Here is a 56324-nt window from a genome sequence, read left to right on the forward strand (position 1 = left end):
GGCCGCTGTTGCCGTAGCCGCGCCCGCTGGCGTGCCGGCAGTGGCGCCGGCTTGCGCCGCGCCCGCAGCGCTTCCTGCCGCGCCGGTCGCTGTGCCTCCTGTCGCGGGAGCGCCCGGCTTGAGCTGGCCAGGCACGCCGTCGGCGTCCGCCTGCGCTGCTTCGGCATCGACCGAGCCGGGTGTCGCCGGCTGGCCGGGCGGGGCGTTGCCGGCGGGCGCGCGCGGCGAGCCCGGCAGCGTGGCCGGGGCATCTTGCGAGGGCAGGGTGGGGGAGTACAGGCCGTCGCCGGTGTCGGCGGCTTCGCTGTAGACCAGCGTGGCCGAGCTGCCGGGAGGGCCGTTACCGAGCTGGAAGGTGGGGCGGGGTTGGGCGCTGAGCACGGTCAGCGGCACTTCGGCGCCGACCTGCACGCCCGGCGGCAGCATCATGCGCACCGCGTTGTCTGCCACCTTGACCAGGAAGCTGCCGTCGTTGAACTTGGACATGACCTCGGCCGTGACCGATTGTCCGACCAGGTTTTGCAGCGCGCGCTGGAACGCCGCCTGGCGGCCGTCGCCGACCGGCGCGGTGGCGCCGGTGCCGACAGCCGGGCCGACCGGCAGGATGGTGACTGCTGGCGGCAGCATGGCGCGCCCCTGCTTTAGACGCTGCCGTAGGCGTTCAGCACGCGCCGTTCAGTGCCGGTGGAGTTGATCAGTTTGGACAGTTGCGTCATCCACGGCATGGTCAGGTCGCGGATCTGGCGGTCGGCGTTGAGCATCTGGCGGATCAGGTCGATCTTGCGCTCGCGCTCGGCGCCCTGCATCGGCTGCGCCGGTTCCTGTTCGCGCAGCGCCTGCACATGGGCGGCGCAGCGCTGTTCCAGCAGCACCAACTGGTCCCAGTCGCTGTGCGTGGCGGCCTGCACCATCTGTTCGGTCAGGTTGGCCATGGCGGCGTACACGGATAAGATATCTTGGCTGGTCATCATGAATCAGGCGCTCGCGAGATTGGTAGGGTGGGCGCCGGTGACGGCGGGGGTGTCGGCGATCGCATTCCAGGCGTCGCGCAACTCGGTCAACAGGCGCTGTACTTCTTCCAGTATCGCTGGATCGTTGGTCATATTGGCCGTCAGCAGGCGTGAGCTCATGTATTCGTACAAGGCGTCCAGGCCTTCGGCGATTTCGCCGCCGGCTTTCTTGTCGAGCGCGGCGCGCAGGCCGCTGTCGATGATCATGATGGCTTTGGAGATCGATTTGCCCTTCTCGCCGATGTCGCCGCTGCGCATGCCGTGTAGCGCGGTGCTCAAGGCCACCATGGCGCCGTCGAACAGCATGACGATCAGCTTGTGGGGACTGGCGGCGACCACGCCGGTTTCCATGCCAACCTTGGCATAGGCGTGCACGCCAGTTTGTCGAGATCCAAACATACTCTGTCTCCTGTTAAAGCGTCAGCGGTTATTGCTTGGCAAGCGCCGCGAACTGTTGCGCCAAGAAGGACGCGGTGGTATTCATGCTGGCGATCGACGAGTCGAGCGCCGTGTACTGTGCGCGGTAGCGCGCTTCGATATCGACCAGTCGGGAGGCGAAGGCGTCCTTCTGCTTGGCGATATCCTTGACTGAGTTGTTCAAGCCGGTGGTGCGGCTGGTGATTGCACCCGTGGCGCCCAGATAGCCGGACGCCAGCGTATTGAGCTGGTAGGCATACCCCTGCGAGAAGCCGAAACTGCCGCGGCTGCCGAGCGTTGTGCCGGCGACGGTCAGTTTCAGGCCGTCAATTGGAGCACCCGGCGAGCCGGTCAGCGTCTGGCCGTCACCGGTGGCGGTGTAGCCGCCGATGGTGCCGGCCACGTCCACGCCGTCGACCGAGCTGCCGGTACCGAACACAGTCGACACGGCAGTGCCGCCGGCAGTGGCGATATGAATGTTGGACTTGGAGCCGTAGCGGGTCGAGACCAGCTTCAGCTTACCATCGTCGCCGACGGTGGCGCTGACGGTGGCGCCGGCGCTGGAAAAAGCGCTGACGCCGTTGATGCTCGACTGCAGCAGGGTCGCCAACTGGCTCGGGTTGTAGCTGCCGGCAGGCAGGGAAATGGTTGCAGTGTTGGCCAGCGTGGCGGGCTTGGTGTCGTTCAGTGTGACGGTCCAAGTGGTGTCGCTGTCGATCACCGTCTCCGCTGGCAGCACGGTGGTGCCTTGCAGCGTGCCCTGGCTGGCCAATTGGGTGATGTCGATCGGATAGTCGCCGGCTTGTGTCTTGGCGCTGGAACTGACGAACTTGACGTCGGCATCGGTGCCGCGGCCGACTGCGGCGAATAAGCCGGCGATGTCGTTGAAGTTGCTGGAAATGGCCTTCTGCAGCTTGCTGCTGTCGAGCGTGAGCGAGCCATCCTTCTGGAACGAGATGCCGATCTGCGACAGATTGGTCAGGCTGGTGCCTTGCAGGCCGGTGATCGAACTCGACAACTGGCGACGGATCGATGCTTGCAGGTTGCGCAGCGTGCTGTCGCCGAGCAGCGGGCCGCCGGTCTTGGTGTCGGGGTTGTAGGCACCCAGCGCGGTGATCTGGCCGCTGAGGTCGTTGTAGGCCTTGACGAAGCTGTTGACCGAAGAGGTCAGCGAACTGGTGTCCTTGGAGACCGACAAGGTCGAGCTGCCAACCTTGAGCGCACTGATCGTCACGCCGGTGACGGCGCCGGAGATCCCGGTGCTGGTGCTGGTCACGGCGATGCCGTTGACGGTGGCCAGCGTATTGGCCGCCGCTGCCTTCTGGCTCAGGTTTTGCACGCCGCCAGGGTCGTAGCCGAGCAGACTGACCAGGTCGGCGTCGGGCGGGTTGCCGCCGGAGCCGGACAGGGAGATCTTCATGGTCGACGTCAGGCCGGTATCGGTGGCGGTCAGGATCAGGTGGTTGGGCTTGGCGTTGGTGCCGGCGCTGCCGTCCGAGACGATGCTGGCGGTGACGCCGAAATTGCCCTTGTTGATCGCCGCCATGATGCCCTGCAGCGTGTTGTTGTTGCTGTCGATGACGATGTTGCCGCTGGTGCGGCTGGAGTCGGCCGCGAAGCTGGCGCCGAGGTAGGCGCCGCCGACGCCGGCGGTGAAGCCGGCTCCGCCGGGATTGGTGCCGCCCACGCTGATCGGGCTGCCGTCGGCCGACACGAGTGAGACCGAGCCGACCGCCGTGGTGCTCGACCCGATATTGGCGGTGCCGCTGTTGCCGATGCCGCCGGTAACGCTGCCGGACACCGCCTCGGAAATGGCGATATTGCTGCCATCGATGTTGCTGAATGTGAGGTCGCCGCCGGCGGCGGTGCCGCTGACGGTGATGTTGGCGTCGGCCAGGGCGCGGCTGACGGCGGTATTGGGGGCCAGCGCGGCGTCAAGCGAGGCGGCGCTGACGCCGCCGGCGGCACCTGCGGCCACGCCGGCCGCCTGGGTGGCGATCTCCACGCCGCCCACCGACAGCGAATAGGTGCCGCCGCCGCTGGTATCCACGTTGCCGAAGGTCGATGCGCCAGCGGCGCCGAACAGGGTGGCGTTGGTCACAGTGGGCGTGGCCTTGGCGGACACGCCGGAGGTGGTGCTTTTGGCATTGATGGCGTCGGCCAGCAGGCGCGCGCTGCGGGTGTTGCCGTCGGTGGCGATCACGGTGTTGTTCAGGCTGAGCGAGCCCGGCGTCAGGCCACCACTGCTCAGGCTGGCGCCCAGCGCGGTGCCGGTAATGCCGAAGCTGCCGCCGCTGACCGTTCCCAGCGAGAAGTTAATCGTGGTCTTGGCACCCAGGCCGATGGCCGCCGTCGTACTCTTGGTGCCGCCCGAGGCCAGCGTTTGCGCCTGGGCGATCTGGTTGATGTTGATGCGGTAGTTGCCCGGCTGCGCCGTGCTGGTGGCGGTGGCGGTCAGTACGGTGGGGTCGCTGGGCGTGCTCAGCAACGACTGGAAGCCGGACAGCGAGGTCAGCCCGCTGAGTGAACTTTGGAACGAACCGAGCGCGCTCGACAGATTGCCGAACGCGGAGACCTTCCCCAGGTAGCTGGCGGACTTCTTGTCGAAATCGGCCAGAGGCTGCGACTCAACCGTCATCAGCTTGCTGACGATGTCGTCGACTTTGAGGCCAGAGCCGATGCCAGGTGTAGAGATGCCCACGATGTGCTCCTAAGTAAAGCAATAATATAAGACAATATCGGCAGAATCAAACCGGACTTGAGAGGGGAAAATACCTGTCAGTTCAGGCAAAGCTGAAAAAAACGGGCGGCGGTCGGCGCTGCGGGACGTGGCGGGGCGGCGGAATGGCTCCGCAACGGGCGTGGCCCGCGAGATCCGCAGTGGCGGCATGCCTGCTTGCAGGATGCCATGAAGACAGAAAAAGCGGCGCGCGCGAGCGCGGCCGCTTCAGGCGGTTTGCTGGATCAGCAAACCGGAGGCGCCGGATTTCGATTCCAGCGATTTGGCGATTTCCAGCGCTTCGGGCGAGGGAATCTGGCGCAGCACTTCCTTGGTGGTCTGGTCGATCACCTTGACGACGGTGCGCTTGGTGTCGCTATCGACCGAAAACTCCAGTCCCTGCGACTTGGCCTGCGACGACTTGTTCAGCTGCGATACGGCGTGGTTGACCTGCTCCAGCGTCGGTACGTTGGCCGGGCCTTTGACGGCGGCCGCGGTTTCGACTGCCGTGGCTGGCGCACGCGCGGCGCCTTGGGCGGCGACATCGCCGCCGGCGGCGGTGGCCGGACGGTCTACTGGGCGGGCCTGGGTGGCCGTGCCGATGGTATCGATAGTCATGATGCTTCCTTTGTGAAAAATCCCCGGCTGAATAAATCAGCCGGGGAACCTAGTCAGAGTGACCTTGCTGCATCAACTCTTCCCCGGATTTTAGCCACGCAGCAGCGACAGCACGCCGTTCGGCAGCGAGTTGGCCTGGGCCAAGATGGCGGTACCAGCTTGTTGCAGGATCTGGCCGCGGGTCAGGCTGGCGGTTTCCGCCGCGAAGTCGGTATCTTGAATCCGGCTACGCGAAGCGGACAAGTTCTCCGTCGTCGTGTTCAGATTCGAGATGGTCGAAGCGAAACGGTTCTGGATCGCACCCAGTGCTGCGCGGTTGCTGTTGATCTGGTTCAGTGCCGAATCGATGGTCAGCAGCGCGGCGTTGGAGCCGGCCACGGTGCTGACGTCGAGCTTGGCGACCGATTGCAGGTCGCTACCGACCGAGTTGGCGGCCAGCAGGGAGGTGTCGCCAGCCACGCTGGTGGCGAGCGAGAAGCCGCTGTCGGACGAGTAGGTCAGCTTGCCGCCTACGATGCCTTGGTCATTGCCGCCGCCACTGGCGGCCAGCGTGACCGAGGCGCCGGCGGTTGGCAGGGTATTGCCCACAGCATCCTTGACGTCGGCACCGGTCAGGGTGGCGCCGTCCAGACCTTCGCCGGCGGTGGCGTTGAGGTTGTGGATGTTGATGTCATTGCCGCTGTTGTCGGTCAGCTTCAGGGTCTTAGCGTTGCTGGTCGGATCGAGTTTGACCGCCGCAGTGATGTTGGTCGTGCCGGACTGGGCATTGATTGCCTGGGCCAGCGCCGACAGATCGCCGCCGGTCACTTTGGCCGAGATCGTCACTGCTTGCGAATTCGGGTCGTTGGCGATCGAATTGGCGCCGCGCAGTTCGAACTGTACCGAGCCGTCCTTGATGCCGGCCAGCGTGGCGACCGAAGTCGCTTGGGCGGAGACGCCGCTGCTGTTGGACAGTGCGTTGAGGTTGGCTGCGATTTTGGCGGCGCTGTCGCCGTCGGCTACCTTGACCGTGGTGCTCTTGCCGTTGCCGGAAGTAATGGTCAGGTCTTGTGCTTTGGTCAGATTGGTCAGCGGGGTGGCTGCGGAGAACGTCCCGGCGAACGATTGCGAGATCGAGGTGGCGGTTGCCGAAGTTTGCAGCGTGTTGTTGCCGATGTCGCTGGCCTTGGCGCTCTGGATGCCGACGTTGATGGTTTGATTGGAATTGGCGCCGACTTGGAATTGCGCGCTGGTCAGGCTACCGTCGAGCACGTTCTGGCCGTTGAACTGGGTGGTGTTGGCCACACGGTTCAGTTCGTTCGACAGGGCCGAAACCTCGCCCTGGATCGATTTACGGTCGGAATCGGAGTTGGTGCCGTTGGCGGACTGGACTGCCAGTTCGCGGATACGTTGCAGCAGGTCGCCTGCGGTGCTCAAGCCACCCTCGGCCGTTTGAGCCAGCGAGATACCGTCGTTGGCGTTACGTGCAGCCGTGGTATTGCCGCGAATTTGCGAGGTGAAGCGCTCGGAAATCGCCAGGCCGGCGGCGTCGTCTTTTGCGCTGTTGATGCGCAGACCGGAAGACAGGCGTTGCAGGGAAGTCGACAGCGAGGCTTGCGACGTGGTCAGGTTACGTTGCGAATTCAGCGATGCAATATTAGTGTTAATGACTTGTGCCATGATGTTTCTCCAAAATACTTCGATTCGGCGATATGCTCAGTTCCCATTGGTCTGCCTCCACATTCCGAGACAATCAAACCGCTGTTGTAATCGGTAACGGTTGCCCAGTGGGAAAATTAAGGGGCAAAAAGCCGGGAAATTTTCTGAATCAGGCCTAAAGTTCAACACGCTTGCCCGTTTAAACGACCGCATTCGGGGAATCTTTAGGGCAAAAATAATTATATTTCGCTCTTTATTTTGGGCAAAAAAAAGCCCGGCGGGCGCCGGGCTGGAAGTCTTTTGATAACAAAGCGGCTCAGTCGGCCACGACCACGCGGTTCTTGCCGGTCTGCTTGGCGGTGTACATGGCCTTGTCGGCCCGCTTGACCAGCTCGGTCTGCTCCTCGTTCGGACGGCGCAGCGCCACCCCGGCCGAGAAGGTGATCAAGACTTTCTCGTTATCGTGCAGGAAGAAGTGCTTGGTCAGCTCGCGCTGCAGCCGGGTCATGGTGCTGGCGGCCGCCTCGACCGAGGTTTCCGGCATCAGGATCAGGAATTCCTCGCCGCCGAAGCGGGCGATCACGTCCATCGAACGCAGCGTGTCCTTGACGATCTTGACCAGGTGCTTCAGTGCGGCGTCGCCGGCGATGTGGCCGTAGGTGTCGTTGAGCTTCTTGAAATCGTCGAGGTCGAGGATGGCGATGCACAGCGGCGTGCCGCGGCGGTCGGCGCGCGCGGTCTCGCGCTCGAACACATCGTCCAGGCCGCGGCGGTTGAGGCTGCCGGTCAGCTGGTCTTCTCGCACCAGCTCGCTCAAATGCTGCAGCTTGGCCTCCAGCGCGTGGATGCGGTTTTCGGCGTCCTGCACTTCCTGGCGCGCCAGCACCATCTTGTCGCGCGCCTTCAGCGCTTCGCTCTGCACCAGGCGGGTTTCCTTGAGCACTTCGTCGAGGATGGTGTTGAGCTCGGCGATATTGTCGGCCTTGCTGATCTTTTCCGAATAGCCGCCGATCTTTTCGTGGAAGTCGCCGGTCGAGGCCGCAACCTGGCCGAGGCGGTCGATAAAGGTCATCATCATGTTCTTGACGGTGAGCTTGACGTCCGACAGGCTGTGCTTGAGCTGGCCCTGCTTGTAGATCACTTCCTTCAGGCTGCGCGTGGCTTCCTCCAGCGCGCGCACGTCGATCGGGCCGGTGATCAGGTTTTGCACCGATTCGATCTGGCCGCGCAGCCAGCTGTCGTCGTCGAGCAGCTCGCTGACGTTTTCCAGCAGCAGCTTGAACAGGCGCAGCAGCAGCTCCTGCTGTTCGCCGCTGTCGCCGCCGCGCAGCTCGATCTGGTAGCACAGCTGCTTCAGGCGCACGGCGATCTCGGCCAGCGCCTCTTCGCTGTGGGCCAGCTTGGTGGCCGCGCCCAGCGATTCGGCCTCGGCCACCAGCACCGGCGCGCCGGACAGCAGCGAGGCCACCGCGAAGGTCAGTGTGCGGCTCAGCAGGTCGCGCAGCGTGCGGCTTTGCTCGTCCTCGGCCGGCATGCCGGCCACTTCGATGCCGCCCTTTTTGCTGACGAAGTGTTTTTCCACCAGCTGCGACAGGGCCTTGGCATAGCCTTCCCAGTCGCGCGACTTGACGGCGCGGTTGAAGCGGCGGCCGAAGTCGGCCAGGTCGCCGGTGTTTTCGGTCAGGCGGGTGGCGAACTGGCTCAGCACCGATTCCGGGCCCGGATCGACCGCGCCGATCGGCGTGGCGGCGGCCGGCTCGGCGGCGATGCCGGCGATTTCGTTATAGATGTCGCGGTAGGCTTCCGGCGTCGGCGCTATGCGGCGCACCGCCAGGCGCTTGAACGCCTCGCGTGCGATATCGGCCGGATTCTGCTCGGGAGTAGTGGGTTTGCTGGACATGTTACGCGCGGCCTCTTAAAGGTTTACTCATTCATACCATGATAAGTGCGCGTTGCGTCCGGCATAGCCCGGATAAAAGGCCGGAAGGTAGCTTTCATCTCGGCATTAAGCCTGAGCATTGCTGCAACCGCGTGCGCGCGCCGTCCAGTGCCTATTCTATCAATTGGTTCTTGATTGCGTAATGGGTCAGCTCCGCGCTATTTTTCAGCTTCATCTTGACCAGCAGCCGGGCCCGGTATTCGCTGACTGTCTTGACCGACAGCGACAGTTCCTTGGCGATCATGCCCACCGTCTTGCCGGAGGCGATCATGGTCAGCGTCTGGTACTCGCGGTCGGACAGGCTGTCGTGCGGCGGCGCCTCGTGGTCTTCGCCGACGTGGTTGGCCAGTTCCTGCGCCAGCGCCGGGCTGATGTACTTGAGCCCGCCCGCGACCTGGCGGATCGCCGTCACCAGCTCGCGCGGCGCGCTCTGCTTGGTCAGGTAGCCGGCCGCGCCGGCCTTGAGCGAACGGATCGCGTACTGGTCTTCGCGGTGCATGGACAGCATCAGCACCGCCAGCTCCGGTTTTTCCTTCTTGATCTGCTTGAGCACTTCGATGCCGCTGCGGTCGGGCATGGAGATGTCGAGCAGCATGACCTGGCAGTCCGACTTGCGGAACAGCTTGATGGCGTCCAGGCCGTTCTCCGCCTCGCCGGCGACGACGATGTCGCGCGTCTCGGCCAGGATTTGTTTCAAGCCTTCCCGCACGATGGCGTGGTCGTCGGCGATGAAGACCTTGATGATGGCTTTTTCTGACATGTGATTCTTGATCCTATCTTTTACTATTTCACAGCAGAAATATTTTCACCCGCTATTGTAGCGCCGGCGGCGGCCGCGATGAGGGCCGCGCGCTCGGTTTCGCGCTTAATTTTGATCGTCACCACGGTGCCGCCGCCGGCCGCGTGGCTCAGGTTGAGCGTGCCGCCCAGCGCGCGCGCCCGTTCGGCCATGCCGCGCAGGCCGAAGGAAGCGGGCTTGGCGCGGTCGGCCTGGCGGATGCCGCTGCCGTTGTCGCTGATTTTCAGGCTGACGTGGTGCCGCAGCCGCGCCAGCTTGACGCTGACCCGCGTGGCGCCGGCGTGCTTGGCGATATTGGTCAGCGCCTCCTGGGCGATGCGGAACAGCGCGGTGGCCTGTTCGTTGTCGAGCTCGACGTCGCGCTGGTTGGCGTTGAAGGTGCAGGCGATGCCCACCTGTTTCTCGAATTCCTTGACCTGCCACTCCAGCGCCTCGACCAGGCCCAGGTCCAGCACGGCGGGCCGCAGGTCCAGCGAAATGCGGTGCACGGCGTCGATGGTGCGGTCGACCAGGGCGTCGACGTAGTCGGTCTTGTCGCGCAGCGCCGGGTCGGCACCGCTGCTGTCGAGGCGCGCGGCCAGCATGGCGACCGCCATCTTGATCGCCGTCAGGTTGCCGCCCAGCTCGTCGTGGATCTCGCGCGCGATGCGGGTGCGCTCCTGTTCCTTGACGCGCTCGGCGTGCGCGCTCAACTCGGCCAGGCGGGCGCGCGAATGGCGCACTTCGAGCTGCTCCTGCTTGCTGTCGCTGATATTGGTCATGATGCCGTCCCAGCGCACCGCGCCGCCGGCCAGCGCGTGCGGCGTGCAGCGCAGATTGATCCACTTGACGTCTTTCCAGGCGTCGACCCAGATCCGGCCTTCCCAGTTCCAGCTCCACAGCGCGGCGGCCGACGCTTGCATGGCGTCCAGGTAGGACTTGCGGTCGTCCGACAGGATCAGGTCGAGGAAGCGGGAAGGGCGGGCGTGCAGCTCGGCCGCGGTCAGGCCCAGCAGCGCCTGGCAGCCGTCGCTCAGATAGGGGAAGGAGACGCTGCCGTCGGCATGCAGCACGAACTGGAACACCAGGCCGGGCGTGTTGGAGACGATGGCGTCGAAGCGCGCGCGCACCTGTTCCAGTTCGTCGGCCAGGGCCGCGCTGTCGGGGCGGGGAGGGGAAGCTGCGCTCATGGTAAATGGTATAAATGATATGAATAGTTAGCGGGCGCGCCAGCGCGCGCGGAAGCGCCGCAGCAGGCGGCGGAAGCGCGCCATCCAGCTGCCCGGCGCCGGCGCGGCGTGCTGGCGCCAGTGGCGCCACGCCTTGGCCAGCGCGTCGACGCGGCGCCAGGCGGCGGTGGCGCGCAGCCGTGCTATCCAGCGTTCCTTCAGCGCCAGGAACCAGTGCAGCAACCGGGCGAACCAGACGACGGTCATCAGCACCGGCCGCGTCAGCAGGAAGATGCGCGCCACCGCCGCCGCGCCGCCGATCTTGGCCAGCACGATCACCAGCAGGCCCAGCAGCGCGTGGCCGTGCGCCATCGCCCACAGCGCCAGCAGCTTGACCGGGAACAGCAGCGTGGCCGGCAGCACGAACAGCGTCAGCGCCGCGCGCGGACCCAGCGTGCAGATCCAGGCTTCCAGCCGGTGCAGCGGCGGCCACGACGACAGGCGGCGCAGCACGCGCATGCCGATGTCCCACAGCCAGTCCTCCAGCAACAGCAACAGCGCCGCCAGGTAGACCAGCGGGGCAAACAGCGAGCGGCAGAAGCGGTGGAATAGTTTCATCGTTGAAGCGTTGTTCTATCGTTATCATGATACGTGAAAGCATCGCCGGCGCGGGGAAAAACACCGAACGTGCACAACAGCCCCGCCAGCGCACGAAGCCGTTACAATAGCCCGCATGAATAAAGCATTTGTCAAAGAGTCGGACCAGGACGACGACGAGGAAGCCGCCGCGCTGGCGCTGGCGATTCCGGCCGGGTCGAAGAACTATATCCGGCCGGAAGGCTACCAGCGCATCAAGGATGAGTTGTTGCAGCTGATCGATGTCGACCGGCCGGAAGTGGTGCGCATCGTGCACTGGGCCGCGTCCAACGGCGACCGTTCGGAAAACGGCGATTATATCTACGGCAAGCGCAGGCTGCGCGAGATCGACCGCCGCATCCGCTTCCTGACCAAGCGCATGGATTCGGCCGCCATCGTCGATCCCAGCGTGCACCATGGCAGCGACCAGGTGTTCTTCGGCGCCACCGTCACCTATTGCAACCAGGATGACGAGACGCGCACCATCACCATCGTCGGCATCGACGAGCTCGATCCGCTGAACGGCAAGATCAGCTGGGTGGCGCCGGTGGCGCGCGCGCTGACCAAGGCGCGCGAAGGGGACGTCATCACCTTCCAGGCGCCGCACGGCGTGGAGGAGCTGGAAATCCTTGAGGTGAGCTATCCGGCCCCGGCTGCCGACTAGCGTCCGCCGGTCGCTGCGCGGGCTGTGCATGCTGGCGCTGCTGGGCTGGCAGGCTTCGGCGCTGGCGCTGGACAGCTACATCATCGACCTGAACTCCAGCAAATCGGATTTCTATAACAGCCATCTGCGCCGCCTGCTGGTGGCCGCGCTGGATGCGTCGAGCCCGAAGTACGGCGCCTACGAAGTCAGGATCTCGACCCTGCGCGTGCAGCGCGACCGGCTGATGCTAGAGATGATGAAAGGGCAGGACGTCAACCTGAGCGCGCAGGTGACGTCGCCGGAGTGGGAGCAGAAGCTGATACCGGTGCGCATCCCGGTGGACAAGGGTTTGTCGGGCTACCGCATCTCGCTGATCGACGGCCGCGACCAGGCCGATTTCACGGCGGTGCGCACGCTGGCGCAGCTGAAGGCCATGAGCATGGGGGCGGGGCGGCAGTGGAGTTCGACGGTGGTGTTTGCGCGCAATGGCTTCACGGTGCAGACCGGGGCGACCACGTCGGGCCTGCACCGCATGCTGGCGGCGCACCGCTTCCAGCACTTCCCGCGCGCGATCGACGAGGCGCTGTTCGAGCGGGGCGAATATGCGGCGGATTTCCCGCAGCTGGCGCTGGAGCGCAGCATGGCGATCTACGTGCCGCTGCCGCGCTACTTCTTCGTCGGCGCGCAGCCGAGGCTGGCGCAGCGGCTGGAATACGGGCTGCAACTGCTGGTCGCCGACGGGCGTTTCGACCAGATCTTTCACGAATTCTATGACGGCCTGATCGAGACGGCGGGCTTGCGCAAGCGCCGCCTGTTCAGGCTGGACAATCCACTCCTGTCTCCGCAAACGCCGCTGGCCAACAAGGCGTACTGGTACGACCCGTTCGAGCGTCGCTGATCTGGAGGCCTCGCCTGCTGGTGGTTAATAAATAAAATATCTTTTATTGGCAATGTTATTCTTATGGTAAATTCTCGTGGGAAATGATTTCCGGAGGAAATTTTTCTGGATTGTGCCCTTGATTATCTACTTTAAGGAGTTGACATGGAGTTATTACATCGTCGCAGGAACCGTTCGGCATGGATCTATATTGCGGGTGCATCGCTGGGCATGCTCGCAGGCTCGGCATATGCCGCCCCCGATATCTCAGTCCGTTATGTGCTGCTGCCGCCTACTGAGCCCGCCGGAAACCTCACACTCAGCGCGAATGGCCAGTACGTCTCATATCGCTCCAATTCCCCCTCCGTCACCAACCCTGCGATCAACATTTTTATTTACGACCTGGTCAACAACACTCGCACACAGGCCAACTTGATGCCCAACGGAGACTTGCCGGCCGCAGCGACATGTGACGCGCCCGTGATGAGTGCCGATGCCCACTATGTGGTCTTCGGCTGTCTTGCTTCCTCCATGGGGACCCCGGTCCCATCAGGCGGACAGTCGTATTACGTTTATGACCGCATTCGCAATAAAACCGAGGTGATTCCCGCCACCACCTCAGATACTTTGAACAGGCAAATGAATCCCGCGATCAGCGCGGATGGGCATTTCATTGCATACCGTTCGAGCAACGGAAGCACTTCCTCGCTCTTCGTGCGAAACATGGTGAACAAAACCACTCGAACCACCACAGGCCAGTTCCTATCGGCGGGTTCTTATAACTACATCAATATTAGTACCGACGGTCGCTTCGTTTCTTACGATGGACGCGTAAAGCCTGAGAGCTCCTATTCAGACGTCTGGGTCCATGATGTTTCAAAGGGGACGACGGAGGCAATCAATGTTACGCCAGCCGGCCTGCGTGGCACCAAGGGCGCTAACTATCCAATCATGAGCGCCGATGGCAACGTGGTGGCCTTCTTTTCCACCGACACTGCCTTGACTTCACCGCCTGCGCCCATCGTTGGTGGAGTGTTTGTACGTGATCGTGTGGCAGGAAAAACTGAGTTCGTCAGCGGAATTGCTGCCGCCGGCTTTACCAACGACCATACCTTGAGTGCAAATGGCCGTTATGTCGCATTCACCGGCAATCCTGTTCAAACCTCAAAGAACCTGTATGTGTATGACCGATTGACGAAAGTTAACCGGATCATTCCGGGTGCTATCGGCGGCAACCGGACCGTCAGTGCGCCAAGGTTCAGTGCAGATGGACGCTATCTGGTGTTTTTGACCTCAAAATCGATAGCGGGACAAGCGCCTGTCCGATCGATCGGAATAGCCGATCTGGGTGTGGCTGCCGGCTTGACCGTGTCAGCTGATCCATTGTCGCTCACTGAAGGCGGCGCTGCCGGTACTTACTCCGTGGTGCTGGCCCAAGTGCCGAACGCCGATGTCACGGTGACGATCAGCCCCGACAAGCAGCTGAGCGTGGCGCGCACCAAGCTGGTCTTCACGCCGGACAACTGGAACGTGCCGCAAGTGGTCAGCGTGCAGGCTCTGCAGGATGGCGTGGCCGAAGGCAAGCACAACGGCGTCATCACGCACACCGTCACCAGCACCGACATCGACTACACCGTGGTCAAACCGTCGAGCGTGACGGTGGCGATCAACGATGCGGTGGTGCCGACCGTCGTGCTGCCGGGCGCGACCTGGAATCAGTCCGAGCTGCCGGTCAGCGGTACCGCCGCGCCGGGCGCCAACGTCTTGTTGACGGCCACCAACCGCAGCACCGGCTGGCTGACCTCGGTCAGCGTGCTGGCTGATGCGCAAGGCAACTGGAGCCGCACCTTGAGCGGCTTGAGCGACGGCGTGATCGAGATCGACGCGCAAGCCGACGGCATCCACAGCGCGGTGCAAAGCATCACCGTGGCGCTGCTGCCGCCTCCGCCGATCAGCCTGCCTCCGGCACAGCAGTAAACGCAAAAGGGCAGGCGCGATGCCTGCCCTTTTTATGCTGTGCGACAGCCGAGCCCGTGTCCAAATGTCAGACTTGACCCCGGGGTTTAGCTGCGCTCGCGCAGGATGCGGTTGACGCCGGCCACGCGGCGCACGTTGCGCAGCAGGCCCGCCAGGTGCACGCGGTCCTTCACCTGGATCGTGAAGCGCAGCTGGTGCAGCACGTGTTCCTTGTCCTCGTCCATGCCGACATAGGTGATGTTGGCGTCGGACTCGCCGATCTCGGCCGCCACGCGCGCCAGGATGCCCTTCTCGTTGTTGATGAGCAGCTTGATGCGGCTGTCGAAACGGCGGTTCAGCTCGGTCCCCCACTTGACCGCGATCCAGCGATCCGGTTCCTTGATCTTCTGGCGCTTGGCCAGCGTGCAATCGTTGGTGTGCACCAGCAGTCCCTGGTCGCGGCGCAGCTGGCCGACGATGGAGTCGCCCGGGATCGGCAGGCAGCACGGCGCCAGTTGCACCGACACGCCTTCGCTGCCGCAGATGGTGACCGGATCGAGCTCGGCCGCGCTGTTGTGGTCGACCGGCGCGCTGGCCGATTCGCCGCCGCGCAAGCCGAAGATGTGACGCGCCACCAAGGCCGCCATGCGCTTGCCGATGCCGATGTCGGCATACAGCTCGTCGAGCGACTTGGCGCTCGATTCGTTCAGCAGGCGTTCGGCCAGGTGTTCTTCCAGCTCCGGATTGATGCCCAGCGACGACAGCGCCTGCGACAGCAGCTGCTCGCCCAGCGTGATCGATTCCGGCAGGTTGATGGTGCGCAGGTGGTGGCGGATCGCCGAACGCGCCTTGCCGGTGCGGACGAACGACAGCCACGTCGGGCTGGGCCGCGAGTTGGCGTCGGTGACGATTTCCACGATGTCGCCGTTGCGCAGCTCGGTGCGCAGCGAGGCCGGTTCGTTGTTGATGTTGACCGATACCGTGTGGTCGCCGATGCCGGTGTGGATCGAGTACGCGAAGTCGATCGGCGTGGCGCCGCGCGGCAGCGCGATGATCTTCGATTTCGGCGTGAACACGTAGACCGAATCCGGGAACAGGTCGACCTTGACGTGTTCGAGGAATTCGGCCGAGTCGCCGGTCTGCTGCTGGATGTCGAGCAGCGATTGCAGCCACGCGTGGGTACGCTGCTGCAAGTCCGACATATTGGCTTCGCCGTTCTTGTACAGCCAGTGCGCGGCCACGCCCGATTCGGCGGTGCGGTGCATTTCCTGGGTGCGGATCTGGAACTCCACCGGCGTGCCGTACGGGCCGATCAGGGTGGTGTGCAGCGACTGGTAGCCGTTGAGCTTGCGGATCGCGATGTAGTCCTTGAACTTGCCCGGCATCGGCTTGTACAGCGAGTGCAGCGTGCCCAGCGCAACATAGCAGTTGGGGAAGCTGTCGACCACCACGCGGAAGCCGTACACGTCCAGCACCTGCGAGAACGACAGGTGCTTGCTGCGCATTTTTTTATAGATGCCGTACAGCGTTTTTTCGCGGCCGTAGACCTCGGCTTCGATGCTGGCCATGGACAGCGTGTTCTTGACCGATTCGAGGATCTTCTTGACCACCTCGCGGCGGTTGCCGCGCGCCGCCTTGACGGCCTTGGCCAGCGTGCGGTAGCGCAGCGGATACAGGTGCGAGAACGACAGGTCCTGCAGCTCGCGGTAGATGTTGTTCAGGCCGAGGCGGTGGGCGATCGGCACATACACTTCCATGGTCTCGCTGGAGATACGCGCCTTCTTGGCCGGCGCCATCACTTCCATGGTGCGCATATTGTGCAGGCGGTCGGCCAGCTTGATCAGGATGACGCGCACGTCGGACGCCATCGCCAGCAGCATCTTGCGGAAGTTTTCCGCCTGCGCTTCGATCTGGCTCTGGAACTCGATTTTTTCCAGCTTGGACAGGCCGTCGACCAGGTTGGCGACCGGCGCGCCGAAGCGTTCGATCAGCTCTTCCTTCTTGACGTCCTGGTCTTCCATCACGTCGTGCAGCAGCGCCGCCATGATCGCTTGGGCGTCGAGCTTCCAGTCGGCGCAGATCTCGGCCACGGCGATCGGGTGCGAGATATACGGCTCGCCCGATTTGCGCACCTGGCCCAGGTGCATTTCGTCCGAGAAGCGGTAAGCTTCCTTGACCTTTTTCAGGTCGGCGGCGTTCATGTACTCGGCCAGTTTTTCGGTCAGATGCGTGACGGAGGCGACGCCGGCGGTCAGGGTGGGCGTGGCCAGGGGCGACGAAGAAATCACAGGCGGGACGGGAGCTGGTGCGGATGAGGCGATGGTGGAGGCGGTGCTGTCCCCTGCGTCGGCACCGGACATGGCTTCAGCCGGCGTGGTGGCCGGCTGTTTGGCCCGGGCGGGCTTGCCACTCAATGTCGGATCGGCAGGGATCAGATTCATACGGTTGCGTTCCGTCTCGATGAGAATGTGAAATCATAATATGCGATACAAGGATATCCCATACTACTGCTAAACCGCACCATTCACATTGTTCGGGAACGCTGGGCCCAACTTACATTGGGACCTTTTTCAACATTTCCAGACCGACTTTGCCGGCGGCGATTTCACGCAGGGCGACGACGGTCGGCTTGTCCTTGGCTTCCACTTTCGGGGTGTGGCCTTGCAGCAGTTGGCGGGCGCGGTAGGTCGCGGCCAGGGTCAGCTGGAAACGGTTAGGGATAGTTTTCAAACAATCTTCAATAGTAATGCGGGCCATCTTAACTCCTAAAATCTTGTGTAATTATTCAGCGTGGATACCCAGTTGGGCAAAGAGCGAGGCGTTGCGCGCCGCTTGTTGCGCAAACCGGCAACGGGCCGCTCTGACAATCGCCGTCAGTTCCGACAGGGCGACTGCAAATTCTTCGTTGATGATAGCATACTCGAACTCGGGAGCGTGGGCGATTTCGCCGCCCGCCGCCAGCAGCCGGCGCGTGATCACATGGGGGGCGTCGGTGGCGCGTTTTTTCAGGCGTTCTTCCAGCGCGTCGATCGACGGCGGCAGGATGAAAATGCCGGCCGCTTGCGGGAACTGCTTCTTCACCTGGCGCGCGCCCTGCCAGTCGATTTCCAGCAGGATGTCGGTGCCGGTCTTCATCTGTTCTTCCACCATGATGCGCGAGGTGCCGTAGTAATTGCCGTGCACTTCGGCCCACTCCAAGAACTCGCCGGCGTCGGCGCGCTTGACGAAATCTTCGGCGGTGGTGAAGTAGTATTCCTTGCCGTGGGTCTCGCCCGGACGCGGCGCGCGGGTGGTGGTGGAAATCGACAGCTTGATGGTCGGTTCCTGCGCCAGCAGCGCGTTGACCAGCGTGGACTTGCCGGCGCCCGAAGGCGCGACGACCATGAACAGGCTGCCTGCGAATGAGTTGGTTGAGCTCATGTCTCTCTTTCGAAAACGTCAGCGGGCGAACAACTGCATCGCCCAAAGACGTATTTTACCAAGAGCAAGCACTTGCATCCAATTTACAGCAGTGCGAGCAAGTGCAGGGCGGCGGCCGGCGCGCGCTCCTTGGCGCCGTTGATGAAGTAGACGTAGGCGTCGCCGGACTTGGCGCCTTGCTGCCATTGGTGCGCTTGCGCGGCCCACTGTTTCAGTTCGGCCCTGGTGTAGCCGGTGTCCAGTTCGCTGCGGGCGTTCATCAGGCGCGCGTAGACGAACTCGCCGGTGATCTCGGTGACGTTGGGATACTTGGGCGAGTCGGTGATGACGGTGGCGATCTTGTGCTTGCGCGCCAGTTGGTAATACTCGTCGCACAGGAAGCTGGGGTGGCGGGCGTCAAGCACATGGCGCAGCTTGCGCGTGCCGAGTTTGGTTGGCAGCAGCTGGAAGAAGGCTTGCAGGTCGTCGGGATCGAACTGCTTGGTGGCGGCCAGCTGCCACAGGATGGGGCCGAGTTTGCCGCCCAGTTCATCGAGGCCGCTGCCCATGAAGCGGGCTATGGATTCGCCGGCTTCGGCCAGCACCTTGCGGTTGGTGGCGAAGCGGCTGGCCTTGACCGAGAACACGAAGTCGTCCGGCGTCTGCGCGGCCCAGGAGGCGAAGTGCTCGGGCTTGGCGGTGCGGTAGAAGGTGCCGTTGATTTCGATGCTGGTCACCTGGCGGCTGGCGTATTCCAGCGCCTTTTTCTGCGGCGTGCCCTTGGGGTAGAACGTCTCGCGCCACGGCGCGAAATCCCAGCCGCCTATGCCGACCCTGACACTTGCCATGCGCCTCTCCCCGAAAGTCGATGCGGAGATGATAACGGTTTTTGGTGGCCGGGGCTTTTCCTTTCGCCTGCCGCCCCCATCATGGAGGTTTCCGTTCACTCCAGGAGTTCTCATGCAAGATCTGATCGTCGTTGCCACCCTGACCGCCAAGCCTGGCCACGAAGCGATGCTCAAGGCCGCGCTGGAGCGCATCGTGCCGCTCAGCCGCGCCGAGGATGGCTGCATCCGCTATGACCTGCACGCCGACCTGGCCAACCCGGCCAGCTTCGTCATGCTCGAAGCCTGGCGCGACGCCGACGCGCTGGCGCGGCACGAAGCCACGCCGCACTTTCATGAGTTGCTCAAGACGGTCGGCGGGCTGGTGGAGGTGCAGGTCGTCAAGCTGAATCAGTTGCTGTAGTCACGGCCCCGCGCGGGCTTTACTCCAGGTTCTGCACCTGTTCGCGCATCTGCTCGATCAGCAGCTTGAGTTCCATCGACGCATCGGCCAGTTCCTTGACCGACGCCTTGGCGCCCAGCGTGTTGGCTTCGCGGTTCAGTTCCTGCATCATGAAGTCCAGGCGCTTGCCGACCTGGCCGCCTTTTTTCAGGATGTGGCGGGTTTCGGTCAGGTGGGCCGACAGCCGGCCCAGCTCTTCGGCCACGTCGATGCGGATGCCGTACAGGATCACTTCCTGGCGGATGCGCTCCAGCGCGTCCTGACGCGACAGCGCCGAATTCGAACCCTGGCAGGCCAGCCCCAGCGCGTCCTGCATGCGCTCGACGGCTTTCTGCTGGAAGGCCGCCACCACCTGCGGGATCAGCGGCGTGATGCGCTTGACGATCACTTCCATCGCCTCGATGCGCGAGGTCAGCATCGCTTCCAGCGCCGCGCCTTCGCGCTGGCGGCTGACGACGAAGGCTTGCACCGTGCGCGCGGTCAGCGCGGCGACGTCGGCCTGCAGCGATTCCTGGCCGATCTGGGCTTCCTCGATCACGCCGGGCCAGCGCAGCAGCTCGGCCACCGACATGGTCAGCGCGGCCGGGAAATGGCCGCTCACTTCCGCCTGCAAGCGTTGTAATTCGGTCAAAAGCGGCAGATTCAGCGCCTGCGAACCGGCGGTGGCCGCCTTGCGGCCAAAGCTCAGGCGCAATTCCACCTTGCCGCGGGTGATCGCCGCCATGATTGCCGAGCGCAAATCGGGTTCAAGCGCTCGTAAATCGTCGTTTATTCGAAACTGCAAATCTAAAAACCGCGAGTTGACACTCTTGATTTCGATAGTCAGTGTTCCCGCCGCACTTTCACTGGTGGCGACCGCGTAGCCCGTCATGCTGGAAATGCTCAATGGATGTCCCCGATTTAATCTTTACAAAACAGTGATTTATCCACACAATCCGGTTGTTGAGGCGAGGAACTCTATGGCTGCACAAAACAATGCCCCGTTGCCAGATGGTCTGGAAATTGCTGGATATCGCATTGTAAAGAAAATTGCGTCCGGTGGGTTCAGTATTGTTTACCTCGCGTACGACGGCGACGGCGTGGCGGTGGCCATCAAGGAGTATTTGCCCAGTTCCCTGGCCCTGCGCCAGGAGGGCGAACTGGTGCCAGCCATCGCGAAAGCGCATCTGCCGGTGTTCCGCATCGGCCTCAAGTGCTTCTTCGAGGAGGGCCGGGCGCTGGCCCGCATCTCCCATCCGAATGTTGTAAGCGTGCTCAATTTCTTCCGCGCCAACGACACCGTCTACATGGTGATGGCCTACGAATCGGGCCATTCCCTGCAAGAACACATACAACGCCAGCGCAGCAAGGGCAGCAAAGTGGGCGAAGCCTTCATCCGCACCATCTTCCTGCAGGTGCTCAAGGGCCTGCGCGAGGTGCACGCCAACAAGCTGCTGCACCTGGACCTGAAACCGGCCAATATCTATCTGCGCACCGACGGCACGCCGATGCTGCTGGACTTCGGCGCCGCCCGCCAGACCGTCAATAACGACATGCCGACGCTGACGCCGATGTACACTCCCGGCTTCGCCCCGCCGGAACTGTACGCCAAGACCGGCGGCCTGGGGCCGTGGTCGGACGTGTACAGCATCGGCGCGGCCATGTTCGCCTGCATGGTCGGTTCGCCGCCGCAGCCGGCCGACCAGCGCAAGACCGAGGACAAGATGGCCGGCCATTTCGACAAGCTGGCCGGCCAGTACACGCCGGAGCTGGTCGCCATGGTGCGCTGGTGCCTGGCGCTGGACCCGCTGGAACGCCCGCAAAGCCTGTTCGCGCTGCAGAAGGTGCTGCAGGCCGCGCCGGCCGCCGCGCCCACGCCGCCGCCGGCGCCGCAGGGCGTGATCGACCGGCTGGGCGACGGCCTGCGCGGCCTGGTCGGCCGGCTGGGCGGCCTGGGCAAGCACAAAGCCAAGGCCAAGGCCGGACCCGATACGCTGATTTAACTGACAAAAGGCTCATCCATGCAATTCTCCGTGTATCAGGAAAGCCACATCGGCGGCCGCAAGGTCAACCAGGACCGCATGGGCTACAGCTTCACCCGCGACGCGCTGCTGCTGGTGCTGGCCGACGGCATGGGCGGCCACCTGCGCGGCGAGATCGCCGCCACCGTCGCGCTGCAAACCATCTCGGCGCTGTTCCAGCAGCAGGCCACGCCGTACGTGAAAAAGCCGCAGCGCTTCCTGGAAGAGGCGCTGCTGACGGCGCACCGCGACATCCACCAGTACCGCGCCGACCACGGCCTGACGGAGACGCCGCGCACCACCATCGTCGCCTGCCTGATCCAGCACAACACGGCGACCTGGGCGCACTGCGGCGACTCGCGCCTGTACTGGATGCGCGACGGCCAGATCCTGGCGCGCACGCGCGACCACTCGCACGTGGAAAGCCTGATCGCCAAGGGCCTGGCGCAGCCGTCCGAGCGCGCCACCCATCCCGACCGCAACAAGCTGTACAACTGCCTCGGCGCCGACAGCCTGCCGAAGGTGGACATCTCGGCCGGCGGCGGCATGCTGCCGGGCGACCTGATGCTGTTGTGCTCGGACGGTTTGTGGTCTATGCTGCCGGACGACGACATGGTGCGGCGCCTGCAGAGCCAGACCGTGGTGCGCGCCGTGCCCGATCTGCTGCAGGCGGCGCTGGCCGCGGCCGGCGACGCCAGCGACAACGTCACGGCGCTGGCCATCATGTGGCAAGGCAGCTCCTTGATCGACGGCGTGGGCGCCAGCACGCTCGCGGCGGCCGAACAGTCGACCGTGGTGTCGACCGAAGCGCTGCCGCAGGGCTTGCACAGCACCACGATCAACAGCGCGCCGGTGCCGGAGCAGGCCGCCGCGCCGGCGCCGCAAGCCGACGCCGTCGACGCCTTCGACGACGATGAAATCGAGAAGGCCATCGCCGAGATCCGCGGCGCCATCGAAAAATCCTCCCAAATACTGAAATAACATTGAAATAAGGAATACTGTTTATGACATTTGAATCCCGTCCGAGCGGCCGCGCCGTCGATGCGCTGCGCACCCTGCGTCTGACCCGCGACTACACCAAGCACGCCGAAGGCTCGGTGCTGATCGAATGCGGCGACACCAAGGTGATCTGCACCGCCAGCATCGAAGACAAGGTGCCGGGCTTCCTGAAGGGCAAGGGCCAGGGCTGGATGACGGCCGAATACGGCATGCTGCCGCGTTCGACCCACACCCGCATGGACCGCGAAGCGGCGCGCGGCAAACAGTCCGGCCGCACGCAGGAGATCCAGCGCCTGATCGGCCGTTCGCTGCGCGCGGCGTTCGACCTGGAAGCGTTCGGCGAGCGCACCTTGCATCTCGACTGCGACGTGATCCAGGCCGACGGTGGCACCCGCACGGCGTCCATCACCGGCGCGATGGTGGCGGCGTATGACGCGTTCTCCAAGCTGGTGGCGCGCGGCGCGGTGCCGGCGATTCCGCTGAAAAGCTTTGTGGCGGCGATTTCGGTCGGCGTCTACCAAGGCATGCCGGTGCTGGATCTGGACTACATCGAGGATTCCGGCTGCGACACCGACATGAACGTGGTGATGAACGACGCCGGCCACTTCATCGAAGTGCAGGGCACGGCCGAAGGCGCGGCCTTCGACCGCGCCGGCATGAACCGCCTGCTGGACCTGGCCCAGGGCGGCATCGCCGACCTGATCAAGCTGCAGAAGCAGGCGCTGGGTTTGTAACGCGGGCTTAGTGGTCGTCGGTCAGCGTGTCGTCGGCGCGCCGATGTTTCGGCAGGCGGCGCTCGGACATGGTCTTGGTCTGATGGTCTACGTGCTCAATCAACATCAGGGCGGCGTTCAACGCGTCGCTCATCGTTTTGACGGCGGCGGTCATCGCCGTGGCCGGCGAGGGTTGCGGCAAGGCTGCTTGCCGCTCCAGCTTGGCGCGCAGCAGTGCCGCGTTCGCCCAGTTGCGCTCTCCGGGCAGGCGTAACCACAGGTCGCGCCAGGCGTTGCGGCCATCGCCTGCAATTTCCATCGTCATCTGGCGCGGCGACACGGCTTTGCCACGAAAGATCAATTCGTCACCGACGACCTCGGCGTGATGGTAGTCGTCGCGGTATTTCATGCGTACGCGCGTGGCTTCCGGCAGGAACAGGCATTTCCATTGATAGCCGCGCACCGGGGCCGCCAGGGTGCGGCCGGCGGCGATCCACTGCTTGAGCGCGCTGACGATCGCCTCGGCGGGTGATAAGGTGCTGCCGCTTTGACGCAAATAATCAAGCAGCTCGGTATATGCGGCTGGTGGCACTGCGCAGATGCTTGGGGCATTCATACTCGTTCTCCTTCCTTGTTGTGTCCTGTTTTGTCTCGTTCTGTCTCGTTAGACCCGCTGCACTGCACAAAGTTCAAACGGGACGAAACGAGACAGAACGAGACAAGCAAACGAGTAACGATGCCCCAAGGGCCGTTCGGGGGGAGGGGGTATGCATGTCCTCCCGGCCGTGGTCGGCTGGGTTGCGGGCAAAAGGTTTACAATGGCGGCTTCACCGCCACATGCAGCCCAACACCATGACCCAACGCCTGATCCTCGCCTCGAACAACGCCGGCAAACTCAAAGAATTCAACGAACTGCTGTCCACCGTGGGCTTTTCCGTCCACGCCCAGGGCGAGTACGACGTGCCCGAGGCCGACGAGCCGTTCCACACCTTCGTTGAAAACGCCCTGCAGAAAGCCCGCCACGCCTCGCGCCTGACCGGGCTGCCGGCGTTGGCCGACGATTCCGGCGTCTGCGTCAACGCCCTGGGCGGCGCGCCCGGCGTGTACTCGGCGCGCTTTGCCGGCGAGCCGAAGTCGGACGCCCGCAACAACGAGAAAATGATCGCCGACCTGGCCGCCCATGCCGACAAGTCCGCGTACTACTACTGCGTGCTGGTGTTCGTGCGCCACGCCGACGACCCGCAACCGGTCATCGCCGACGGCCGCTGGAACGGCGAAATGATCGCCACCCCGCGCGGCAACGGCGGCTTCGGCTACGACCCGCACTTCTACATCCCGGCACTGGGCAAATGCGCCGCCGAGCTGACCGCCGATGAAAAGAACGCCTTGTCGCACCGCGGCCAGGCCCTGCGCGCGCTGGTAGAGAAACTGAAATGATCCCGATTAAAATCGTCGGCGCCACCAGCAAGGCAGCCAAGCCGGCCACCGACATCAGCGAAGCGGCCGGCGTCGCCGCCAAATACTTGCAGGCCGGTTCGCTGAACCTGCAGGCGCTGCCGCCGCTGTCGCTGTACATCCACTTCCCGTGGTGCGTGAAGAAGTGCCCTTACTGCGACTTCAACTCGCACGAAGCCAAGGACGGCCACACCTTCCCCGAACAGGAATACCTGGACGCGCTGCGCACCGACCTGGAAATGGCGCTGCCGCTGATCTGGGGCAGAAAGATTTATACGATATTCATCGGCGGCGGCACGCCCAGCCTGATGTCGGCCGCAGGGCTGGACCGCCTGCTGTCGGACGTGCGCACCTTGCTGCCGCTGGACAGCGACTGCGAGATCACGATGGAGGCCAATCCCGGCACCTTCGAGGCCGAGAAGTTCAAGTCCTACCGCGCCAGCGGCATCAACCGCCTGTCGATCGGCATCCAGAGTTTCAACAGCCGCCACCTGAAGGCGCTGGGCCGCATCCATGACGACAATGAAGCCAAACGCGCGGTGGAAATCGCGCAGGCCAACTTCGACAACTTCAATCTCGACCTGATGTACGCGCTGCCGTCGCAGACGCTGGAGGAAGCGCGCCACGACGTCGAAACCGCGATGGCCTTCCAGCCGCCGCACCTGTCGCTGTACCACCTGACGATGGAGCCGAACACGCTGTTCGCCAAGTACCCGCCGGCGCTGCCGGACGACGACGCCAGCGCCGACATGCAGGACTTGATCGCCGAGCTGACCGCCGCCAACGGCTACGGCCAGTACGAGGTGTCGGCCTATGCGAAGGAGGGCCATCGCGCCCGCCACAACCTGAATTATTGGGAATTCGGCGACTACCTCGGCATCGGCGCCGGCGCGCACTCCAAGCTGTCGTTCCCGCACCGCATACTGCGCCAGGCGCGCTACAAGCAGCCCAAGGCTTATATGGAACAGGTGCGTCTGGGCGCGCCGGTGCAGGACGAGTATGAGATCGGCCGCGACGACATGGGCTTCGAGTTCATGCTCAACACGCTGCGCCTGCACGGCGGCTTCGACCCCAACCTGTTCAGCGAGCGCACGGGCTTAAGCCTGAACGCGATCGAGCAGCAGTTGAACGCGGCCGAAGCCAAGGGCCTGCTCTACCGCGACTACAAGCTGATCAAGCCGACCGAGCTGGGCCAGCGTTTCCTCAACGATCTGCAGCAGATGTTCCTCAAGGGTTAGAACTCTTCCCAGTCCTTGTCGCCGCCGACGGTGGCGGGCTTGCTGGCCGACCGCGAGGCTGCCGGTGCCGCCGTTGCTGGCGCCGCATTGCGCAGGGCCGGCGCCGGGGCCGGACGGGCAGGGCGTGCCGCCGGCAGCGCCGCCGACGCCCGCGCAGGGGCCGACCGCGACGGCGCGGCCAGCGCCGGCTGCCGTACCTCATCCCCCAGTTTGAACGACGACGCCACATCGGCCAGGCGCGCCGCCTGCTCCTGCATGCTGGCCGCCGCCGCCGCCGATTGCTCGACCAGGGCCGCGTTCTGCTGCGTCACCTCGTCCATCTGGCCGATGGCGATGTTGATCTGGTCGATGCCCAGGCTTTGCTCGGTGCTGGCCGAGGTGATCTCGCCCATGATGTCGGTGACGCGGCGCACGCTGGCCACCACGTCGCCCATGGTGGTGCCGGCCTGCTGCACCAGCCTGGCGCCGATGTCGACCTGTTCGACCGAATTGCCGATCAACTCCTTGATCTCCTTGGCCGCCGCAGCCGACCGCTGCGCCAGATTGCGCACCTCGGAAGCCACCACCGCGAAGCCGCGTCCCTGCTCGCCAGCGCGCGCCGCCTCCACCGCCGCATTCAGCGCCAGGATATTGGTCTGGAAGGCGATGCCGTCGATGACGCCGATGATGTCGACGATCTTGCGCGCCGACGTGTTGATCGAGCCCATGGTGTCGACCACCTGGCCGACGATGGTGCCGCCGCGCTCGGCCACGTCGGACGCGGCCTGGGCCAGCTGGTTGGCCTGCTTGGCGTTTTCGGCGTTCTGCTTGACGGTGGACGTCAGCTCCTCCATCGATGACGCGGTTTCCTCCAGCGAGCTGGCCTGCTCCTCTGTGCGCGACGACAGGTCCATATTGCCGGCGGCGATTTCATTGGACGCGGTGGCGATGGTGGTGGTGCCGCTCTGCACCTGGCTGACCACATTGCGCAGCGCATCGTTCATGCCTTTCAAGGCGGTCATCAGGTCGCCGATCTCGCATTTGGTGGTGTCGGCGTCGAAGCGGGTGGTCAGGTCGCCGTTGGCGACGGTGGCGGCGATGTCCACCGCCGACTTCAGCGGCACCGTGATCGAACGCGAGATCACCCACGCCGCCAGCGAACCTATCGTCACCATCAGCGCGGCCAGCACCATCAGCAGCGTGTTGCTGCGGTCGTTGGCGGCGTCGATCGCGTGGGCGGTGTCGTCGATGGCCTTGCGCTGCAAGGTCAGCAGCGCCTGCACCTTGTTCTGGTAGGCCGTGGCCGCCGGCATGAAGACATCCTTGTACAGTTTTTCCGCCTCCTCGGCGCTGCCGGCCTTCTTGGCGTTCATGATGTCGGTCTTGGCCTTCTGGTAGGTGGCGCGCAGGGCCGCGGAGGCGTCGAACACGGCCTTTTCCTCGTCGCTGGCCAGCAGCTCCTTGAGTTTGCCTATCAGTTCGCCGCCGCGCTTGGTGCTGTCGGCGATGACGTCGGCGAACGTGGTCGACAGCGTATCGTCGCTGCTGCGGGCGATCAGCGCGGTGCGCGCCACGGCCGAGTAGATCAGCACGTACCAGTCGGAGGCCAGGCGCTCCTTGGCCAGCGGTTTTTCCATCATGTGGCGGGTGGCCTCGGCGTTGGCGCGGGCGTTGTACAGCGCCACCGAGGTGGCGAAGATGGCGAGCAGCAGGACGATGGCGAAGCCGACGGCGAGGCGGGTACCGATGCGCAGATGAGCCAGAAAGTTCATGATGTCACTCCGATGGAAGCGGCTGTGCGCGCCGGGCGGCGCGGCTTGCAGGGTTCAAGTATGCACCCGTGGCCCGGCGGCGGTCATGAAACTTCGGATGATTCCGTTGCTTTTTTGAAACAATCAGAAGGCGGCGGCCAGGCCCAGGTCGGGCCGTTCGCACCAGCGGGCGAAGGCTTCGGCCAGGCGTTCGCTTTCGGCGATGGCGCGGGTCCAGTCGCGGGTGCGGGCGGCGTGGTCCTGGCCGTAGAACTTGAAGTCGCGGCGGTCCGGCAGCTTGCCGTTGGGCAGGCTGGCGACGAAGGCGGGCGACGGCGACACCAGGATCACATTGTCCAGCGCGGGATCGCCGCCGCGGGCGCCGGCGCGGCGCCACGGCATGGCCTTGTCCAGCCAGCCGGGCACGATGTAGTCGCTGAAGTGCGGATACAGCACCAGGCCGGGATCGCGCTGGTAGGGCAGGTGCAGGTGGTAGTCGATCAGGCCGCCGTCCCAGTAGGCGCCGTCCGGGGCGCCGGCGATGGCGGAGACGGCGTCGAGCACCAGCGGGATCGAGCCCGAGGCCAGCAGGGCGTCGCGCAGGTTGGCCGGCTGCAGGCCGACGAAGTGGGCGGCGAAGGCGTCGAAGGGCTGGCGCAGCCAGCCGGCGTCGTCGGCCGCGTGGTGGAAGACCACGCGTTCCATCGAGGCGGCCAGGTGGCGGCGCGCGACGGTGTTGCTGGCGGCCGCGCGCAGGAAACCGGCCATCTCGCGCCAGCGCTGGCCGCCGGTGCGGCCGAGCGGGCCGACGCCGCGTACCGTCAGCACCGACAGGTGGTGCTCGGGATGGCTGAGCGCTTCGGCGGCGCGGCCGTCGAGCAGTTCGTCGAGCAGGGCGCGGCAGGTCTGGCTGACGTAGGCGGGCGTGACCTTGGCGGGGTAGCGCTGGGCGGCGTACAGGCGGGCCAGGCGTTTGTGGGCGGCAACCGGATCGTCGAAGGTGGACGCGGCCATGCGCCAGGCGCCGATGGAGGCGCCGACCAGGCGGCGCCGGCGCGGCGCGGCCTGCAGCCAGCCGCCGAACATCCAGCAATCGAGGCCGTGCAGGATCAGGCCCTTGGGGCCGCCGGCGGCGGCCGGCACGATGGCGATATCGGCCGCCTGCACACCCTCGGCGGCAATACGCTGCCGGGCGCGCGCGCCCAGGCGGATGGTGATCGGAGAAGTCATGGTTGATAATCCGCGAGTCATTCCCGCGCAGGCGGGAATCAATACTGAGCTTGCGACGGATACGTTGTATGGGTTCCCGCCTGCGCGGGAACGACGGTGGTTATTTTAAGCCGCCGCCGAGGGCGCGGTACAGGTCGATGGCGCTGGTGGTGCGCAGCAGGCGGGCTTGCACCAGCGCCTGCTGGGCGCTGAACAGCTCGCGCTGGGCGTCCAGCACGTCCAGCGAGCTGGCGACGCCGTTGTCCTGGCGCAGTTGCAGCAGCTTCAGGCGGTCGGCCTGCGCTTCCTGCACTGCGCGCTGTGCCGATACCTGTTCGCCCAGATAGTCGCGTGCGGCCAAGGCGTCGGCTACTTCGCGGAAGGCGGTCTGGATGGCTTTCTCGTAGTCGGCCACGGCGATGTTCTTGCGCACTTCGGCCAGGCCCAGGTTGGCGCGGTTGCGGCCGGCGTCGAAGATCGGCAGCGTCAGCTGCGGTGCGAACGACCAGCTGCCCGAGCCGCCGTCAAACAGGCCGCTCAACGACGGGCTGCTGCTGCCCAGCGCGGCCGTCAGGCTGATGCGCGGGAAGAAGGCGGCGCGCGCGGCGCCGATGTTGGCGTTGGCCGAGATCAGCCGCTGCTCGGCGGCGCGCAGGTCGGGACGGCGGGCCAGCAGGTCCGACGGCAAGCCGGCCGGCAGCGCGCTCAGGTCGTCGATCTGGCGGTCGCTGGGCATGGCGCCTGCGGTACCGGCCGCGCCGGCATTGGCGCCCGCGCCGCTGGCGGGCTGGCCGACCAGCAGCGTCAATGCGTTGTCGGCCTGTGCGCGCTGGCGTGCCAGCGTCAGCGCGGCGGCGCGGGCGGTTTCCATCAGCGTCTCGCTGGAGCGCAGGTCCAGGCGCGACGAGGCGCCCACTTCGGCGCGCTGCTGCGTCAACTTGTAGGTGCGCGCGCGGGCGTCGTAGGTCTGCTGCGCCAGCGAGTACTGCTCGGCGTAGGCGCGCTCGGTGTAATAGGCTTGCGCCACCTGCGCCACCAGGCTGATTTGCGCCGCCTGGCGCGCTTCGCTGGTCGCCAGGTAGGCCGCCAGCGCCGCATCGTTCAGGCTTTTCACGCGGCCGAAGAAATCCAGCTCGAAAGCGGAAATCGCCAGCCCGGCGTCATAGCGCTTGCCGATCGTGGTCTGCCCGCTGGGCGACAGGAAGGCCGGCGTCTTGGCCTTGGTGACGGCCGCATTGGCGTTCAGATTGGGCAGACGGTCGGCCGACTGGATGTCGTACTGCGCGCGCGCCTCCTCGATGCGCAGCGCGGCGGTGCGCAGGTCGCGGTTGTTCTCCAGCGCGGCGCCGATCAGCTGCTGCAGGCGCGGATCGGCGAAGTAATCGCGCCAGCCGGTATCGACCGCATCGCGGGCGCCGGCCGCCAACGGCAGCGGCACGCTGGTGCGGGCTGCGGCGCCAGCGGTATCAAGCGGGAAGGCCGCAGCCACCGGCGCGGCCGGGCGCTGGTAGGTCGGCGCCATCGAGCAGGCCGACAGCAGGGCCGCCGCCAATACGGCCAGGGGCAGGGCAGGCTTGTGGACAAACTTGCGGGCAAACTTAGTCATAGGTTTCATGGTTCTTATCGTTCAGTTCATGTGCGGCCAGTTTGCGCTGGCGTTCGCTGCCCTTGAAGATCTTGCGTATCACGACGAAGAACACCGGCACCAGGAATACCGCCAGCACGGTGGCGGTAATCATCCCGCCCATCACGCCGGTACCGATGGCGCGCTGGCTGGCCGAACCCGCGCCGGTGGCGATCACCAGCGGCAGCACGCCGAGGATGAAGGCCAGCGAGGTCATGATGATGGGACGGAAGCGCAGATGCACCGCCTCCAGCGTCGCTTCGATCAGGCCCTTGCCCTGCGCCTGCAAGTCCTTGGCGAATTCGATAATCAGGATCGCGTTCTTGGCCGACAGGCCGATGATGGCGATCAGGCCGACCTTGAAGTACACATCGTTCGGCAGCCCGCGCAGGCTGGCGCCCAGCAGCGCGCCCAGCACGCCGAGCGGCACCACCAGCAGCACCGCCACCGGGATCGATTCGCTTTCATACAGCGCCGCCAGCACCAGGAAGGCGGCCAGCAGCGACAGCGCGAACAGCATCGGCGCCTGCGAGCCGGAGGTCTTCTCTTCCAGCGACTGGCCGGTCCATTCGATGCTGAAGCCTGGCGGCAGCTGCGCCGCCAGGCGCTCCAGTTCGTCCATCGCCTCGCCGGTCGAGCGGCCTGGCGCGGCGTCGCCGGTCAGCTTGATGGCGGGGTAGCCGTTGTAGCGCACCAGCTGCACCGGACCTTGTATCCAGTGCGACTTGGCGAACGAGGAGAACGGCACCATCGTGCCGCTGGCGCTGCGCACGTTGAGCTGCATGATGTCTTCCGGTTGCAGGCGGCGCGGCGCGTCGGCCTGCACGATCACGCGCTGCTGGCGCCCGCTGCTGGCGAAGTCGTTGACGTAGGACGAGCCGAGCGCGGTCGACATCATCGAATTGATGTCGGCGAAGCTCACGCCCAGCGCATTGGCCTTCTCGCGGTCGATATCCACTTGCAGCTGCGGCGAATCTTCCAGACCTTCCGGACGCAGGCCCTTGAGGATGGCGCTCTTGCCGGCCATGCCGAGCAGCTGGTTGCGCGCCGCGATCAGCGCGTCGTGACCGAGCGCGCTGCGGTCCTGCAGGCGCGCGGTGATGCCGGTGGCGTTACCCAGTTCGCGGATCGGCGGCGGCGACAGCGGGAAGATCACCGCGTCGGCGATGCCGGACAGCGCGCCGAACGCGCGCTGCGCAATCGCCTGCGCCGATTCCTCGGGGCCGCGTTCCTTCCAGTCTTTCAGCGGAATGAACACCAAGCCGGCGTTCTGGCCGTTGCCGGAGAAGCTGAAGCCCGCCACCGCGATGGTGCGGGCCACGCCCGGCTGCTTGCGGAAGTAGGCGTCGGCCTGCGCCAGCACGGCCTGCGTGCGGCTGGTCGACGCGCCGGCCGGCAGCTGCACGTTGGCGATCAAATAGCCCTGGTCTTCGTTCGGCAGGAAGGACGACGGCAGGCGCGCATACAGCCAGCCCACCACGCCGCAGATCAGCGCGAACACCACCAGATAACGGCCGGTGCGCTTTATCATCTTGGCGATCACGCCCTGGTAGCCGGTGGCCGTCACCGCGAACTTGCGGTTGAACCAGCCGAAGAAGCCTTTCTTCTCGTGGTGATGGCCGGCTTCCACCGGTTTCAAAATGGTGGCGCACAGCGCCGGCGTCAGCGTCAGCGCCATCAGCGCCGAGAACAGCATGGCCGACACCATCGCCAGCGAGAACTGGCGGTAGATGGCGCCGACCGCGCCGCCGAAGAAGGCCATCGGAATGAACACGGCGATCAGCACCAGCGTGATGCCGATGATGGCACCGGTGATCTGGCCCATCGCCTTGCGGGTGGCGTCGCGCGGCGACAGGCCTTCCTCGCTCATAATGCGCTCGACGTTTTCCACCACCACGATGGCGTCGTCGACCAGGATGCCGATGGCCAGCACCATGCCGAACATGGTCAGCACGTTGATCGAGAAGCCGAACAGCTGCATCGCGGCGAAAGTGCCCATCAGCGCCACCGGCACCACGATGGTCGGGATCAGCGTGTAGCGGAAGTTTTGCAGGAACAGGTACATCACCAGGAACACCAGCACCACCGCTTCAAGCAGGGTCTTGACCACTTCCTCGATGGAGATCTTGACGAACAGCGAGGTGTCGTAAGGGATGGTGTACTTCACGCCGGGCGGGAAGTATTTCGCCAGCTGGTCCATCTTCTCGCGCACAGCGGTCGCCGTTTGCAGCGCGTTACCGGTCAGCGACAGCTGCACCGCGATGGCGGCGAACGGCGCGCCGTTCAGGCGGGCGTTGATGTTGAAGTTGGCGCCGCCCATTTCGATGCGCGCCACATCCTTGAGCCGCACCAGCGAGCCGTTGGGATTCGCGCGCAGCACGATCTGGCCGAATTCGGTGGTGGACGACAGCTGGCCCGTGACCACGATGGGCGCGGAGAAGGTCTGTTTGGCGGGGCTGGGCAGGTCGCCCAGCGTACCCGATGTGACCTGGGCGTTCTGCGCGCGGATGGCGGCGGTGACGTCGGCCATGTTCATCTTCAGGCCGATCAACTTGGCCGGGTCGACCCAGATGCGCATCGCCCGTTCGGTGCCGAACAACTGCGCCTGGCCCACGCCCGGTATGCGCTTGACCTCGTTGACCACGTTGCGCGCCATGTAGTCGCCAAGGCCGGTCGGATCGAGGCGGCCGTCGGTCGAGGTCAGGCCGACGAACATCAGGATGTTGGAGCGGGCCTTGTTGACCTGCACGCCCTGCTGCGTGACGGCGGCCGGCAGGCGCGATTCCACGCGCTTGATGCGGTTCTGCACATCGACCGCCGCCAGGTCCGGATTGGTGCCGGGGACGAAGGTGACGGTGATGGTGACGGCGCCACTGGCCTCACTGGACGATTCAACGTATTGCAGGCCGTCGGCCCCGTTCATCTCCTGTTCGATCACGCTGGTGACGGCGTCGTCCAGCACCTGCGCGGTGGCGCCGGGATAGTTGGCCGTCACCACGATCGATGGCGGCGCGATGGTCGGGTATTGCGACACGGGCAGCACCGTGATCGCCAGCATCCCGCCCAGCAAAATGAATAATGCGATCACCCACGCAAACACGGGGCGGTCGATGAAAAACTTGGCCATCAGGACTCCCCGGGGTTATTTGGCGGAAGCCGCAGCTGCGGCCGGAGCGGCGGCGGGCGCCGTGCCCACCGGGCCTTTCCACGGCTGCGGATTGACGGTGGCGCCGGGCTTGGCCTTCTGGAAGCCTTCCACCACGATGCGCTCGCCGCCTTTGAGGCCGGAGCTGACCACCCAGTTCTGGCCGTCGTTGGCGGTGGCCGTCACCGGCTGCGCGATCACCTTGTTGTCGGCGCCGACGATCAGCACCGACGAGCCCTCGGGGCTGCGCACCACGGCCTGTTGCGGCACGCTGATGGCCGCTTCGCTGACGCCTTGCTCCAGGCGGGCGCGCACATACATGCCGGGGAGCAGGGTGCGGTTAGGATTGGGGAATTCGGCGCGCATCGCCACCGCGCCGGTGCTCTCGTCCACCGACACGTCGGAGAACAGCAGGCGGCCGGCTTGCGGATAGGCCTGGCCGTCTTCCGTCACCAGCGTCACGCGCGCCTCGTTCTTGCTGGCGCCTTTGAGCTTGCCCTCGGCCAGCGCGCGCTGCAGCTTCAGCAGCTCGGTCGACGACTGGGTGATGGTGACGTAGATCGGGTCCAGCGTCTGCACCGTGGCCATCGGCGTCGCTTCGCCCTGGCCGACCAGCGCGCCTTCGGTCACCAGCGCGCGGCCGATGCGGCCGGAGATCGGCGACGTCACGGTGGCGTAGCCCAGCGTCAGGCTGGCGTTGGTGCGCGCGGCCTTGGACGTGGCCAGGTCGGCGGCGGCCTGCTTCTGCGCGGTGACGGCGTCGTCGTATTCCTGCTGGCTGACGGCTTGCGCGGCCAACAACGGTTTATATCGTTTTACCTTTAAATCGGCCTGGGCCAGGTTGGCCTCGGCCTTGGCGACGGCCGCCTGGGCGCTGTCGTAGGACGCCTGGAACTGGGCCGGATCGATGCGGAACAGCACCTCGCCCGCCTTGACGTCGCCGCCTTCCTTGAACACGCGCTGCAGCACGATGCCGGCGGTGCGCGCGCGCACCTGCGCGATGCGCGACGCTTCCGTGCGGCCCGGCAGTTCGGTGCTCAGCGTGAGGGCGGCGGGAGCGACGGTGATGACGGCGACGGTGGCGGGCGGCGGAGCGGCGGGGGGCGCGGCTTTGTCGCCGCAGGCAGTCAACAGGGATAAGGCAAAAACGGCGGAGGCAATGGCGGTATTACGAGGGACTGATCTCATGGATGGGTCTCGTGAAAGGAGGTATGTATCGAGCTTGGTCAGCCATGCTGGGTCGCTGGCTAAGGTCGCAACATTGTAATACAGCCAGTAATGTAACGTTTTGTATAGGTCAAAGGCGAAAAAAGCGGGGACGCAGCCTGCGCCGCGTCCCCGCCTCGGTGTGCCGTCGCGCGCCGGATCAGCGCATGCCGGAGATGATTTGCTTCAGTTTGCCGGAGTCGGCGCAGAAGGCGCGGATGCCTTCGCCCAGCTTTTCCGACGCCATCTGGTCTTCGTTGAGCTGGAAGCGGAAGGTCTTCTCATCCTGCGACAGCTTGATGATGCCGGCGCCCGGGGCGCTGTCGGCGCTGAGCTTGCGCTCGACCGGGGCGTCGCTGTCGGCCAGCTGCTGCAGCAGGTCCGGGCTGATGGTCAGCAGGTCGCAGCCGGCCAGTTCCAGGATCTGGCCGGTGTTGCGGAAGCTCGCGCCCATCACCTCGGTCTTGTAGCCGAACTTGCGGTAGTAGTTGTAGATGCGCTTGACCGACTGCACGCCCGGATCTTCGGCGCCGACGTAGTCGATGCCGGCGGTCTTCTTGTACCAGTCGTAGATGCGGCCGACGAACGGCGAGATCAGCTGGGCGCCCGCTTCGGCGCAGGCGATCGCCTGGCCCAGCGAGAACAGCAGCGTCATATTGCAGCGGATGCCTTCTTTTTCCAGGATCTCGGCGGCGCGGATGCCTTCCCAGGTGGCGGCCATCTTGATCAGCACGCGCTCGCGCTCGATGCCGGCTTTTTCGTACAGCTTGATGAGCTCGCGGCCCTTGGCCACCGAGCCCTCGACGTCGAACGACAGGCGGGCGTCGATCTCGGTCGACACGCGGCCCGGGATGATGCGCAGGATCTGCTTGCCGAAGGCGATCAGCAGATGGTCGATGGTCTCGGCGATCGAGTTGTCGAGGTTGTCGCGCACGGCTTTTTCCAGCAGCGGCTTGTATTCGTCTTTTTGCACCGCCTTCAGGATCAGCGAAGGATTGGTGGTGGCGTCGCGCGGGGTGTAGGCCTGGATGGATTGGAAGTCGCCGGTATCGGCCACTACGGTGGTGAATTTCTTGAGCTGTTCGAGCTGGTTCATGTGCGCTGCCAATCAGTTGAGGGGGTATGGTTGTCTTATTGTACTCAACCGTGAAGAATTGTTAAAGAAAGCGAAATCCAATAGTCTCCATATTGTCACGCAATAAAGGTCAGTTTGCCGATTAGGCAAGATCATTCCCGGTGTTGCTCCAGCTGGGACAGGATGCGGTAGGCGGCCTCGATCCGCGCCGCGCCCGGATAAAATTTGTTTGCCAGCATGACGATGCCGGTTTTCCGGCCGGGGCTGAACAGCACGTAGGCGCCGAAGCCGCCGGTCGATCCGGTCTTGTGGAGCAGCGCATCGGCTTGCGGCGCCAGCGGCGGCGTCAGCGGCGTGACCGGATTGCTCTTCCACGTCACCTGTTCGGACGCGCTGACCAGCAGGCCCGGCAGGCCTGCGGCGGCGGGATATTGTTCCCAGATCAGATCCTGGGTCATCGCGCCGAGCTTGAAGTAGCCGATGTGCGTGGCCTCGACCGCCTGGCGCAGCGCTTCGTCCAGCTTAGCCTGGCCCAGGTTGGCGTCGACGAAACGGATCAGGTCCGCCGCCGTGGTCTTGATGCCGTAGGCCTCGGGTTCCAGCACGGCGGGATGGACGCGCACCGGCGCGTTGGCGTCGTTATAGCCTTGGGCGTAGTGCGTCATCTGGTCCGCCGGCACCTTGATGTAGGTTTGCCGCATGCCCAGCGCGGGCAGCAGCTGCTTTTCCATCGCGTCCGCAATCGGCAGCCCCATGCTCTGGGCGCTGACCATGCCCAGCAGGCCGATGGTCAGGTTGGAGTAGGTCCGGCTGGCGCCGGCGGCGCCGGCCGGCTGTTGCCAGCTTCGGTAGAAGTCCATCAGCTGATCGTAGTTCTTGACGTTGTCGGGTACCTGCATCGGGAATTCGCCGGCCGTGTGCGTGCCCAGGTGGATCAGGTTGATGTGGTCGAAACTGCTGCCGCGCAGCGCCGGCACATGCTGGCTGACCTTGTCGGACAGCGTCAAGCGGCCCTGGGCTTGCGCGTAGGTGGCCAGCGTGGCCACCAGCGTCTTGCTGACCGAGCCGACCTCGAACAGGGTGTCGCGGTCGACGGGCTGGCGGGTCTCGCGCGAGGCGAGGCCGTAGTTGAAGACGTAGTTTTTACCGTGATCGGTGAGCGCCAGCGCCATGCCGGGGACATCGTATTTTTTCATCAGCGGCTCGATGGTCTGGTCCACCGTTTCCCTGAGCAGTGCCTCCTGCTCCACGGAGCCCAATAACAGCGGGAGTTCCTTGAGCAGCGCCTCGCGCGCCAGCATGCCGGCCGGGACATCGTTCGGCTGCGTGTCATCCCTTTGCATCAGGTGCGCGAAGCTGAAGCTGCGCTTGCCCTTCGTTGCCCAGCCCACGTACCAGCCGTAGCCGGAGGCGGAACCGGTCTTGCCGTGGATGCGCCAGCCCGCCAGCGGCTGGTCGCGCTGCGTCAGGCGCGCGGTCATGTCGTAGGCGCGGGCGCTGACGCCCAGCTGGCGGTTGACCACCTTGTTCAGGAAAGTCAGCTGCTCCAGCGGCGAGATCTTCAGCGACGACGAGATCCATGACAAGGTCAGGCCGTCATGTTCGGCATCGCCCGCGACGTCGGCGTTCCCGTACTTGAATTTGCTGGCGTAGCCGGCGAAGCGCGGCATGCCCAGTTGCTGCGTCACCTGCTGCGAGTACCAGACCACCGAGTCCTTCATCCACTTGGTGGGATCGGTATCCTGGCGCCAGTCGTCGCGCCAATCGACATAGCCTGCACGGAACGGCAGCTTGGGCGTGCGCTGGTCTTTCAGGATGCCGGCGTCGTAGCCCATCAGGCTGATGGCGATCTTGAAGGTCGACGCCGGCGTTACCTGGCGCTGGCAGTCGCCCCGCTGGAACAAGGTCGGGCCGTTGCTGTCGGCAAGCGCCGTGCACACTTCGGTGGCGTGGGCGGCGGAAATAGGGACGAGACTAGCCAGCGCCCCCAATATGATGTGGCGAAAATTCATACAACTCCTTTGTGTTTGCGTGTGTTTAGAGCGCGTCCAGTTGCGCAGGCAGGTCGCGCAGGAACGCGTCCCTGGTTCTGGGGCCGGCGGCGGAGCCGGCCTGTTTGTCCGCCAGTACCAGGCGGGAAAAGACCACGGTGCGCCCGTCCTTGGTGGCCCAGCCGACAAACCAGCCGTAGCTGTGCTGCGGGTCGTCGCTGCCGTCGGCCAGCACCGGTGAGGCGGTGCCGGTCTTGCCGTGGATTTGCCAGCCGTTCGGCAAGGTGCCCAATGCGGTGAGGCGGGCGGTCATGTCGTAGGCGTGTGCCGACAGCGGCAATTGCCGGTTGACGACCTTGCGCAGGAAGGCCGTTTGCTCGGCCGCCGATATCTTCAGGCTGGACTCGATCCAGGACATGGCCAGGCCGTTGTCCTTGCCGGCGTCGCCCGAGGCATCCAGGTTGCCGTAGCCGAAGCTGTTCAGATACTGCTGGAAGCGGCGCGCGCCCAGATTGGCCGTCACCTGCTGCGCGTACCACACGGTCGAGTTGCGTATCCAGCTGGTCGGATCGGTCGTGGCGCGCCAGTCGGGGTTCCAGTCGATGTAGCCGTGCTTGAACGGCAGGCTGGGGGAATGCTCGTCGCGCAGTATGCCGCTGTCATAGCCCATCAGGCTGACGGCGATGTTGAAGGTGGATGCCGGCGTGACGCGCTCGTCGCAATGGCCGTCGTGGACCAGCCGCGCGCCGCTGGCGGCATCGACCATTTCCGTGCAGCTGAAGGTGGCCGGCGTTGCCGCCTGCGCTGGCGAGGCGGCGCGGTCGGCCAGGGCGGGCTGGAACACCAGGCTGGTGGCGAAGATGGCCACCAGTCCGGCGACGGCGGCGCCGCGCGCCCACGGCCCGTGCGGCGCGGCGCCCGGTTCGCGGATCAGGCTGATGCGTGCCGCCACCGTGCGGGCGCTGACGCCGCCGAAGGCCAGCGCTGTCTTGGCCCGATGCGTGACCGGATGCGGCTGCAAGCGCAGCTGCGCCACCAGCGCGGCCGCATACGCTTTGCGCTGCGCCGGCGGACGGTTGCGCAGCACGTCGCGGTCGCAACCGAGTTCCTGCGCCCAGGCCAGGTTGTCGCGCAGCAGGCGCATGAAGGGATTGAACCACAGCAGCGTTTGCAGCACGATGCCGGTGCTCATCCATTGCAGGTCGCGACGGCGCAGATGCATGAGTTCGTGTTCGACGATCATTTGCTGCTGCTCCGGGTCGAAGCTGCGCAGATGGCGCGGCAGCAGCAGGTGCGGGCGGAACCAGCCGAACAGCATCGGCGAGATCGGCGCGTCCACTTCGATGATGGTGAGCGACGGCGCCGGCGTCGCGGCTGCATCCAGGCCGTGGTGCAGGCCCGGTGTGGCCAGGCGCTCGCCGGTGGCGGCCAGGCCGTTCAGCGTGCGGTGCGCTTGCAGCACGCGGCCCGTGGTGTAGGCCAGTCCCAGCAAGTAGAGCGACAGCCAGGCTTGCGCGCCGCCGGTCAGCCAGGCGCGGTAGTCCATCGCCGCATTGCCGCTGTCGGCCACGGCGGCTGCAGGCGCAGGCGTGGCGGCATGGTCCGGCGCGGCAGGCGCGGCCAGCATGGTTTCGGGGAGTTCAATCGGGGGAAGCAGGCGCAGGCGCTCGCTGTGCGGCAGCAGGATGACCAGGAAGGTCGCGATGATGGTCATCTGGCCCAGCAGCCAGGTGGAGCGTTGCACGGCGACCTGAGGCAGGTAGCGGCGGCAAGCGGCGGTCAATGCCCACACCACCAGGCCGGCGGCGACGCAGCCCAGGCTGGCAAGCAGGAAACGGAAAATCAGGAAGGTGGAAATGGCCATGCGACGCCTCTATGCGACAGATGTCACGCATTATGTGACACGTGTCGCAAGACGTCAAGAACCTTTGTTGTCCGGGGTGCTCAGCCGATGAAGGAGTCGAATTGCAGGTCGAACTCTTGCAGCGCCTTCTGGGCGTTCTGCATCTTCTTGCGGAACTCGGGGCCGCGTTGCAGCGCCAGGCCGACCGCCAGCACGTCGATCACCACCAGGTAGGCCAGGCGCGCCGAGATCGGCGTGTAGGGATCGATGTTGAAGATCAGGTCGATCGGGATCAGCACCGTCGCCAGGTCCGCCAGCGGCGTGCCCGACGGCGCCAGCACGATGACGTCGGCGCCGCCACGGCGCGCCAGCTTGATCGAGCGCACCAGCGACGGGCTGTTGCCGCGCTGCGAAATCGCCACCACCGCGTCGCCGGTGCGCAGCAGGGCGGCGGCGATACTGTGGATGTGCGGATCGGCGTAGGCCACCGTCGGCACGCCGGAGCGGAAGAACTTGTGCTGCGCATCCGCCGCCACGATGCCCGATGTGCCCTGGCCGTAGAACTCGATCTTGTTGGCCTTGGACAGGATGTCCAGCGCCTTCTGGATCGCCTCGGGGTCGAGGTTGTTGCGCAGGTCGAGCAGCGTGTTGATCGAGCGGCTGCAAATCTTGTTGACCAGGTCTGCGGCCAGGTCGTCCTGGGTCGGCTGCTCGTTCAGGCCGGGCAGGGCCAGCGCCAGGCCTTGCGCCAGCTTGAGCTTGAACTCATGCCAGCCATCGTAGCCCAGCGTGCGGCAAAAACGCACCACGGTCGGCTCGGACACCTGCGCGCTCTTGGCGAGCGCCGTGATGTTCTGGCTGACCGTCTGGCCCGGATGATCGAGTACGGCCAGCGCGACCTTGCGCTCCGATTTGGAGAGCGAGTCGAGCTGGGTACGGATGGAGTCTAAAAGCATTTAATCCTCAGGCAAAGCTTCTTCGCGCCACTGCAGGCCATCGCGGCCGATCAGTGCCGATGCGGCGGCAGGGCCCCACGTGCCGGAGGCGTATGGAATCGGGAAACTGTCGTCGGCTTCCCAGTTGTTCAGGATAGGTTCGACCCATTCCCACGCCGCTTCCAGCTCGTCGCCGCGCATGAACAGGGTCAGCTGGCCGCGCAGCACGTCGAGCAGCAGGCGCTCGTAAGCGTCCATGCGCGGAGATTTGAACGACTCGCGGAAGTCCAGTTCCAATTCCGCCTGCTTCAGGCGCATGCCGTCGCCCGGCGTCTTGGCCATCAGGTTCATGCGCAGGCCTTCGTCCGGCTGCAAGCGAATGACCAGCGAGTTGGGCTGGAAGCTGTTGGTCGGCTGCGCGAAGATCGAATGCGGGATCTGCTTGAAGCGCACGACGATCTCGGCCAGGCCGTCGGCCATGCGCTTGCCGGTGCGCAGGTAGAACGGCACGCCGGCCCAACGCCAGGTATCGATTTCCGCCTTCATCGCGACGAAGGTCTCGGTGCGCGAATGTTCCGGCGCATCCGGTTCGTCGCGGTAGCTCGGTACGGCCTTGCCGTCGACGTGGCCGGCGCGGTATTGGCCGCGCACGATGTTCTGCGCCAGCGTGGTCGGGGTGAATTTTTTCAGCGAACGCAGCACCTGCAACTTCGCATCGCGCACGGCGTCCGGCGCGATCGAGGTCGGCGGCTCCATGGCGACGATACACAGCAGTTGCAGCAGGTGGTTTTGCAGCATGTCGCGCAGCGCGCCCGAGGTGTCGTAGTAGCCCATGCGGTTGCCCACGCCCAGTTTCTCGGCGATGGTGATCTGCACGTCGGAGATCCACTCGCGGCGCCACAGCGGCTCAAACAGGATGTTACCGAAGCGCAGGGCCAGCAGATTCTGCACGGTCTCCTTGCCCAGGTAGTGGTCGATACGGTAGATCTGCGATTCCTCGAAGACCTTGCCCACTTCGGCGTTGATCTGCTTGGCCGAGGCCAGGTCGCGACCCAGCGGTTTTTCCAGCACCACGCGCGAGTTCTTCGTCACCAGGCCGTTGGTCTTCAGGTTCTCGCAGATCTGCGAGAAGATCGCCGGCGGCGTCGCCAGGTAGTAGACCTTGGTGATGGCGTCGTCCTTGCGCAGCGCCTCGACCAGCGTCTTGTAGCTGTCGGAATCGGTGGCGTTGAGCGACACATACACGATGCGGGCGGTGAACTTGGCCCAGGCGGCCGGCGTGACGGCCGGCGACTTGATGTGCGGTTTGGACGTGGTCTCTACCGTGTTGAGGAAGTCTTGCTGGCTGGCGTCGGCGCGGCCGACGCAGATGATGCGGGCGGTGGCCGGCAAGTCGTTGGCCACGTCGCGGGCGTACATCGCGGGCAGCAATTTGCGCATCGCCAGATCGCCGCTGCCGCCAAACAGAACCAGGTCAAAATCGGTAAGAGCCATAATTATTCGCAGTATGTAGAGTGCTGAAAGAGGGATGTCCAGTCGTGACCGTAAATTTACTACGTAAATTATCGTTTTGCAAGAAAATTTACTACAAATGCTGCGGTTGCAGCATATAGTTTATTCGATATACGCAGGCTCCGTGCGGCCGGCCACATCGACGCTGATCGCCAGCAGCTTGCCGCTGAGCGGATACTGCGCCAGTTCGGGCGCGGGACGGGCGCCGGCGCTGGTGACGTACAGCGTGCGCAGGTCGGCGCCGCCGAAGGCCATCATGGTCGGGCAGCGCACCGGCAGCGCGATCTCGCCGATCAATTCGCCGGACGGCGACAGCTTGACCAGGCGCGCGCCTTCGAACATCGCCACCCAGTAATTGCCTTCGCTGTCGACGGCGGCGCCGTCGGGACGGCCGCCGTAGTTGTTCTCCTTGTCCATCGAGAACTGGTGCAGCAGGCGCTGGTTGGAAGCGAGTCCGGTGGCGACGTCGAAGTCCAGCTTCGTGACGCGGTGGGCGCTGGTGTCGGCGTGGTACATGGCCGTGTAATCCGGGCTGAAACCGAGGCCGTTGGAGTTGGTCATGCCGCCCGACCAGGCTTTGCGGATCGCGCCTTTTTCGAGCACGAACATCTCGGCGGCCGGCTTGTCGCGCGGTTCGTAGATGGTGCCGACCCAGAAGCGTCCGGCGCCGTCGACGTGGCCGTCGTTGAAGCGGGTGATGGCGGTGTCGTAGGGCGCGGCGGCGATTTCGGTCAGGCGGACTTCATCGCTGCCGGTGTCCAGGTGCGCGAAGCCGCTGCGCATGGCGACCACCAGGCCGCCCTGGTCGCTGACGGCCAGTGTGGCCGGTTCGCTGGAGAGCTTCCACGAACGGTGCGCGCCGCTGGCCGGATCGAGGCGGTGCACGGTGAAGGCGGGGATGTCGACCCAGTACAGCGCCTGTTCCTGCGCGTGCCACAGCGGGCACTCGCCGGTTTGCATGACGGCGTCGTAGACTACTTCGATTGGATAGGTACTCATTGCATTGTTATCCGATGAGCCGTCATTCCCGCGTAGGCGGGAATCCATGCTGAGCCTATGTGGCAGGCGTTCTATGGATTCCCGCCTGCGCGGGAATGACTGGCGGTTAAATGTGCTGCGCGGCTTTGGCCATGATGATCAGGCCATTGGTGGAACTGTCGTGACGTTCCGGCTGGATGTCGCCGGTCAGCTCCGCGTGGATGTTCTTGGCCAGGACTTTGCCCAGCTCCACGCCCCACTGGTCGAAGCTGTTGACGTCCCAGATCACGCCCTGCACAAAGGTCTTGTGTTCGTACAGCGCGATCAGCGCGCCCAGCGTGGAAGGCGTCAGCTGGTCCATCAGGATGGTGTTGGACGGACGGTTGCCGGGGAAGGTCTTGTGCGGCACCAGTTCGTCGATTTCGGATTCGCTCAGCTTCTGCGCGGTCAGGTCGGCGCGCACTTCGGCGGCGGTCTTGCCGGTCATGAAGGCTTCCGATTGCGCGAAGCAGTTGGCCAGCAGCGAATCGTGATGACCCGGCAGGTCGTGCGTGGCGCGCAGCGCGGCGATGAAGTCGATCGGCGTGACGTCGGTACCTTGATGCAGCAGCTGGAAGTAGGCGTGTTGCGCATTGGTGCCGCACTCGCCCCACACCACCGGGCAGGTCGGCGTATCGACTTCGGCGCCGGCGCGCGTGACGCGTTTGCCGTTGCTCTCCATGTCCAGCTGTTGCAGGTAGGCCGGGAAGCGGCTCAGGTCCTGGTGATACGGCGCGATCGACAGCGAGCCGGCGCCCAGGAACTGGCGGTTCCAGAAACCGATCATCGCCAGCAGCACCGGCATGTTCTGTTCCAGCGGCGCCGTGCGGAAGTGTTCATCCATCGCATGTGCGCCGGCCAGGAAGTCGCTGAAGTAGCCGAAGCCCACCGCCAGCGCCACCGCCAGACCGATCGCCGACCATACCGAATAACGGCCGCCGACCCAGTCCCAGAACGGGAACATATTGGCCGGATCGATGCCGAAGGCCTGCACCGCCGCGGTGTTGGTGGAAACGGCGACGAAGTGGCGCGCCAGGTCTTCCTCTTTCGCGGACTGCAGGAACCAGCTGCGGGCGGTGCCGGCGTTGAGCATGGTCTCGGCGGTGACGAAGGTCTTGGAGGCGACGATGAACAGCGTGGTCTCCGGGTCGACCTGCGCCAGCGCGGCGTCCATGTCATGGCCGTCGACGTTGGAGACGAAGTGCATCTTCAGGCGCGGATGGGCGTACGAGCGCAGCGCCAGCACGGCCATCTTCGGCCCCAGGTCCGAGCCGCCGATGCCGATGTTGACGACGTCGGTGATCGGCTTGCCGGTGTGGCCCAGCCACGCGCCGCTGCGCACGCGGTCGGTGAAGCCCTTGATCTGGTCCAGCACCGCGTGCACGTCGTGGGCGATGTCCTGGCCGTCGACTGTCAGCGCCTTGCCGCGCGGCATACGCAGCGCCGTGTGCAGCACTGCGCGATGTTCGGTAAGATTGATCTTTTCTCCGCCCAGCATGGCGTCGCGCTGGCGCTCCACGCCGCGTTCGCGGGCCAGGTCCAGCAGTAGGCCGATGGTGTCGGCGTTCAGGCGGTTCTTCGAATAATCGAGGAACAGGCCGGCCGCGTCCACCGTCAGTTTGGGGAAGCGCTGCGCGTCGGCGGCGAACAGCTGGCGCAGTTGCCAGTCTTTTGCATCGGCGGCGTGGGATTCGAGGGCGAGGAAGCTGGAAGTGGAGGTCAGTGCTGGCTGGCGCATAATCATTGGGCGTCGTTAAGTCTGAGGGAGGGGATGCGTGAATGATACATGAAAAAGAGGTAAATTCACTACGGTTCCGTTAAAACTCTGCTTTCCGGGCTGCGCAGGGTGGGCGGTCAACAACCCCGGACGCGGGCGGGATAATAAAAGTAGGCTGAATTCGAAATTTTGTAGTAAAATTTCACGGAATTCATTCATAAGGAACGATCATGGCGTTGCATCCAGTCCTAGAAACCGTCACCGCACGCATCATCCAGCGCAGCAAGCCGTCGCGCGGCGCGTATCTGGCCCATCTTGAGGCCGCCCGCGTCAAAGGCGTCCAGCGCGGCGCGCTGGCCTGCACCAACCTGGCCCACGGCTTTGCCGCTTTCCCCGCCAACGACAAGCTGTCGCTGAAGGAACTCAAGAAGCCATCGGTGGCGATCGTCTCGGCCTACAACGACATGCTGTCGGCCCACCAGCCGTTTGAAGGCTACCCGGCGCTGATCAAGGATGCGGTGCGCGAAGTCGGCGCGGTCGCCCAGTTCGCCGGCGGCACGCCCGCCATGTGCGACGGCGTCACGCAGGGCCAGCCGGGCATGGAGCTGTCGCTGTTCTCGCGCGACGCCATCGCCATGTCGACCGCCATCGCGCTGTCGCACAATATGTTCGACGCCGCCGTCTACCTGGGCGTGTGCGACAAGATCGTACCGGGCCTGCTGATCGGCGCGCTGCACTTCGGCCACCTGCCTGCGGTGTTCGTGCCGGCCGGCCCGATGACCACCGGCCTGTCCAACTCCGAGAAAGCCAAGATCCGCCAGCTGTACGCGCAGGGCAAAGTCGGCCGCGCCGAACTGCTGGAAGGCGAATCGCAGTCCTACCACAGCGCCGGCACCTGTACCTTCTACGGCACCGCCAACAGCAACCAGATGCTGATGGAAGTGATGGGCCTGCACCTGCCGGGCGCTGCCTTCATCACCCCGAACACGCCGCTGCGCGACGAACTGACCAAGGCTGCCGCCCAGCGCGCCGCCGTCATCACCGCGCAATCGAAGGAATACCTGCCGGTCGGCCATGTGGTCGATGAGAAGTCCATCGTCAACGCCATCGTCGCGCTGCTGACCACCGGCGGCTCGACCAACCACACGCTGCACCTGGTGGCCATCGCCAAGGCGGCCGGCATCGTCATCGACTGGAACGACTTCGACGAGCTGTCGAAAGTGGTGCCGCTGCTGACGCGCATTTACCCGAACGGCAACGCCGACGTCAACCACTTCCACGCGGCTGGCGGCACCGGCTTCGTTATCCGCGAACTGCTGGACGGCGGCCTGCTGCACGACGACGTCACCACCGTGCTGGGCAAGGGCCTGCGCGCGCACTGCGCCGAGCCTTTCCTGGGCGAAGGCGGCAAGGGCGTTATCTGGAAAGATTCGCCGACCGAGTCGGGCGATGAGGCGGTGCTGCGCAAGATCACCGCGCCGTTCTCGCCGGACGGCGGCACCGTGCTGGTACAGGGCAACCTGGGCCGCGCAGTGATGAAGGTCTCGGCCGTCAAGCCCGAGCATCAGACGGTGGAAGCGCCGGCGCTGGTGTTCAACTCGCAGGAAGATTTCATGGACGCCTACAAGGCCGGCCAGCTTGACCGCGATTTCGTCGCCGTGCTGCGCTTCCAGGGCCCGCGCGCCAACGGCATGCCGGAACTGCACGCGCTGACCCCGGCGCTGGCCAACTTGCAGGACGCCGGCCGCCACGTGGCGCTGGTGACGGACGGCCGTATGTCTGGCGCGTCGGGCAAGGTGCCGGCGGCGATCCACGTGTCGCCTGAGATTCTGGCTGGTGGCCCGCTGGGCCTGGTGCGTGATGGCGACATCATCCGCGTTTGCGCTCGCACCGGCACGCTGGAGGCGCTGGTCGAATCGAGCGTGTGGCATTCGCGCTCGCTGGCCAACGCTGACCTGACGCCGAACGGCGTGGGCATGGGCCGCGAGCTGTTCGCCATGTTCCGCAACAGCGTGTGCGAAGCGGAGAAGGGCGCGACCACGTTCCCACTGCCGTCGCCGATTCCTACCACGGTGGGCCTGCATGACAAAGACCCGGTCGGCAACACCATGCCAGGCTCCGATGAAGATTACTCGATGAAGAAAGAAGCGTAAATCATGACCATGACTCTGCTCGATATTATGCGTACTTCGGCCGTGATCCCGGTGATCGCGATTGACGAACCTGAACATGCAGTACCGCTGGCGCGCGCGCTGGTGGCTGGCGGCATCCGCGTGCTGGAAGTGACGCTGCGCACCAAGCACGGCCTGGGCGCGATCAAGGCCATGTCGGCGGTGGAAGGCGCCATTGTCGGCGTCGGCACCTTGACGCAGCCGGAGGAGTTTGCTGCCGCGCGCGATGCGGGTGCAGTGTTCGGCGTATCGCCGGGCTTGACGCCGGCGCTGATCGCCGCCGCCAAGAGCAGCGGCCTGCCGCTGCTGCCGGGCGTGATGACGCCGTCGGAAGTGATGGCTGCGCGAGAGCAGGGCTTCCGTCAGTTGAAGCTGTTCCCGGCGGTGCCGGCGGGCGGCATCGGCATGTTGAACGCGATTGGCGGTCCGCTGCCGGACGTGATCTTCTGCCCGACCGGCGGCATCTCGCAAGAGACCGCGTCGCAATTCCTGGCGCTGAAGAACGTGGCCTGCGTAGGCGGCTCGTGGCTGACGCCGAAGGACGCCATTGCCGCTGGGGATTGGGAGCGCATCACTGATCTGGCGAAGGCGGCCAGCGGTTTGCGTTAAGCAGATAAAAAAAACGGCGCCTAAGGCGCCGTTTTTTTTTGACTGCCAATGTCGAGCAGGGAAAGCTCTTCTCTGATGACTTTTCTGAGTGAGGCTGCCGTGATCGGCTTGTTGCGATCAGTCGGCGTATTCATTGCAGCTCGGAGTGCGGTGTTGATCATGGTTTGATAGCCAGTTCCCTGCGTTTCCGCCTGATTGCGGAAGTGCTCGATAACATCATCATCCAACATGATGGTAATGCGAGTTTTCCCCGGTGACGCGATGACGGCGCCACGCTTGCCTTTGCTGAAATCATACTCTTTGCGCATGATATTGCTCCGCTTCGCCTTTGCTGGCCTTACGCGCGGAAATTAACCGAGTACGATCTCCACGCGGGGTGTGAATAACGACCAAAATTCGTGCGTTGGAATCTGATCCGAGCGTGACAAGGCGCTGCTCGTCCATCTCATCACAGTCGAGCATCGTGATGGCCATTGGATCGTTCAGCGCCTCCTCCGCTTGGGCAAAACTGACCTTGTGCTTGTTCAGGTTGGCTCTTGCCTTGGCGGGATCAAATTCGACGTTTGTATAGGAATTATGCATATCCTATACATATTGATTCAAGTGATGGCGGCTGCCTTGACCTTGCTCAATCCGTTAAATATGTTATCGATTCGGATTCAGGCAGAACAAGCCCGCCTTGGTCGCGAGCTCCAGTATCGGCGCGGCTTGTTCGCGGTTTTTGAAGTACAGGATGTTGGTGTCATCCCAACCCGCCGCATAGATGCAGCCCAGTTCCGGCAGGATGATGAATTGCGACGGCACGCCGTAGTCGTTGAAGCGCGACTGCCGCACAAAGCCTTCGCGGTCCGTGTAACGCTTCAGCACCAGCCTGGCCTTGGCCGGCCAGCGGCCGCGGTAGCGCAGCGTGTAGACCGGCGTCAGGTCGAACAAGGCCGCCCAGTGCTGCTCGAACTTCTTGTTGCGGCGTACGCGTTCTTCGCCTTCGAAGCAGTCCAGCAAATTCCACTCGCTCTCATCGTCGAGCCAGTGGTCGAACACGGAAATCGCCAGGCGCTCCATGCCGCCGTCCGAGTCCAGTTCGCGGATTTGCTTCAATTGCGGGAACTGCCGATCGATTTCGGCAGCGACGTTCGCGTCAACGCGAGACAGCATCTTCATATACTTCCTTGAGTGGTGGCCAGGCTTGCAAGGCCGAAGTATATACGCTCAGCCGCCCAGCTTGTTATAAAGGACGCCGGGCCAGCGCGCGGTGATGCGGCTGCAGTGCATTTCGAATTCGTCGCGGTCCTTGGTCTTCACCGACGAGAAGTGGTTGACGGCGATGCGGGTGGCGTCCTGCAAGGCGCCCGCTTCGGTGATCTGCTTGGGCAGCGGCTCGTCGCGGATGTGCAGCAGGTAGCGCACGTTCTTGGGCGCGGTGTTCTGGTCGTACCAGATCACCACTTCGATGTAGTCGTCCTCGTCTTCGGCTTCGGCGAAGCAGCGGCCGTGCCGCATGGTTTCAAATTTGAAGCGCATCGCACCTCCATCGTGATGACGTCTAGCGTATCACGACAACGAGGCGCGCGCGGCCTTGCAAGATGCTACTGGAAAGTGGCGAGGTATTTGGCGGGAACGGTTATGTCATATAGCCCGCCGGCGAAGGCCGCGACTATCAGCGCCGCCGCCGCGAAGCCGCACATCGAGAGCAGCGCGGTGGCGGCGCGCATCGCCGCCGCGCTCAATCGGTCCCGCGCCAGCCAGTGCAGCGCCCGCGCCAGATGGATGGCGATGGCCAGCACGGCGAAGAAGTAGTAGGGCAGGAAGAAGTAGCGATACGGCAGCACATGCATGCCGGCGGCGGCATAGTAGAAGTTCGTATCGAGCCCGAACTGCATGCGCCCGGTCAGCACCGCGCCCACGTGCACCAGCAGGAAGAAGGCCAGGTACAGGCCCGAACCGAGTTGCAGCAGATCGAGTCCCTGATGCCGCTCGCGCCAGCGGCGGCGGACGAAGGTCAAGCCGCTGGCGATCTGGCTCGCTGCACACAACAGCAGGATGATTTCAACCACGCGGTTGCGGTACACCGCGCGGAACGCCTCCATGAAACGGATGTGCGCCTCCACGCTGCCGACCGCCAGCAAGTGGTTGAACAGATGCAGTGTCAAAAAAACGCCGAGTACACAAGCGCCTGTGCGATGGATCTTGTGCAGCATAGGGCTCAGGCGGAGGCGACGCGTTCGCGCAGCCGCATGCGCAGGCCTACCGGCGACATGGTGAAAGCCATCAGCTCTTCCGGCTCCTTGCCGTCCACCGTGTCCAGCGTGGCGATGTCGAAGCTGCTGAGCAGCATGGCGCTGGTCAGCTTGATCTCCAGCAGCGCGAGGTAGCGCCCGGGGCAGGTGCGCACGCCGGCGCCGAAGGGCATCGACACATGCTTGTCCATCGCGCCGTCGCCTTTTTTCAGCCAGCGATCCGGATCGAACTGGCCGGCCTGCGGCACGTGGCTTTCGCTGACGCTGTCGTTCCGCATCACGCACCACACCAGGCCGCCCTTGGGTATCTGCACATCGCCGACCACGCTGTCGCGCAAGGCCTCCAGCGGCAGGAAGGGCGCCACCGGTTTCAATCGCATGGCTTCCTGGGCGCAGGCGTCCAGGTAGTCCAGCGCATCCATCTGTTCGATGGTGAAGGCGGTCGTATCGGGCGCGATCCGCAGCACTTCCTCGCGCGCCTTGCGCAGCGCGGCCGGGTTCTTTTGCAGCAGATACAGCATCCACGCCAGCGTGTTGCTGGTGGTGTCCTCGCCGGCCAGCAGCATGGTGGTGACATTGCCCGCCACGGCGACGTCGTCGACGCCGCTGTCGCCTTCGTCTGCCGCGCAGATCATCGCCTCCAGCAGATTGGCGGGACGCTCGCGCCGCTGCGGCTCGGCGGCCAGGCGGACGCGCGCGGTGGCGATCAGCTCATCGACCGCCTTGTCGAGTTCCCGCACGCAGTTGTCCAGATGATGGTCGCGCGGCAGCTTGACGTAGCGCCAGTAGGGGAACAGCGAGAACGAGCGGCGCGATACTTCCGGCAGGATGGTGTCCATGTGGCGCTGGATCACGTCCTCGCCGCCGTCGATGGTGTTGACTTCCGAGCCGAACGCCAGGCCGGCGATCACGTCGACGCTGAAGCGTTTCAGATCCTCGGTCAGGTCGATGGCGCTGCCGTCGCGCGCCGCCTGGCGCCAGCGCCGCTGCAGCCGCAGGGCGACCGACACCAGCGAAGGGAAGTAGGCTTTGACGGCGTGCGGCGCCAGCGCCGTCATCACCATGCGGCGCTGGTTGCGCCAGGCCGCGCCCTCGGCCAGGAACACGCCGGGACGGCCGCCCATCTCGTTCGATACCTGGGCCGTGATGGATGGACGGCGGAAGCCGTCGGGGCGGTCGCGCAGCACGGCGTTTACCAGGTCGTGCCCGGCCAGCACCACCGTCGTCGTCTTGCCGATGCTGATCTTGAACATGGGGCCATAGCGCTTGCTCCAGTCCTCGACGCTCTGGTGGATGTGCCGCAGCTCCATGTTCGGCAGGTTGCCCAGCAGCGGCCATGGACGCGGACCTGGCAGGCTGTCCACGGTGCGCAGGCGGGTGGCGGCGGGGGCGGTGATCGTATTCTCCATATCGGCTTCCTCTCGTTATGATGGCTTCATGATGCCGCGCCGCCGCCGGCGCGTATTGAACGTTTGCGACAGCTTTGGTATAAACTTTGCAAATGTCCGACACCGAACCATCCCTGACGCGTTTGATCGTGCCACCGTTTGCGCTGGCCTCCTGCGTGCGCGCCTACATCACGCGCAGCACGGTGGAGGCGCCGCTGACCGATCCGGCCGACCGCTTCAATCACTTCCCCGCCACGCCGCATTGCTCGATCACCTGGTTCATCGAAGGCGAGGCCGAAGTGGTCGAGCCGCCGGGCATGCCGAAGACTGAAATCCGCGCCGTGTTCGTCGGCCCGCAGACGCGGCCGATGGCGACCTACAATCCGGGGCCGGTGCGGATACTGATGGTGATGTTTTATCCGCAGGCGATGCACGCGCTGAGCGGCGTCGACGTGCCGGCCTGGGTCAACCGCTGGGACGACGCCGGGACGGTGCTGGGGCCGGAGTGGGCCGCGATGTCCGACGCGGTGCTGGCCGCGCCCGACGATGCCGCGCGGCTGGCGGTGCTGGAAGCCTTCCTGACGCCGCGCTGGCAGGCGGCGCGACCCGGCGGCGCGGGCGCGACGGCGGGCGACTGGGTGCGCCACCTGGCGTGGCAGGTGGCCGACACGGCGCTGGGCCGCGGCGTACGCAGCATCGAGCGCCACATCAAGGCGCGCGCCGGCCAGCCGATGCGCAAGCTGCTGCGCCTGCAGCGCGCGGAGCAATCGTTCTTCGACGCCCGCGAAGAGTTCCTGGCGGGGCGGGTGGTGTGGTCCGACGTGGCCGCGCGCGGCGGCTATTCCGACCAGGCGCACTTCTGCCGCGAGGCGCGCGAGATCACCGGCCACAGTCCGCACGAACTGGCGCGCATCATGAAATCCGAAGACGAAAGCTACTGGATCTACCGCATCTGGACCTGAGCCCTGATTAGCGCAGCGTGCCGCCCCAGGCGGCCGGGTCGATGTCGGCGATGGTTTGCGTGAAGGTCCAGATATGGCCGCCGGGATCGGCCACCGAGTACTGCCGCTCGCCGAAGGGATAGCCGGTCGGCGGGCTGAGCGAACGGGCGCGGGCCGCCATGGCGCGCTTGTAGTGCTGGTCGATGTCGCTGATGCGCACCATGATCGAATGGCAGGGATGCGGGCAGGGCGGCGCGGGACTGGGCCGCTGCGCCACCACCACCGCGCCGGCGCCGCCGTCGATGTCGAGCTGGATGCGGTGGTCGCCGATGCGCAGCCGTTCGCTGAAGCCGAACGCGCCGCACAGCCACTCCGCCGCCAATGCCACATCCGGATAGTGCAGCACCGGTATCACCGTCACCGCCTGGATCGACCGGTTGGGCGCCAACGGCGTCACAGCGTGCCTCCGCAGGCGCCGCGCACCAGAGGGAATTCGATGCGCTTGAGCGCGCCGTTGCGCAGGCCTTCGATGCTGGCGCGCAGCGTGGACGGCGCTTCGTAGCGGTAGATCACGCGCTGCGGAAAATCGTGCTCCAGGTTTTCAAATACCACCTCGGTGGCGCTCTGCACGATGGCGTGGAAGCTGGCCGCCGGCTTGCCGGCCGGCTGCGCATGGAACACCGCCTTGCCGTCGCCGCCGTCGGCGATGCGCATGAATTCGTACGTGACCAGCTTGCCGCCCCTGATGGTGCGGCCCATGCCCAGCATGGAGCCGGCGGCAGGCACGGTCCACTGCTCGCCCGAGCCTGCCTCGCCGGCGGGATCGACCCAGCAGCCGCTGAGCCACGACAGCTGCTCCAGCGGCGCCGCGTGGACGGAACATAGCGCGCCCCAGGCTGCCAATAAAACGGTAACGTTGCGCATACTGATCCTCGTTGTGGTGGATGGTCAAGCTGGCAGCATGGATTCGATGCGGTTGCGGCCGTTGCGCTTGGCCAGGTAGAGCGCGCGGTCGGCGGCGCCGATCAGCGCTTCGATCTCGACAGCCGTGTCGACCTTTTGCGTGGCGATGCCGATGCTGACCGTGACCTGGCGCAGCTCGGCGTTGTTGCGCTCGTGCGGGATGGCCAGCTCCTGCGCGCGGGCGCGGATCGCCTCGGCCATCACCGTGGCCTGCTCGACGTCGGTCTCCGGCAGTATCATCGCGAACTCCTCGCCGCCGTAGCGCGCCATCAGGTCGCACGGGCGCTTGAGCATGCCCGCCAGCGCGGCCGCCACCTGGATCAGGCACTGGTCGCCCTTCTGGTGGCCGTAGTGGTCGTTGTAGGCCTTGAAGTGGTCGATGTCGATCATCAGCAGCGACAGCGGCGTGCCGCCCCGCTTGGCGCGGCGGTGCTCCTTTTCCATGGCGACGTCGAAGTGGCGGCGGTTGGCGATGCCGGTCAGGCCGTCGGCGAAGGTTTGCGAGCGCAGCACCATGGCTTGCTCGCGCAGCAGCTTTTCGCGCCCGACCGCGATGCTGACATCGCTGATCTGGATCAGGCAGTGGCGCGGCGCGCCCTCGACCGCGATCGGCGTCACTTCCACCGCCTGCTGGATGCGCTCGTTGCGGGCGGCCGCCACAGGGCTGGCGTGCAGCGCGAACGGCGCCTTGTTGAGCGTCTGCGACAGCAGCGAGGGGAAGTTGTTGTACAGCGCCTGCTGGATCGCGGCCTCCATGCGGCCGCCGCGCAGGCCGGGGCAGACGGTGAAGAAATCGGCGCCGATCACCTTGTCGTGGCCCAGGCCGGAATGCTTGATCATCCACGAATTCCACAGCACGATGCGGCGTTCGTTGTCGAGCACGATGGCGCCCAGGTTCACCGTGCACAGCACGCTGTGCAGCAGATGCAGGCGGTGCGCTTCGTTCAGCGGATTCATCATGCCTGGCCCATTGCGCGGGCGATGTAGAGGTTGATCTGCTCCTTCAGATCGTGCAGCGCGGAGATGTCCAGCACGAAGGCGACGTAGCCGTGGATCTGGTGCTTCTCCAGCACGAAATCGATGTGCAGCATCAGCACCACGGTGTCGTGCTGGCTGCCGGAGGCGATCAGGATTTCATCGCTGGTGCCGACGTGGTACTGCGGCAGCGAACCCTGCAGCTCGCGCTGGAAGATGTTGGCCAGCGTGCCGACGCAGGAGTTGAGGATGATGTTGCCGATCTCGCACATGGCTTCCTGCTCCATCTCGGTCAGCTCCTTGAGCGGCACCGATTCGCCCACCATCAGGCGCACGATCTCCAGGCTTTTATCCTCGGGGAACATGAGGATGGCCTCGGTCGAGAACGCGCCCTCGTAGTGCTGGCTGACGCCGCAGATGGCGCCGGCCTCGGGCGCCTTGCCGTCGAGCACGCGCGCGGCCTCGGTGCGGTTGATGAAGCTCACCGACGGCACCGACATGCGCACCGTCTCGTTGACGATGGCGCTCATCGACGATGCCGCCTGGCCGACGCCGATGTTGAAGATCTCGATCAGCGCATCGTTTTCCAGCTCAGTCAGGGCGAACATGGTCACACCGCCTCCAGCGTGGCCAGCAGTTGCGCGATGCGCGCCTCGGTGATCGGTTTTTCCATGAAGCCGATGCCCAGCTGGGCCGCGCGTTCGCGCGTGGCCGTCTGCACATTGGCCGTCAGCAGCGAAATCGGGATGGCGGGGAATTCCTGGCGCAGCTGCTCGGCGGCGGCGATGCCGCCCATGCCGGGCATGTTGACGTCCATCAGGATCAGGTCGGGCGGCGTGGCGCGCGCCTTGGCCAGCGATTCCTCGCCGGTGCCGGCTTCCTCGACGATCCAGTCGGCGTGCAGGCCGGCGATGTACTGGCGGGCCATCATGCGCGAGACGCGGCTGTCATCGACAATCAAGACTGTTTTGGCTGGCGTCATGGCTCATCCCCGGCGATCGTTTTTGGACCTGCGTGAGCTTCATTCTCGCATATCCGGCCGCATCGCTGGCAAGCATCGTTGCATACACGCAGCGCTTGTGCCAGTCTGCGACACCGGCGTCCGCGAGGTGTTGTCTGAGCGCAATTTTTGGCTGAAAACGGTGGCGGACGGGGGCGATCCGTTAAAATAGCGGGATTGAATTTCCCCTCTCTTATAGAAACATCATGACCCAAGACGAACTGAAACAAGCCGTAGCCCGCGCCGCCATCGATTACGTGGTGGATAACGAGATCATCGGCGTCGGCACCGGCTCCACCGCCAACTTCTTCATCGACGAGCTGGCCAAGATCAAGCACCGCATCAAGGGCGCCGTGGCCTCGTCGGAAGCGACCGCGGCCCGCCTGCGCGGCCACGGCATCGAAGTGTTCGACCTGAACGACGTGCCGGCCATCGCCGTCTACATCGACGGCGCCGATGAAATCACCAATACCGGCGCCATGATCAAGGGCGGCGGCGCGGCGCTGACGCGCGAGAAGATCGTCGCTTCGGTGTCCGGCCAGTTCGTCTGCATCGCCGACGGCTCCAAGCTGGTCGACGTGATGGGCAAGTTCCCGTTGCCGGTGGAAGTGCTGCCGATGGCGCGCGCCTCGGTCACGCGCGCGCTGGCCGCCATCGGCGGCACGCCGAAGCTGCGCCTGAAGGCCGGCAGCGACGAAGCCTTCATCACCGACAACGGCGGCATGATTATCGATGTGGCCGGTTTGTCGATTACCGATCCGGTGGCGCTGGAGCAGCAGATCAACCAGATCGTCGGCGTGATCGCGGTCGGCCTGTTTGCCGCGCGCGGCGCCAACGTCTGCCTGCTGGGCATGGCGGACGGCGTCAAGACCCTGAAGTTCTAAGCGTGTCGTTCCCGCGCAGGCGGGAACCCATGCTGAGTATGGATTCCCGCGTGCGCGGGAACGACAGTTCACCTTACCCGGGCTTCCATGAAACGCTCCTTGATCCTCCTGCTGTGCGGCACGTCCTTGCTCAATGCCTGTTCGTTGCCTGCCTCGCGGGGCAAGGTGCGTGAGGAAGCGGCGGCGCCGCGCAAGCCGGCGCTGCGCACCACGGCCGACGATGGCACGCCGATCAGCTATGTCGACGGCGTCGAAATCCAGAAAGTGCCATTCCGCGCCGGCGTCTCGTCGGCGACGGTGGAAAACCTGGCCAAGCAGCAGGGCTGCCAGGGCGGTTGGGGTGCGGGCTTGGTGAGCGAACCGGGACCGGTCGAGGTGTATCGCATGACTTGCGAAAACGGCAAAGTTTTCATGGCAAGGTGCGAGTTAAAGCAGTGCAAAGCGATGTGAAGTACTACACACCGGCGGCGAGCGCCGCCGGCGTTGACCGGATTTACTCGGTAGGCGGCACGTAGCCCATGGCCGCGTCGGCGCCGTCGCCGAAGAAGTGTTTCTCCATCTGCGTCGCCAGGTATTTGCGGGCGCGCTGATCGGCCAGGTTCAGACGGTTCTCGTTGACCAGCATGGTCTGGTGCTTCAGCCAGGCCGCCCAGGCTTCTTT

53 protein-coding genes and 3 pseudogenes (1 of these 56 running past the window's edge) are annotated in these 56324 nt (G+C 64.9%); 14 read left to right on the top strand and 42 right to left on the bottom strand.

Annotated elements, in window-relative coordinates; genetic code table 11:
• The 10 genes and pseudogenes from GEV02_RS31050 to GEV02_RS31095 form a co-directional block, all read right to left on the bottom strand.
• Window positions 1-627, bottom strand: a pseudogene (locus GEV02_RS31050) (flagellar hook-length control protein FliK); the annotation flags it as partial.
• A 14-nt stretch (window positions 628-641) separates the two neighbouring features.
• A complete protein-coding gene (locus tag GEV02_RS31055; protein WP_152841672.1) occupies window positions 642-971 on the bottom strand; it encodes a flagellar protein FliT in 330 nt (109 codons plus the stop codon).
• Between the two features lie 3 nt (window positions 972-974).
• On the bottom strand, window positions 975-1409 hold the full coding sequence (gene fliS, locus GEV02_RS31060) for a flagellar export chaperone FliS (protein WP_152841673.1): 435 nt from the start codon (window positions 1407-1409) through the stop codon (window positions 975-977).
• 28 nt (window positions 1410-1437) lie between these two features.
• Complete coding sequence (fliD, locus tag GEV02_RS33750; RefSeq protein WP_328595959.1) at window positions 1438-4128, bottom strand: flagellar filament capping protein FliD; 2691 nt, start codon at window positions 4126-4128, stop codon at window positions 1438-1440.
• Window positions 4129-4374: 246 nt separating this feature from the next.
• On the bottom strand, window positions 4375-4764 hold the full coding sequence (locus GEV02_RS31070) for a flagellar protein FlaG (RefSeq protein WP_152841674.1): 390 nt from the start codon (window positions 4762-4764) through the stop codon (window positions 4375-4377).
• Window positions 4765-4854: 90 nt separating this feature from the next.
• Window positions 4855-6423, bottom strand: coding sequence for a flagellin N-terminal helical domain-containing protein (locus GEV02_RS31075; protein WP_152841675.1), 1569 nt, complete (start codon window positions 6421-6423; stop codon window positions 4855-4857).
• A 295-nt stretch (window positions 6424-6718) separates the two neighbouring features.
• Window positions 6719-8302, bottom strand: coding sequence for a GGDEF domain-containing protein (locus GEV02_RS31080; RefSeq protein WP_152841676.1), 1584 nt, complete (start codon window positions 8300-8302; stop codon window positions 6719-6721).
• Window positions 8303-8453: 151 nt separating this feature from the next.
• Window positions 8454-9101, bottom strand: a complete 648-nt coding sequence (locus GEV02_RS31085; RefSeq protein WP_008451315.1) for a response regulator — start codon at window positions 9099-9101, stop codon at window positions 8454-8456.
• Between the two features lie 23 nt (window positions 9102-9124).
• On the bottom strand, window positions 9125-10309 hold the full coding sequence (locus tag GEV02_RS31090) for a sensor histidine kinase (RefSeq protein ID WP_152841677.1): 1185 nt from the start codon (window positions 10307-10309) through the stop codon (window positions 9125-9127).
• 27 nt (window positions 10310-10336) lie between these two features.
• Entirely contained in the window at window positions 10337-10906 is a 570-nt protein-coding gene (locus tag GEV02_RS31095) for a hypothetical protein (protein ID WP_152841678.1), read from the bottom strand.
• Window positions 10907-11021: 115 nt separating this feature from the next.
• On the opposite strand from GEV02_RS31095, the gene greB reads away from it, so the two are divergent.
• The 3 genes from greB (at window position 11022) to GEV02_RS31110 (ending at window position 14421) form a co-directional block, all read left to right on the top strand.
• Window positions 11022-11588 (top strand): transcription elongation factor GreB, encoded by a 567-nt coding sequence (greB, locus tag GEV02_RS31100; protein ID WP_070360991.1) that lies wholly within the window; start codon window positions 11022-11024, stop codon window positions 11586-11588.
• 28 nt (window positions 11589-11616) lie between these two features.
• On the top strand, window positions 11617-12465 hold the full coding sequence (locus tag GEV02_RS31105) for a hypothetical protein (RefSeq protein WP_152841679.1): 849 nt from the start codon (window positions 11617-11619) through the stop codon (window positions 12463-12465).
• Window positions 12466-12609: 144 nt separating this feature from the next.
• Window positions 12610-14421 (top strand): TolB-like translocation protein, encoded by a 1812-nt coding sequence (locus GEV02_RS31110; RefSeq protein WP_152841680.1) that lies wholly within the window; start codon window positions 12610-12612, stop codon window positions 14419-14421.
• Window positions 14422-14507: 86 nt separating this feature from the next.
• On the opposite strand, the gene GEV02_RS31115 is transcribed toward GEV02_RS31110, so the two are convergent.
• From GEV02_RS31115 to GEV02_RS31130, 4 genes are all read right to left on the bottom strand, one after another.
• Complete coding sequence (locus GEV02_RS31115) at window positions 14508-16841, bottom strand: RelA/SpoT family protein (RefSeq protein ID WP_152841681.1); 2334 nt, start codon at window positions 16839-16841, stop codon at window positions 14508-14510.
• A 112-nt stretch (window positions 16842-16953) separates the two neighbouring features.
• Window positions 16954-17157 (bottom strand): DNA-directed RNA polymerase subunit omega, encoded by a 204-nt coding sequence (rpoZ, locus tag GEV02_RS31120; protein WP_008451304.1) that lies wholly within the window; start codon window positions 17155-17157, stop codon window positions 16954-16956.
• Window positions 17158-17181: 24 nt separating this feature from the next.
• Window positions 17182-17820, bottom strand: a complete 639-nt coding sequence (gene gmk, locus GEV02_RS31125; RefSeq protein ID WP_152841682.1) for a guanylate kinase — start codon at window positions 17818-17820, stop codon at window positions 17182-17184.
• An 83-nt stretch (window positions 17821-17903) separates the two neighbouring features.
• On the bottom strand, window positions 17904-18647 hold the full coding sequence (locus tag GEV02_RS31130) for a DUF72 domain-containing protein (protein ID WP_152841683.1): 744 nt from the start codon (window positions 18645-18647) through the stop codon (window positions 17904-17906).
• Window positions 18648-18759: 112 nt separating this feature from the next.
• On the opposite strand from GEV02_RS31130, the gene GEV02_RS31135 reads away from it, so the two are divergent.
• Window positions 18760-19047 (top strand): putative quinol monooxygenase, encoded by a 288-nt coding sequence (locus tag GEV02_RS31135; protein ID WP_152841684.1) that lies wholly within the window; start codon window positions 18760-18762, stop codon window positions 19045-19047.
• 19 nt (window positions 19048-19066) lie between these two features.
• Here GEV02_RS31135 and GEV02_RS31140 read toward each other — a convergent pair whose 3' ends face one another.
• On the bottom strand, window positions 19067-19957 hold the full coding sequence (locus GEV02_RS31140; RefSeq protein WP_152841714.1) for a YicC/YloC family endoribonuclease: 891 nt from the start codon (window positions 19955-19957) through the stop codon (window positions 19067-19069).
• 88 nt (window positions 19958-20045) lie between these two features.
• On the opposite strand from GEV02_RS31140, the gene GEV02_RS31145 reads away from it, so the two are divergent.
• Genes GEV02_RS31145 through rph form a run of 3 tightly spaced genes read left to right on the top strand, consistent with a single transcriptional unit; the run spans window position 20046 to window position 22819 of the window.
• Window positions 20046-21068 carry a serine/threonine protein kinase gene (locus tag GEV02_RS31145; RefSeq protein ID WP_152841685.1) on the top strand — a complete coding sequence of 341 codons (1023 nt, stop codon included), beginning with the start codon at window positions 20046-20048 and terminating at the stop codon, window positions 21066-21068.
• Window positions 21069-21086: 18 nt separating this feature from the next.
• Window positions 21087-22067, top strand: coding sequence for a PP2C family protein-serine/threonine phosphatase (locus GEV02_RS31150; RefSeq protein WP_152841686.1), 981 nt, complete (start codon window positions 21087-21089; stop codon window positions 22065-22067).
• 23 nt (window positions 22068-22090) lie between these two features.
• Complete coding sequence (gene rph, locus GEV02_RS31155) at window positions 22091-22819, top strand: ribonuclease PH (protein ID WP_070270481.1); 729 nt, start codon at window positions 22091-22093, stop codon at window positions 22817-22819.
• A gap of 7 nt (window positions 22820-22826) precedes the next feature.
• Here the strand turns inward: rph and GEV02_RS31160 are convergent, their stop codons facing one another.
• The gene (locus GEV02_RS31160; RefSeq protein WP_152841687.1) at window positions 22827-23414 is read right to left on the bottom strand and encodes a hypothetical protein; all 588 of its coding nucleotides are present in this window, start codon (window positions 23412-23414) and stop codon (window positions 22827-22829) included.
• 236 nt (window positions 23415-23650) lie between these two features.
• Here GEV02_RS31160 and rdgB point away from each other — a divergent pair, with 236 nt between their 5' ends.
• Both rdgB and hemW read left to right on the top strand, forming a co-directional pair.
• Window positions 23651-24235: an RdgB/HAM1 family non-canonical purine NTP pyrophosphatase gene (rdgB, locus tag GEV02_RS31165; RefSeq protein WP_152802380.1), complete on the top strand. Its 585-nt coding sequence runs from the start codon at window positions 23651-23653 to the stop codon at window positions 24233-24235.
• The gene (hemW, locus tag GEV02_RS31170; RefSeq protein ID WP_152841688.1) at window positions 24232-25491 is read left to right on the top strand and encodes a radical SAM family heme chaperone HemW; all 1260 of its coding nucleotides are present in this window, start codon (window positions 24232-24234) and stop codon (window positions 25489-25491) included. Before rdgB ends, hemW begins: the two co-directional genes overlap by 4 nt.
• On the opposite strand, the gene GEV02_RS31175 is transcribed toward hemW, so the two are convergent.
• The 14 genes and pseudogenes from GEV02_RS31175 to pgi all read right to left on the bottom strand — a co-directional run bounded on the left by GEV02_RS31175 (window position 25488) and on the right by pgi (window position 44516).
• Window positions 25488-27242, bottom strand: coding sequence for a methyl-accepting chemotaxis protein (locus GEV02_RS31175; protein WP_152841689.1), 1755 nt, complete (start codon window positions 27240-27242; stop codon window positions 25488-25490). The two genes, hemW and GEV02_RS31175, sit on opposite strands and share 4 nt — an antisense overlap.
• A 123-nt stretch (window positions 27243-27365) precedes the next feature.
• The gene (locus GEV02_RS31180; RefSeq protein WP_152841690.1) at window positions 27366-28451 is read right to left on the bottom strand and encodes a patatin-like phospholipase family protein; all 1086 of its coding nucleotides are present in this window, start codon (window positions 28449-28451) and stop codon (window positions 27366-27368) included.
• Window positions 28452-28551: 100 nt separating this feature from the next.
• Complete coding sequence (locus GEV02_RS31185; RefSeq protein ID WP_152841715.1) at window positions 28552-30036, bottom strand: efflux transporter outer membrane subunit; 1485 nt, start codon at window positions 30034-30036, stop codon at window positions 28552-28554.
• Window positions 30029-33181, bottom strand: a complete 3153-nt coding sequence (locus GEV02_RS31190; protein ID WP_152841691.1) for an efflux RND transporter permease subunit — start codon at window positions 33179-33181, stop codon at window positions 30029-30031. Before GEV02_RS31190 ends, GEV02_RS31185 begins: the two co-directional genes overlap by 8 nt.
• A 15-nt stretch (window positions 33182-33196) precedes the next feature.
• Window positions 33197-34387 (bottom strand): efflux RND transporter periplasmic adaptor subunit, encoded by a 1191-nt coding sequence (locus GEV02_RS31195; protein WP_152841692.1) that lies wholly within the window; start codon window positions 34385-34387, stop codon window positions 33197-33199.
• 178 nt (window positions 34388-34565) lie between these two features.
• On the bottom strand, window positions 34566-35501 hold the full coding sequence (gene tal, locus GEV02_RS31200) for a transaldolase (protein WP_152841693.1): 936 nt from the start codon (window positions 35499-35501) through the stop codon (window positions 34566-34568).
• Window positions 35502-35632: 131 nt separating this feature from the next.
• Window positions 35633-36730 (bottom strand): class C beta-lactamase, encoded by a 1098-nt coding sequence (ampC, locus tag GEV02_RS33870; protein ID WP_408014869.1) that lies wholly within the window; start codon window positions 36728-36730, stop codon window positions 35633-35635.
• A pseudogene (blaOXA, locus tag GEV02_RS33875) lies at window positions 36731-37492 on the bottom strand (class D beta-lactamase); the annotation flags it as partial.
• A gap of 25 nt (window positions 37493-37517) precedes the next feature.
• Window positions 37518-38300 (bottom strand): class D beta-lactamase, encoded by a 783-nt coding sequence (gene blaOXA / locus GEV02_RS33880; RefSeq protein ID WP_408014870.1) that lies wholly within the window; start codon window positions 38298-38300, stop codon window positions 37518-37520.
• Window positions 38301-38492: 192 nt separating this feature from the next.
• Window positions 38493-39335: pseudogene (locus tag GEV02_RS33885) on the bottom strand (M56 family metallopeptidase); the annotation flags it as partial.
• 80 nt (window positions 39336-39415) lie between these two features.
• Complete coding sequence (locus GEV02_RS31215) at window positions 39416-40270, bottom strand: SIS domain-containing protein (RefSeq protein ID WP_008451275.1); 855 nt, start codon at window positions 40268-40270, stop codon at window positions 39416-39418.
• The gene (gene zwf / locus GEV02_RS31220; RefSeq protein WP_152841696.1) at window positions 40271-41743 is read right to left on the bottom strand and encodes a glucose-6-phosphate dehydrogenase; all 1473 of its coding nucleotides are present in this window, start codon (window positions 41741-41743) and stop codon (window positions 40271-40273) included.
• Window positions 41744-41863: 120 nt separating this feature from the next.
• Complete coding sequence (locus GEV02_RS31225) at window positions 41864-42760, bottom strand: SMP-30/gluconolactonase/LRE family protein (RefSeq protein WP_152841697.1); 897 nt, start codon at window positions 42758-42760, stop codon at window positions 41864-41866.
• 106 nt (window positions 42761-42866) lie between these two features.
• On the bottom strand, window positions 42867-44516 hold the full coding sequence (gene pgi, locus GEV02_RS31230) for a glucose-6-phosphate isomerase (RefSeq protein WP_152841698.1): 1650 nt from the start codon (window positions 44514-44516) through the stop codon (window positions 42867-42869).
• Between the two features lie 209 nt (window positions 44517-44725).
• Between pgi and edd the strand changes: the two genes are divergently transcribed.
• Together edd and eda are read left to right on the top strand one after the other, a co-directional pair.
• Window positions 44726-46648, top strand: a complete 1923-nt coding sequence (gene edd, locus GEV02_RS31235; protein WP_152841699.1) for a phosphogluconate dehydratase — start codon at window positions 44726-44728, stop codon at window positions 46646-46648.
• A gap of 3 nt (window positions 46649-46651) precedes the next feature.
• Window positions 46652-47275, top strand: a complete 624-nt coding sequence (gene eda, locus GEV02_RS31240) for a bifunctional 4-hydroxy-2-oxoglutarate aldolase/2-dehydro-3-deoxy-phosphogluconate aldolase (RefSeq protein ID WP_008451265.1) — start codon at window positions 46652-46654, stop codon at window positions 47273-47275.
• Window positions 47276-47295: 20 nt separating this feature from the next.
• Here the strand turns inward: eda and GEV02_RS31245 are convergent, their stop codons facing one another.
• The 6 genes from GEV02_RS31245 to GEV02_RS31270 all read right to left on the bottom strand — a co-directional run bounded on the left by GEV02_RS31245 (window position 47296) and on the right by GEV02_RS31270 (window position 50921).
• Window positions 47296-47583 carry a BrnA antitoxin family protein gene (locus tag GEV02_RS31245; protein ID WP_152841700.1) on the bottom strand — a complete coding sequence of 96 codons (288 nt, stop codon included), beginning with the start codon at window positions 47581-47583 and terminating at the stop codon, window positions 47296-47298.
• Window positions 47567-47857 carry a BrnT family toxin gene (locus GEV02_RS31250; RefSeq protein WP_152841701.1) on the bottom strand — a complete coding sequence of 97 codons (291 nt, stop codon included), beginning with the start codon at window positions 47855-47857 and terminating at the stop codon, window positions 47567-47569. The genes GEV02_RS31245 and GEV02_RS31250 overlap by 17 nt, the downstream gene beginning before the upstream one ends.
• A 63-nt stretch (window positions 47858-47920) precedes the next feature.
• On the bottom strand, window positions 47921-48436 hold the full coding sequence (locus tag GEV02_RS31255) for a hypothetical protein (protein WP_152841702.1): 516 nt from the start codon (window positions 48434-48436) through the stop codon (window positions 47921-47923).
• A 48-nt stretch (window positions 48437-48484) separates the two neighbouring features.
• On the bottom strand, window positions 48485-48796 hold the full coding sequence (locus GEV02_RS31260; protein ID WP_008451263.1) for a hypothetical protein: 312 nt from the start codon (window positions 48794-48796) through the stop codon (window positions 48485-48487).
• A gap of 65 nt (window positions 48797-48861) precedes the next feature.
• Window positions 48862-49425 (bottom strand): hypothetical protein, encoded by a 564-nt coding sequence (locus GEV02_RS31265; protein WP_152841703.1) that lies wholly within the window; start codon window positions 49423-49425, stop codon window positions 48862-48864.
• Between the two features lie 53 nt (window positions 49426-49478).
• Window positions 49479-50921 (bottom strand): cytochrome P450, encoded by a 1443-nt coding sequence (locus GEV02_RS31270; protein ID WP_152841704.1) that lies wholly within the window; start codon window positions 50919-50921, stop codon window positions 49479-49481.
• Window positions 50922-51013: 92 nt separating this feature from the next.
• Here GEV02_RS31270 and GEV02_RS31275 point away from each other — a divergent pair, with 92 nt between their 5' ends.
• A complete protein-coding gene (locus tag GEV02_RS31275; protein WP_152841705.1) occupies window positions 51014-51862 on the top strand; it encodes a helix-turn-helix domain-containing protein in 849 nt (282 codons plus the stop codon).
• 7 nt (window positions 51863-51869) lie between these two features.
• Here the strand turns inward: GEV02_RS31275 and GEV02_RS31280 are convergent, their stop codons facing one another.
• From GEV02_RS31280 to GEV02_RS31300, 5 genes are read right to left on the bottom strand one after another with little or no spacing between them, the layout of a single operon-like run.
• Entirely contained in the window at window positions 51870-52298 is a 429-nt protein-coding gene (locus GEV02_RS31280; RefSeq protein ID WP_328595960.1) for a VOC family protein, read from the bottom strand.
• The gene (locus tag GEV02_RS31285) at window positions 52295-52765 is read right to left on the bottom strand and encodes a DUF6265 family protein (protein WP_152841707.1); all 471 of its coding nucleotides are present in this window, start codon (window positions 52763-52765) and stop codon (window positions 52295-52297) included. Before GEV02_RS31285 ends, GEV02_RS31280 begins: the two co-directional genes overlap by 4 nt.
• 24 nt (window positions 52766-52789) lie before the next feature.
• A complete protein-coding gene (locus GEV02_RS31290) occupies window positions 52790-53764 on the bottom strand; it encodes a sensor domain-containing diguanylate cyclase (protein WP_152841708.1) in 975 nt (324 codons plus the stop codon).
• Complete coding sequence (locus GEV02_RS31295) at window positions 53761-54387, bottom strand: chemotaxis protein CheC (RefSeq protein ID WP_152841709.1); 627 nt, start codon at window positions 54385-54387, stop codon at window positions 53761-53763. The genes GEV02_RS31290 and GEV02_RS31295 overlap by 4 nt, the downstream gene beginning before the upstream one ends.
• 2 nt (window positions 54388-54389) lie before the next feature.
• Window positions 54390-54761 carry a response regulator gene (locus tag GEV02_RS31300; protein WP_152841710.1) on the bottom strand — a complete coding sequence of 124 codons (372 nt, stop codon included), beginning with the start codon at window positions 54759-54761 and terminating at the stop codon, window positions 54390-54392.
• A gap of 224 nt (window positions 54762-54985) precedes the next feature.
• Here GEV02_RS31300 and rpiA point away from each other — a divergent pair, with 224 nt between their 5' ends.
• Together rpiA and GEV02_RS31310 are read left to right on the top strand one after the other, a co-directional pair.
• Window positions 54986-55663 carry a ribose-5-phosphate isomerase RpiA gene (gene rpiA, locus GEV02_RS31305; protein ID WP_152841711.1) on the top strand — a complete coding sequence of 226 codons (678 nt, stop codon included), beginning with the start codon at window positions 54986-54988 and terminating at the stop codon, window positions 55661-55663.
• A gap of 87 nt (window positions 55664-55750) precedes the next feature.
• Window positions 55751-56113 (top strand): hypothetical protein, encoded by a 363-nt coding sequence (locus tag GEV02_RS31310; protein WP_152841712.1) that lies wholly within the window; start codon window positions 55751-55753, stop codon window positions 56111-56113.
• Between the two features lie 43 nt (window positions 56114-56156).
• Here the strand turns inward: GEV02_RS31310 and GEV02_RS31315 are convergent, their stop codons facing one another.
• Window positions 56157-56324, bottom strand: partial view of an oxidative damage protection protein gene (locus tag GEV02_RS31315; protein WP_008451241.1) — the 3' portion only. 105 nt of this gene lie beyond the right edge of the window; 168 of the gene's 273 nt are visible here — the last part of the coding sequence; its start codon lies off the right edge, out of view; it ends in the stop codon at window positions 56157-56159.

The sequence above is a fragment of the Rugamonas aquatica genome, from assembly GCF_009380215.1.
Lineage (GTDB): Bacteria > Pseudomonadota > Gammaproteobacteria > Burkholderiales > Burkholderiaceae_D > Rugamonas > Rugamonas aquatica_B.

Bases quoted from the DNA above. Each gene is read 5' to 3' on its own strand.
- GEV02_RS31260 (WP_008451263.1), bottom strand. From the start codon at position 48,796: ATGCGCTTCAAATTTGAAACCATGCGGCACGGCCGCTGCTTCGCCGAA.
- fliS (WP_152841673.1), bottom strand. From the start codon at position 1,409: ATGTTTGGATCTCGACAAACTGGCGTGCACGCCTATGCCAAGGTTGGC.
- tal (WP_152841693.1), bottom strand. From the start codon at position 35,501: ATGAACCAGCTCGAACAGCTCAAGAAATTCACCACCGTAGTGGCCGAT.
- GEV02_RS31245 (WP_152841700.1), bottom strand. From the start codon at position 47,583: ATGCGCAAAGAGTATGATTTCAGCAAAGGCAAGCGTGGCGCCGTCATC.
- GEV02_RS31180 (WP_152841690.1), bottom strand. From the start codon at position 28,451: ATGACTTCTCCGATCACCATCCGCCTGGGCGCGCGCGCCCGGCAGCGT.
- GEV02_RS31290 (WP_152841708.1), bottom strand. From the start codon at position 53,764: ATGATGAATCCGCTGAACGAAGCGCACCGCCTGCATCTGCTGCACAGC.
- GEV02_RS31110 (WP_152841680.1), top strand. From the start codon at position 12,610: ATGGAGTTATTACATCGTCGCAGGAACCGTTCGGCATGGATCTATATT.
- GEV02_RS31175 (WP_152841689.1), bottom strand. From the start codon at position 27,242: ATGAACTTTCTGGCTCATCTGCGCATCGGTACCCGCCTCGCCGTCGGC.
- GEV02_RS31215 (WP_008451275.1), bottom strand. From the start codon at position 40,270: ATGCTTTTAGACTCCATCCGTACCCAGCTCGACTCGCTCTCCAAATCG.
- GEV02_RS31190 (WP_152841691.1), bottom strand. From the start codon at position 33,181: ATGGCCAAGTTTTTCATCGACCGCCCCGTGTTTGCGTGGGTGATCGCA.
- GEV02_RS31195 (WP_152841692.1), bottom strand. From the start codon at position 34,387: ATGAGATCAGTCCCTCGTAATACCGCCATTGCCTCCGCCGTTTTTGCC.
- GEV02_RS31275 (WP_152841705.1), top strand. From the start codon at position 51,014: ATGTCCGACACCGAACCATCCCTGACGCGTTTGATCGTGCCACCGTTT.
- GEV02_RS31090 (WP_152841677.1), bottom strand. From the start codon at position 10,309: ATGAGCGCAGCTTCCCCTCCCCGCCCCGACAGCGCGGCCCTGGCCGAC.
- GEV02_RS31295 (WP_152841709.1), bottom strand. From the start codon at position 54,387: ATGTTCGCCCTGACTGAGCTGGAAAACGATGCGCTGATCGAGATCTTC.
- GEV02_RS31055 (WP_152841672.1), bottom strand. From the start codon at position 971: ATGATGACCAGCCAAGATATCTTATCCGTGTACGCCGCCATGGCCAAC.
- GEV02_RS31095 (WP_152841678.1), bottom strand. From the start codon at position 10,906: ATGAAACTATTCCACCGCTTCTGCCGCTCGCTGTTTGCCCCGCTGGTC.
- gmk (WP_152841682.1), bottom strand. From the start codon at position 17,820: ATGAGCTCAACCAACTCATTCGCAGGCAGCCTGTTCATGGTCGTCGCG.
- GEV02_RS31270 (WP_152841704.1), bottom strand. From the start codon at position 50,921: ATGGAGAATACGATCACCGCCCCCGCCGCCACCCGCCTGCGCACCGTG.
- rdgB (WP_152802380.1), top strand. From the start codon at position 23,651: ATGACCCAACGCCTGATCCTCGCCTCGAACAACGCCGGCAAACTCAAA.
- rph (WP_070270481.1), top strand. From the start codon at position 22,091: ATGACATTTGAATCCCGTCCGAGCGGCCGCGCCGTCGATGCGCTGCGC.
- GEV02_RS31255 (WP_152841702.1), bottom strand. From the start codon at position 48,436: ATGAAGATGCTGTCTCGCGTTGACGCGAACGTCGCTGCCGAAATCGAT.
- GEV02_RS31150 (WP_152841686.1), top strand. From the start codon at position 21,087: ATGCAATTCTCCGTGTATCAGGAAAGCCACATCGGCGGCCGCAAGGTC.
- GEV02_RS31075 (WP_152841675.1), bottom strand. From the start codon at position 6,423: ATGGCACAAGTCATTAACACTAATATTGCATCGCTGAATTCGCAACGT.
- GEV02_RS31130 (WP_152841683.1), bottom strand. From the start codon at position 18,647: ATGGCAAGTGTCAGGGTCGGCATAGGCGGCTGGGATTTCGCGCCGTGG.
- GEV02_RS31070 (WP_152841674.1), bottom strand. From the start codon at position 4,764: ATGACTATCGATACCATCGGCACGGCCACCCAGGCCCGCCCAGTAGAC.
- GEV02_RS31160 (WP_152841687.1), bottom strand. From the start codon at position 23,414: ATGAATGCCCCAAGCATCTGCGCAGTGCCACCAGCCGCATATACCGAG.
- GEV02_RS31080 (WP_152841676.1), bottom strand. From the start codon at position 8,302: ATGTCCAGCAAACCCACTACTCCCGAGCAGAATCCGGCCGATATCGCA.
- GEV02_RS31225 (WP_152841697.1), bottom strand. From the start codon at position 42,760: ATGAGTACCTATCCAATCGAAGTAGTCTACGACGCCGTCATGCAAACC.
- pgi (WP_152841698.1), bottom strand. From the start codon at position 44,516: ATGCGCCAGCCAGCACTGACCTCCACTTCCAGCTTCCTCGCCCTCGAA.
- GEV02_RS31140 (WP_152841714.1), bottom strand. From the start codon at position 19,957: ATGACGGGCTACGCGGTCGCCACCAGTGAAAGTGCGGCGGGAACACTG.
- rpiA (WP_152841711.1), top strand. From the start codon at position 54,986: ATGACCCAAGACGAACTGAAACAAGCCGTAGCCCGCGCCGCCATCGAT.
- zwf (WP_152841696.1), bottom strand. From the start codon at position 41,743: ATGGCTCTTACCGATTTTGACCTGGTTCTGTTTGGCGGCAGCGGCGAT.
- GEV02_RS31300 (WP_152841710.1), bottom strand. From the start codon at position 54,761: ATGACGCCAGCCAAAACAGTCTTGATTGTCGATGACAGCCGCGTCTCG.
- greB (WP_070360991.1), top strand. From the start codon at position 11,022: ATGAATAAAGCATTTGTCAAAGAGTCGGACCAGGACGACGACGAGGAA.
- eda (WP_008451265.1), top strand. From the start codon at position 46,652: ATGACCATGACTCTGCTCGATATTATGCGTACTTCGGCCGTGATCCCG.
- GEV02_RS31310 (WP_152841712.1), top strand. From the start codon at position 55,751: ATGAAACGCTCCTTGATCCTCCTGCTGTGCGGCACGTCCTTGCTCAAT.
- GEV02_RS31105 (WP_152841679.1), top strand. From the start codon at position 11,617: ATGCTGGCGCTGCTGGGCTGGCAGGCTTCGGCGCTGGCGCTGGACAGC.
- GEV02_RS31285 (WP_152841707.1), bottom strand. From the start codon at position 52,765: ATGCGCAACGTTACCGTTTTATTGGCAGCCTGGGGCGCGCTATGTTCC.
- GEV02_RS31145 (WP_152841685.1), top strand. From the start codon at position 20,046: ATGGCTGCACAAAACAATGCCCCGTTGCCAGATGGTCTGGAAATTGCT.
- GEV02_RS31185 (WP_152841715.1), bottom strand. From the start codon at position 30,036: ATGACTAAGTTTGCCCGCAAGTTTGTCCACAAGCCTGCCCTGCCCCTG.
- rpoZ (WP_008451304.1), bottom strand. From the start codon at position 17,157: ATGGCCCGCATTACTATTGAAGATTGTTTGAAAACTATCCCTAACCGT.
- GEV02_RS31135 (WP_152841684.1), top strand. From the start codon at position 18,760: ATGCAAGATCTGATCGTCGTTGCCACCCTGACCGCCAAGCCTGGCCAC.
- GEV02_RS31085 (WP_008451315.1), bottom strand. From the start codon at position 9,101: ATGTCAGAAAAAGCCATCATCAAGGTCTTCATCGCCGACGACCACGCC.
- edd (WP_152841699.1), top strand. From the start codon at position 44,726: ATGGCGTTGCATCCAGTCCTAGAAACCGTCACCGCACGCATCATCCAG.
- GEV02_RS31115 (WP_152841681.1), bottom strand. From the start codon at position 16,841: ATGAATCTGATCCCTGCCGATCCGACATTGAGTGGCAAGCCCGCCCGG.
- GEV02_RS31250 (WP_152841701.1), bottom strand. From the start codon at position 47,857: ATGCATAATTCCTATACAAACGTCGAATTTGATCCCGCCAAGGCAAGA.
- hemW (WP_152841688.1), top strand. From the start codon at position 24,232: ATGATCCCGATTAAAATCGTCGGCGCCACCAGCAAGGCAGCCAAGCCG.